A 57,245-nucleotide genomic window follows, 5' to 3' on the forward strand; every position below is an offset into this window, starting at 1 on the left:
CAGTCCCTGACGACCCGGCACCGCATACTGGGACCCGGCGGGGACAGAGAGGCGGAACTGTGAGTCAGCAGCACCCGGAGTACGACGTCGTGGTCATCGGCGGCAGCGGGGTGGACACCATCGTCCGCGTCGACTCGCTGCCGGTCCCGCTCGCCGACTCGGTCCTGGTCGGGCCGATCGAGGAGTGGCCCGGCCACACCGGGGGGAACTTGGCCCTCGGTGCTCGCGCACTCGGCCTCAGGGTCGCGCTGCTCGACTGCATCGGCGACGACTGGATCGGCGCGCAGGTACGCGAGCGACTGGCAAAGGGCGACGTGGAGTTCGCCCCGGTGATCTCCCCCGCCGGCACCCGCCGCGCGGTGAACCTGGTGGACGCGACCGGCCGCCGGATGTCCTTCTACGATGCCCGCGACCCGGACGGTCTGCGGATGCCCCGCGACCACTACCTGCCCCGGCTGCGGCGCGCCCGCCACGTGCACGTGTCCATCATGAACTTCGCGCGCTTCCTCTACGACGACATCGAGGACCTCGGCGTCCCCGTGTCCACCGATCTGCACGACTGGGACGGACTGGCCGACCACCACAGGGAGTTCGCCCTCCGCTCCGACCTCGTCTTCCTCAGCGCGGCGGGCGCGGGCGAGGAAACCCCCGCTCTGATGCGGGAGATCCTCCGCGAGGGCCGCGCGCAGACCGTGGTCGCCACGGCAGGCGCGGACGGCTCCTACGTCCTCACCCGGGACATCGTCAGCCGGGACGGCGACTCCACCCCGCACCACATCCCGGCGACCGTGCCGCCCGCACCGGCGGTGGACTCCAACGGTGCGGGCGACGCGTATGTGTGCGGGTTCCTGTACGGCAGGCTCACCGGCCGAGACGTACTGGAGAGCGCCCGCCTGGGCGCGGTGGCGGGGGCTTACGCCTGCACGGCCCCAGGCTCCACCGCCCTCATCTCACCGGAGGCCCTCCTGGGCGGCTCCCTGTAAATGCCGTGTCGCCGCGCCACCGGTGGTGCCGAAGCCGCCGGTGGCGCTGAAGCCGCCGGTGGTGCCCAAGCCGCCGGTGGCGCCGAAACAGAGATGGCGGCCCGCAACGCCCGTGAGAAGATCCCCTCGCCCTGCGCGCTTGTTCGACCATGGAAGGTGACGATGTACGCGATATCCCTGGGCGACGACGGCGCGGACCTGCGCCCGCTCGAGCCTTGGCGGGCCGAGGAGTTCCTGGTCCACATGGACCGAGGACGGGAGTTCATCGGGCGGTACGTCGGACTGCCGGACGCCGTCACGGACCTGGCGTCGAGCCGCTCGTACCTGCAGTCGTACGCGGAGAAGGCCGCGGCCGACGCCGGGCGGATCTACGGCATCTGGACGGACGGCAAGCTGGTCGGCGGAGTCCTCTTCCGGACGATGGACGTCGAGCACGGCACCGCCGAGGCGGGCTGCTGGCTGGAGCCGTCGGCGGTGGGCAGGGGGCTGGTCACCAGGGCCGCGCGCGTGATCATCGACTGGGCCATCGAGGAGCGTGGCATCCACCGCGTGGAGTGGCAGGTCTCGGCGGCGAACGAGCCCAGCATCGCCGTGGCCCGGCGACTGGGGATGACGAAGGAAGGCGTGCTGCGGGAGAGCTACCGGTACCGGGGGAAGCGGCACGACATGGAGGTCTGGTCGGTGCTCGCACCGGAGTGGCGCGCTGTCAGGCAGGCGTCGTAGAGCGCCCACCGCGACGACTTGCCTCCGTCGGCGACGGAGGCAAGTCCGCACGTCCCCTCGCTTGCAGCGGTCGCGTCGCTCAGCCTCAGGCGTAGGGGTCGAACGAAATGCCGGCCGGCTTGGCGTTCGCCAGGTGGTTGTTGAAGTTCCCGTCCTTGAGGCCGAAGACGGCACTGCCGAAGTCGGCCTGGCTCAACTTGTCGCGGACTCCTGCCGGGTAGCCGTTCCAGCCGACCAGGGTGGGGAACTGCCAGGTCCGGTAATGGTTCTCCGGTGGCTCGTCGTTGGAGTTGGCGGCGCGGAAGCAGTGGGTGCTCGCACCGTCCTTGTGATAGACGATCTTGGGGTGCGTCCCGTCCCAGCGGATCTGGTCACGACTGTGGACGGTGAAACTGCCGTGGTTGGAGGTGGAGACGTACTGGGCCTGGTTGTTCTGCACCCACACCACGACGTGCTCCCAGTCGTGGCGGTGCCCGCCTATCGTCGCCTGGTCCTTCTCGAAGTAGAGGCCGTACATGAGCGCGCACCAGCCGTTGTTGCACTTGTAGCGCGCGTATCCGTTGGTGTTGTCGAGATCCCATGAGTCGCGGCACTGGCCGTTGAGGGCCCCGGACGGGTTGAGGCCGCCGTTTATGGTCCCGTCGGGGCCGATGGCCGGAGTGGGGTAGCAGCCGTCCGTGTCGTAGTCATAGGCGGGTTGGTACGTCTGCTCCAGGCTGTCCGCGTTGGCGGGCAGGCCCTTGGGAGGGTCGGCGAGCGCGCTGCCCGGAAAGGCGACGACCAGCGCGATGGCGCTGGCGAGGGTGAGCGGGACCTTGCGCATGAGCGAGCGCCTCTTCACTGCGTCCTCCTGATGGACCGCGGCATGGGGGGTAGGCGAGCCAGATTGGCATGCTCAGCTCATTGTTGGGGTCCTCGTTGACAACCTGAGCGTCGACAGGTGTCAGAACGATGAAAGATCAGCCAACACAGGAGGAGATGAGAGGCCGGAGTCGCACATGCAGCAGAGGGAGACGGCGAAGTACGGCTGCTCCACCCGGACTTGACTCCACCAGAGCAACGCAGAAGCGTGCACAGCGCACCGGTCGGCGGCTACGGAGCAGCATCCGGCAGCGCCCGATCAAGCCCCCGAGGGAGCTGGGGCGTTCGGCCGGATCAACCTGCGTTCTTGGAGGGTGGCCCCGCCGCGGCCCCGGCCGTCGCCGCGGTGATGCGGTCCAGATCGACGGCCAGGCCCTGCAGCCATGCCTCGGCGTCGTAGTAGACCGGCGGGGCGGGGGCGCCGTGTGGCCGGGCGTCCGGGTCGCCGGGGCCCGGACGGCCGGACAGCGACGACAGCGGACGTGCGCCTGCGAGGAGGGTGCCCACCAGCTCGTACTGCCGGGCCAGTTCGGCGCCGTCCCGGGCCAGCCGCGCCCCGTACGCAGGCTCGAGCGACCGGACCCCTGCGTCCGATTCCCCCCATTCCACCAGGCGCCGGGACCCCCGCAACGCGTGATGGCCGGCCATCAGAGCGGCCTGCCAGTCCGCCACCGGTGTGTCGGCCCGGCGCGGCTCGCTCTGGTACTGCGCGAAGGAGGACTCCGCCAGCATCAGAGCGTGCTGCAGAGACGGCAAATGTGGCCTGTCCCGGCCCTCCGCGTGGCCTGCGGTGAGGATCGACGTGGTCGACGTGATGGTCGAACCGATGGTGCGGAGCAGCGCGGCGACGTCGCGGCGCAGTTCCTCATGGGCGCCTCGTGGCCAGGCGAGCAGCCCGATCACCAGCCCGATCACACTGCCGGTGAGCACGTCGAGGAAGCGGACCGCGGCCAGGTGCCAGGTGGCAGGCGCGAGTTGGGCGAAGACGACGGACACCACCAGGGTGAACAAGCCCTGCGCCCAGCCCACGCCCCGTGTCGGTCCGATCCAGAACGTGGCGAGCATGACCACCGGCAGTACCACCGCGTAGGCCGTGGTGTTCCCTCCGACGAACACCAGCAGGACCGCGGCGGCCAGCGCACCCAGCAGAGCGCCGATGAGGGCCTGTCGCACGACCGCACCCGTCTGTGCGGCCGTGGTGCGGATCAGTGTCAGAGCGGCCAGCATGGCCCAGAAGCCGTGTGGGAGGGAGACGACGCCGGCCACCGTACGGGCGGCCGCCAGGGCGAGGCTGATGCGGACCGCGTTCTGGAAGTACACGGAGCGGGGGCTCAGATGCGCCATCAGGCGATGCGCCCACAGCCGGACCGTGCTGTGCCCCACGTACCAGAAACTGCCGTCTGGTGTCTCGTCGGGCCGGAGGCGCCGTCCCAGGGCGAGATCGGCGGCCGTCGCCAGCGTCACCCCGGCATGGGCGGCCTCGATGAGCATCGCCTGACGGTACATCACCGTACTGGTGGTCTCGGGCGCCGCCCCGTCCGTCGGCACCGTGCGAAGGCGCCGGTACAGGGCCAGGGCGGCCGGCAGCCGTCCCGGGCCGGCCGGTCGGCCGGTGCGCAGCGCGGCTGCGGACCGCCGGGCCGACTCCGCAATCAGGTGCAGGAGTTCGAGGGACTGGGGATGCGGGGCCCGATGGCCCGGGCCTGGCACCTCCGGCAGACGCGCGAGGAGGACACGGGCGGCCATGCCGGTGTGGGCGAGTGCCCGCTCCCGGGGCCCCGGTCCGGCAGGACGCTCCGACTCGGCTACCTGGGAGGGACGCAGCGCTTCGCCGGCCGCCCGTGCCGCGCTGCGCGCCCCGTCTGACAGAGTCCACGGCGGGCGGGTCAGCTCGGTCGCGCAGCGCGCCGCGGTCATGGCCGCGTCCGCCGACAGGGCGCGGTAGGAGGCGGTGGGCGGGTCGGGCAGCAGCAGGCTCTCGGCGACCACGATCAGCAGGATGCCCAGTGTCATCCCGCCCAGCCGTTCCCCCAGAGTCTGCGGGGCGAACGGAGGGAAGCACGGCAGGATGTACAGCAGTTGCAGCCCGGGAGCCGCCCCGGCCAACCGGGGACCGGCCGCCGCCGCGAACGCCAGCAGGAAGCCGATCACCAGCATCCCCGCCACCGCGGCCCAGGTGCGTACCGCGAGCAGCGTCCCGGCCGTCACGAGAACCCAGCCGACCGGGAGCATCCGGACCACGACGGCCGCGCGCTGGCGCCCTGTGCCGGGGATCCGGGAGAGACCGGCCATCGCCACCGCCGCGAACAGGGCGTACGTGGCGGTGACCGGCTGGTTCAGCCCGTAGAGGCCGATGAAGAAGGCGGCGATGGCCGCGACCGTCACCCGGACGGCCCGTCGGCCCGCGCAGGCAGGGGTGCCCGTTCCGTGCCGGAGTGCGGTGGCGGCACGCCGGAGCGCCAGGACGGGGTGCGGACGTGACCGGACGGTGGCACTGCTGGTGTCCGTCTCAGGGCCCATGGTCAGCATCCCTGCCCGCTCGTCCTCCCTGCATGATCACATCTGCCCGGAACAGCCGCATCAGCATCCATACGTGCGTTCCGCACTGCTGCGACCGGGCGTTCGGGCGTTCGCGGGCCGGGCCGCGGGGGCCGTCACGCCTCCACAGCCGGCCGTCGCCACAGGTGGCCGCCCGCTCCGGCAGCCAGCACCATGACGCAACCTGCGAACACCAGGCCTGCGTTCCGCAGCCCCAGTGCCATCGTCAGGGCGCCGACCCCGATGACGGGCACCGAGATACCCCCGTACGCGACGACGAAGAACGCCGAGATGGTCGCGCCCCTGCGGGTTTCCGGAGCCGCCGTACTCACCACGGTCAGCCCTGCCCGGAAGGCCAGGCCCTGGCCGATGCCACCCGCAACTGCACCAACGAGCAGGAACGGCAGCGACGCCAGCAGCAGAGACACGCCCACCAGAAGCAGGCCGGCCACGAGCACCAGGCAGCCGACGGGCAGGGCGCGGCGTGCGCTGACGCGGCTCATCAGCAACTGCCCGACGGTCGAGGCGCAGAAGACGGAGAAGACGACGGCGCCGGACACGGCCAGGTTGTGCACACCGAGCGTCTCGCTGAGGAAGGCCGGAGCGACCGCGGTGAACAGGCCGAGCAGCGAGAATCCGGCGAAGGCGGCGAGTGCGGAGGGCGCGAACACACCGCGTACCTCCGCGGGGACGACCATGCCCTGCGGCCGCAGCGGGCGCCTCTCCCCGCTGCGGTGCACGGTCTCGGGCAGCAGCCAGGTGACAGCCACCGCGATCACGAGGAGCGCCAGATGCATCAGGAAGGGCAGCCTCAGGGGCCACGGCGCGTACTCGGCCAGGGCCCCCGCGGTCAGGGGGCCGAGCCCCAGGCCGCCGATGTTGGCCGCGGTCGCCGCGAATCCCGCGCGTGCGCGTCGCCCGGCGGGTGCCAGTTCCAGTACGGCGGCCGTACCGGTACCACTCAGCAGGCCCGCGGAGAGGCCCGACAGGACGCGACCGGCGAAAAGCAGCGGCAGTCCGCCCTCTGACAGGAAGCACAACGCGCTCAGAGCGGCCAGTCCCAGGGCGCAGAGCAGGATCGGGCGGCGGCCGAGAACATCGGAGAAGTCGCCGGCGATGAGCAGGGCGGCGATCACGCCGATGGCGTAGACGGCGAAGACCACGGTGACGAGCAGTTCGGAGAACCCGATCTGCTCACGGTAGAGCCCGTACAGCGGAGTCGGCAGGGTCGTGCCCATCATCCCGATCGCGAACACGCCCGCCGCGGCCACGTATCCGGGCCGTACGCCGCTCTGCTGACGGTTCGTATCCTGACTGATCACATCTCACCATAGGCAGTTGGCACGGTACGTGCGGCACCGGCCGCGCGGCCCTGGTCCTGGCCCCCGGGGGACTCGCCGAGGGCCGCCGAAGTCCCGGCACAAGGGGGCCCGGAGGCGGAGGCTGTGGTGAGGGTCGTCAGCTTCCGGTCTCCGGGCCTATGGGCGTCGCTGTGTGGGCCTGAGCATCGTGTCCGCCAAGGGCATCTCCCTTCATCGGGACTGTGTGCCGTACAGGTCTCGCCAAGCGATTCTCCCTTCCTTGGCTCTGCTCTCTCCGGATGCGCAACTGATCGCAGCTCCCTTCGACGGGGTGCGAGAACGCGGTGCGATGGTGAGCGCCGCGTTCATGCTGTCGGTCCGGGATGCGTCCGAGGGGCCGGGATGACGCGTCCGTCGGGCTGGATCTCGCCGTCGTCGGTGAAGACCACCACGCCGTTGCACAGCAGACTCCAACCCTGCTCCGGGTGGGAGGCCACGCGGCGTGCCGAGCCGTGGTCGGAGGCGTCGGCGTGTGGGCACGGGGGTTGGTGGTCGCACATGGACAGGGCCTTCGTGGTCCTCCGCCGCCCGGCGACGGAATCTTCCAGGAACGCAGTCAGCTTCGTCCGCACCACCGGGTCCGGGGAGGGGAGAAATCCCCGAATGGGTACCTGATCCGTCATACGTAGATCCACCGTCGTCGACGCGGAGTGATGCTCCCCTTACCCTCTGGCAGCGACGCACTGCCTCCGGCCGCCGGAGGGCTTTTCGACGAAGTCAGACAAGGATCACGAGGTCGGAACAGGGTCCGACGAGGCTCACCGATGGGATCAGAGACGCTCAAAGGTCCGCGAGAGGGGTCATCGGGTTCGAAGGAGCCGGGTCGTGCAGCGCGCGTCCGGCGGCCTCGTCCGGCGCCAGCTCGGTGCCCTGCCGGAACGCGTCCTCGTACGCCCGTTCCCCGAGGTCGCCTCGCAGCCGCGCCGCGGTCTGCTCGTGCCCGGCGGCCAGATGCCGGAACCCCGACTGCGACGTGCCGATCGAGCGCCACATCGCGGACGCGGAGCCCAGCATCCGGGCGGCGGCCTCGGGCTGCCCCGACGAGGCGGCGATCCAGGCCAGGACCTCCAGGCACTGCGCCATGCCCCATCCGTCGCGCACGGCCCACCGGGTGCGCAGGGCGTCTCGCACCAGCTCGGTCCCGCGCCGCGTCGCGCCCTGGCGCCAGGTGTACAGGCCCAGCGCCCACAGCGCGTACGAGCGGGACCACTGGGCGCCTGCCGACTCGCACAGCGCCAGGCACTCCTCGCCGAAGAGGGCGGCCCGGTAGTCACCGTAGAGAGCGCAGGCCATGGTGAGCTGATAGAGGCAGGTCATCACGCCGTTGCGGTCACCGGCCGTGCGGTGGCCTGCGAGCGCCTCCTGCAAGAGCCGTGCGGCTCCCGGGAAGTCGCCCTCGAACAGGGCGAGGCCGCCGAGGTGCTGTGTGCACCTGGTCCGGGTGGGGGGATGGTCGAGGCGGAGCGCCAGCGCCCGGCACTCCTCCAGCCGCGGCTGCGCCGAGGAGGTGTCGCCCTGGAGCGTCGCCAGCCAGGCGTCCACCCACAGCGCCCGGCCGCGGGCCACGGTCTCCTCGGGCACGAGCCACAGCAGCTGGCCGAGCCAGTGGCGGCCCTCGCTGAGATATCCACCGCAGATCCAGTGCGGCCACAGCGCCGCGGCGATCTCAAGACCCGCCCTGGCATCCGCGGGATCCGAGCAGCAGAACTCCAGCGCGGCCCGGAGGTTGGAGTGCTCGCTGCGCAGGCGGGCCAGCCACTCCTCCTGGCGCCAGGTCAGCCACTCCGTCTCCGCCAGGCAGGCCAGCCGGTGGCACCAGTCCCGGTGGCGACGCTGCAGTGCCGGCACCAGACCGAGCCCGGCGAGGCGGTCCATGCCGTACTGCCGGATCGTCTCCAGCAGCCGGTACCGCACCCGCTCCGCCTGCTCCTGCCGGATCAGGATCGATTTGTCGACCAGCCCTGCCACCAGGTCGAGGACATCGTCGCGGGCGATGCCGTCGCCGGAGCAGACCTCTTCCGCCGCCTCCAGGTCAAAGGCCCCGGCGAACACGGACACCCGCGCCCAGAGTGCCCGTTCGCCCGGGGAGCACAGGTCGTGACTCCAGTCGATGGCCGCGGTCAGGGTCTCGTGCCGCGTCAGCGCCACGGCGGTGCCTGTCCCCCTCGCGGGCTCCAGCCGCCGGCCCACCCGGTACAGGATCTGGTCGGCGGGGAGCGTCCGCAGTCCCCCGGCGGCCAGTTCGATGGCGAGCGGGAGGCCGTCCAGCCGTCTGCAGAGCCGTACCACCGTGTCCAGGTTCTCCGGGCCCAGTACGAACCCTGGCACCGCCTGCTGAGCCCGCAGCGCGAAGAGCCGCACCGCTGCGTAGTCGGCCAGGCGTTCCGGGCGATACGGCACGTCCGACGCGGGCACGGGCAAGGGCGCCACCACCATCACCGACTCGCCCTCCAGCCGCAGTGGCTGGCGGCTGGTGGCCAGGATCCGTAGCCGGGGAGCCTCCCGCAGCAGGCGGTCGGTGAGCAGCGCGCAGCCCGTCAGCAGGTGCTCGCAGTTGTCCAGCACCAGCAGGGCCCGCTTGTCCCGCAGGTGGTCGACGAGCAACTGCACCGGGTGCCGCGCGGCCTGGTCCCCGAGCCCGAGTGTGCCCGCGACCGTCTGCGGGAGGAGGCTCTCGTCCTCCAGCGGCGCGAGCTCGACCAGCCAGACGCCGTCCGGGAAGGACGCGCGGACCTGGTCGGCGACACGACGCGCCAGCCGGGTCTTGCCGACGCCGGCGACGCCGGTGAGGGTCAGCAGACGTGCGCTGGTGAGCAGCCTCCCGGCCTCGGACAGCTCCTGCTGGCGGCCGACAAGATCGGGTTCGCCGGGGAGGTTGCCCCTCTGCCGCGTCGGCGCGTGCTCCGCCGCCATAGTGACTTCACGCTAGGTCCGTGCACTGTGCCGGTCAAATGCCGGTCAAATACGGCCGGGCCCCTGCCAGGACGCCTTCCGGAGCGGTGCGAGCCGGGCACACCGGGCATAGCCTTGAGGTGTCGGCTCGGTCCGAGCGGGTGAAACCCGTTGACCGTGGCTGGTTCGAGGCATTCATGGGCGCGGCGGCAACGAGCACCTCGGCGGGAGTACAGCCAGGCAGGCTCCCGGCCGAGGTCACGAGTTTCGTGGGACGTCGGCACGAGACGGCCGACGTGAAGAGAATGCTGGGCACGTCCCGCCTGGTGACCCTCACGGGAGTGGGCGGGGTCGGCAAGACCCGGCTGGCGCTCCGCGTCGCAGACGATGCGCGCAGGGCGTTCCCCGACGGCGTATGGCTGGTGGAACTCGCCGCACTGGGCAGTCCGGAACTGCTCGTCCAGAGCGTCGCCGAGACCCTGGAGATACGGGACCACTCGTCCCGGCCCGCCATCGACGTCCTCACCGACCATCTGCGGGACAAGCAGGCCCTGCTGGTGCTGGACAACTGCGAGCACATGGTGGAGAGCTGCGCGCTGCTCACCGACCGCCTGCTGCGGGAGGCACCGATGCTGCGCGTACTGGCCACCAGCAGACAGCCGCTGGGCATCGCCTCCGAGCAGACCCTGCCCGTACCGACGCTGACGCTGCCGGACTCCGGAGGCCGTCCGCTGTCCGCCGCCTCCCTCGCCCAGTGCGACGCGGTGCGGCTCTTCGTGGACCGGGCCGCGGCGATCCTGCCGGGATTCGCCGTCACCGAGGCCAACCGTGACGCGGTGGAGCAGGTGTGCCGGAGGCTGGACGGTATCCCGCTGGCCATCGAACTGGCCGCGGTGCGGTTGAGAGCGCTTTCCGTACAGCAGCTGCTGGACAGGCTCGACAACCAGTTCCGGCTGCTCACCACGGGTTCACGGGCTGTCCTGCCCCGCCATCAGACGCTGCGCGCCCTGATCGGCTGGAGCTACGACCTGTGCACCGAGCGGGAGCAACTGCTGTGGGCCCGGATCTCGGTTTTCGCCGGGAGCCTCGATCTGCAGGCGGCCGAGGCGGTCTGCTGCGGGGAAGGCGTCGCCGACGACGAGGTCCTGGACCTGGTGACCGGGCTGGTGGACAAGTCGGTGCTGCTCCGGGAGGAGCACCCCTCAGGAGTGCGCTACCGCATGCTGGAAACCCTCCGCCAGTACGGCAGGGAGAAGCTCGCCGAGTCCGGCGAGGAGGCGGCCCAGTTGCGGCGGCACCGCGACTACTACCGGCGGCTGGCGGCGGATGCGCGGACGGAGCTTTTCGGGCCCGGCCAGGTCGCCTGGTTCTCCCGGCTCCAGCTGGAGCACGCCAACCTGCGCATCGCCCTGGAGTACAGCTTCACCCAGCCCGGCGAGGCCCCGATCGGCCTCAGCATCGCCACCGACCTCCTCTACCACTGGATCACCAGTTACTACCTCGCCGAAGGACGCCGCTGGCTGGACGAGGGGCTCGCCGTCTGCACCGAACCCACCGAGGTCCGGGCCCGCGCACTGTGGACCGACGCCTGGCTGGCCATCATCCAGTCCGACATCGACGCGGCCTCCGCCATGCTGGACGAGGCCCGCGACCTGGGGACCCGGCTCGGGCTGGATTCCGTCCTCGCCTACGTCGCGCTCTACTCCGGCATGGTCGCCATGTGCCGGAACGAGATCGAGTCCGCGATCAGGCTCTACAAGGACGCCGTGGGGCGCCATCGCGCCATCGGCGATCCCGTGGGGCTCGCGCTGGCGCTCATCCGGCTGTCCCTGGCCCACTCCTTCTCGGGTGACTCTCCGGGCGCCATCGCCCTGGGCGAGGAGTCACTCAAGGTCTGCGACGCATACGGCGAGGGCTGGCACCGGGCGTACACGATGATGGCGCTCGGCATCGAGGTGTGGCGCCAGGGCGACACCGAGCGCGCGGCGGCTCTGGAGAAGGAGAGCCTCGCGTTCAACCACTCGCTCGACGATCCGCTCGGCGTCGGGGTCAATCTGGAGGTACTGGCCTGGATCGCGGCCACCGAGAAGCAGCACCGGAGTGCGGCCGGGCTCCTCGGAGTCCTGCAGACCATCTGGCAGGCGATCGGCGCCCCGCTGTCGGGATACGGGCATCTGGTGCACTACCACGAGGAGTGCGAGGCGAGCACGCGCCGCGCGCTGAGCAAGTCGGCCTTCGAGAGCGCGTTCAGGGTCGGCGCCGGCCTCTCCTACGACGAGGCGCTGACCTACGCGCTCGAAGACAGACTGCCGGCGGCGGAACCGTCCGAGGAGGCGGAGGCGCCCTCGCCGCTCACTCCCCGGGAAACCGAGATCTCGCACCTGGTCGCGCAGGGTCTCAGCAACAAGGAGATCGCGGCGACACTGGTGATCGCCCAGCGAACGGCGGAGGGCCACATCGAGCACATCCTGAGCAAGCTCGGTTTCAACTCGCGCTCGCAGATCGCGGTCTGGGCCGCCGAACAGCAACGGACCTCGGTTCCCAGCGACGGGCTGACACCCGGCTAACGGGCCCGCAGCACGATGTGCCCGGCCGCGGTCGCGCCGGTCGCAGGGCGGGTGGGGCGGGCGGGAGCGGGGGCGGCCGGTCCGGCGGGTGCCGGGTGAGAAGACGATCACCCATCCGGTGGAACGAGCGTGGACGCTACGCCGAAGGCTGACGAGCCGGTTACGCCAGTCGGCCCGTGCACTTGACCCGGGCACCGGAACCCGCAGTCCCAAGGTCAGACCGGCCGCGACTCCGCGGGCTCCCGCGGGGAGGGAATGCGGTGCGCCGCGGCGCGGCCCTCGTAGCGTGTCCGTCCGCTCTCGGCGGTGACGCGTGTCTGCGGGCCGCGAGCAGTGACGCCGTGCCACATGGCGGGGAGCAGGACGGATCCGGCCGCCGCTGCCAGGCCGATCGTCCACCCCGCAGGGCCGAGCGGCCGGCTTCCGAAGAACTGGCTGAGGCCGGGAACGGAGACCACCAGCGCAAGCGCCGCCAGGGACCCCACGGCGGCGACGGCCACCACCGGGTCGCGGCCCGCGTCCACGAGCGTCTGCAGCAACTGGGAGGCGACGAGGGCGACCAGGGCGACCGTGTCGGCCCGGGCCCGGGTGCCGGTCACGCGGGCGACGATCCAGGCACTCGCCGCCGCGGCCCCGGTGATGGTCGCGCGCAGGCGGATGTGGCGCGTGAGGGCCTTGCCGAGCGATGCCTCGGGGCCTTCCGCGAGCAGGCGTTCGGCGCGGCCCGCCGGTGGCCGGGCGGCGATGGCCATGGCCGGCAGCATGTCCGTGAGGAGGTTGACCAGGAGCAGCTGACGCGCGTTCAGCGCGCTGCGCCCGGTGAGCAGGCTGGTCGCCAGGGTGAAAGCGATCTCACCGAGGTTGCCACCGAGCAGGATGCCCAACGCCTTGCGGACGGAGCCCCACATGGCCCGTCCCTCGACGATGGCGTCGACGATGGTCTCGATGCGGTCGTCGGTCACCACGACGTCGGCTGCGGCGCGCGCGGCGGGCGTCGCCCGGGAGCCGATGGCGATGCCCACGTCGGCGATCCGGATGGCCGGTGCGTCGTTGGCGCCGTCGCCCGTCACGGCGACCACGCTGCCGGCCGCGCGGAGTGCGGTGACGATGCGTACCTTGTGGGCAGGGGTGACCCGGGCGAAGACCGCGACCTGCGGCAGCGTCCGGGCGAGGGCGGCGTCGTCGAGGGCGTCGAGCTCCGCCCCGGTCATCATCCGCAGTTCCTCGTCGGGTTGCAGTTCGCCGGCGATGGCGGCGGCGGTGCTGGGGTGGTCGCCGGTGAGCATGACGATCCGCACTCCGGCCGCGGCCAGGCGGCTGACGCTCTCGGCCGCGGTGCCCCGCACCGGGTCCGCCAGTCCGAGCAGGCCCAGCAGGCACAGCCCGTTGACGTCCTCGTCGGCGAGAGCGGTCTCTTTCTGCCCGGTCTCTTGCTGCGCGGTCTCTGTCTGCCCGGTCTCGTCGGGAGGGATGCGGTCGGCGACCGCGAGGACCCGGAGGCCGCGACGGGCATGGTGGTCGATCTCCTCTTCGATCCACTGCCGCAGCCGGTCGTCGAACGGTGCGGTGGAGTCGTTCCGGCGGACCCGGTCACAGCGGGCCAGCACGACCTCCGGGGCTCCCTTGACGACCATCCGTGCCTGTGTGCCAGCTCGGCCGAGCACGGCGTGGTAGCCGCGTCCCGGCTCGAACGGCAGCTCAGCCACCCGCTCCCACGCGCCCGCGGGCAGGCCGGCCGCCAAGGCCGGGGTGGTGCCGAGCAGTTCGCCACCGGCCGCGATGGCCCGGTCGGTGGGATGGGTGAGCGTCGCGGGCGGCCCCTCCGGACCCGCGAGTACCGCCGTGGCGACCACGCGGCGCAGGGCGGGTGTGAGGTGCTCGGGCGGTCGCCGTTCGAGGCCGTCGGACACCTCGCGGAGGCTGATCCGCCCCTCGGTGAGCGTGCCGGTCTTGTCGAAGCAGAGCACATCGGTACGGCCGAGCGCCTCGATGGTAGGAGCGCTGCGTACGAGGGTGTTGCGGCCGGACAGGCGGCGGGCAGCGGCCAGTTCCGCGACCGTGGCGACGAAGGGAAGCCCTTCCGGTACGGCGGCGACACACAGGCTGACGGCGTTGCCCAGCGCCGCGCCCAGGGGCCGCCGGCGTGAGATATCGGCGAGGAAGAGGACGACGCCCGACGCGATGGACAGCGGCAGGAACCAGCGGCCGAGGGCGTTCAAGCGGCGTTCGACGCCGCTTTCCGGGGCGCCCGGAGCCGCCTCCGCGGCGCTGCCCGCCTCGGTCCCGGTGCCGGTCGCGACGACCACGGCAAGCGCGCTGCCCGCCGCCACCGTCGTGCCCTGGTAGAGCATGGAACTCCGGTCCGCGACGGCCCGCGCGGCCGTCGGCGCCGACGTCTTCACGACGGGCAGCGACTCGCCGGTGAGGCTGGACTCGTCGACCTCCAGGCCCGTCGCGTGCACCACCCGGCAGTCGGCCGGGACCGCGTCACCGGCCAGCAGCTCGATCACATCGCCACGTACCAGGCGGTCTGCGGACGTCTCGATGACGCCGGTGCGGCCCACCCGGCGCAACCTCACGCGTGCCGAGGTCGCTTCGACGAGGCGGTCCGCGGCGCGGTCCGCCCTGACCCGTTGCGCCCCGCCGACGACTGCGTCGACGCCGAGCACTCCGCCGATGAGCACCGCGTCGACGACGGAGCCGAGCGCCGCCGAGATTCCGCCGCCGATCGCGAGGATGGGTGTGAGCGGGTTGGCCAGCTCTTCCGCGACCCTGCCGATCAGCGTCACGGCGCCGGCCGGTCGTTCCGTTCCTTCGACCTGGCGGCGCCGTGCGGCCTCGGCGTCGTCGAGTCCCCGGGACGACGAGCCGAGCCGGGCCATGACCTGACGTACCGTCATGGCGTGCCAGGGTGTGCGCTCGACGCCGGCCGGGGCCGGCTGGCCGCGCAACCGCCAGCCTGCCCACATTCCCGCCACCAGCCCGGCGATGGTCACGCTGTCCGCCACGAGGCGGGCGCGCGCCCAGGCCCCGCGGCGCGGGCCGGCGAGCCCGAGGGTGCCGCCCACAAGGGCCCCGGCGGCTTCCATTCGGGCGCACAGCAGGCCCAGCCTGCGCGCCTCCGGCACCGCGGTCAGCAGCAGGTGCGCCACGTCGGGCGGTGCGGCGATGTCCGAGTCCCAGGGCACCTGGCGGGCTCCGGTTGTCACCCCGATGCCCAGATCCGCGCGGACGAGGGCGCGGCGGGTGCGGGTGGTGACCACGGCGACACCGTGTCCCTCCTCCTGGAGGGAACGGACCAGTGAGGCCGTGCGGGTGCCGCCGGTGGGGGCGGCCTCGTCCAGTCCGAACCTGCGGTGGAGCCCCGGCGCCCCTCCGACGAGCACCACCCGGCCGCACGCACGTGCCGCCTGCACCAAGTGCTCGGCGAGCGGGTGCAGTTGAGGGGCCAGTCCGGCGACGGCAACGGGGGTGCCGTGCCGGAGGACGAGCAGGACCCTCGCGCCCTCGTCGGCCCACTGCTTCGCCAAGGCGGCTGTTTCCTCGGGCAGTTCGGCGTACGACGCACCGGTGACTGCTGCACCGGCATCGGCCTCGGCAGCCTCGCCTGTGCTCGTGGAAGCCGCATCCGCCGTGCCGGTTTCCGGCGTAGCAGTGTCCGGCACGGTGGTGTCCGGGGCGGGGTACGGCCGCAGCGCCCAGCCCGAGAGCTCCTTCGGCTGCGACGGGTCGGCGACGTCCACCAACTCGTGGATTCGCGCGTGGATTTCGTCGACGTCGGGAATGCCGGACGCCGCCCCTTCCGGCCCCTCCGGGGGCCGCTCGCCGGACGGCGTCAGTCGTATCAGCGTCCCGACGGTCCAGGTACCGGTGGCCAGCAGCCGGGCGTCGAGGACGACGGCGTCGATCCGGTCGAGGCGGCGCAGTGCCTCCGGCCGGAGAACCAGCGCTCCGCGCGTGGAGGCGGTCTGTGCCACGGCGGACGCGAGCGCCTCCCGGCCAAATCGCGGGCCTCTCGGTGTGGCGGCGATCAGCAGAGCCAGCCCTCTGTCATGGCTGAGCGTGCCGGCCGCGGTGAGCCCGTACGCGGCGAGGGCGGCGGGAACGGCCACGTTGGCATACCGCTCCCCCGGCCCCGGCGGCAGCGGGGCGGGCCGCTCGTAGGCCGGTGCCGCCTCGTGGCGGTACGCACCCTCCCGGCCGGCGAGCCTCTGTGCCCAGTCGTGCCAGGCCCTGCGCCGGGCCTGGGCCTCGGCGTACCGGGCAGTGGCCAGGGCGGTCGCAACGGCGACGCCCAGCGGGCGGAACATCAACGTCGTGGTGAGCAGATTCGCCGCTGCCCAGCCGGTCTCCGCGGCCGCGGCGCCGACCCTGCGGGCGACACCCTCCCGCAGCCGCGGAGTGGCCTCCGCGAGCTGGATCGCCGCCGACACGGACGGGGGCAGGCCGCGGATCCGCATCGTCCGGCCCACGGTCGCCACGCCGAAGGCCATTACGCTCGCGCCCAGTTGGACAGCCGCACCGATCACCGCTTGCGGGGCACCCGGCCATCCGACAGGCCGCAGGGCCCGCTCCACCTCGGCACCGGCCTCGTCCCGGCTCTCTCCGCCGACGGCCTGCACGGCGGCATCGTCGGCCTCTGCGACGAGGCGGACGACGCCTTCAAGATCGGTTTCCGTGGGATCACAGCCGACGTACACACAGCCGAGCGTCCCGTTGACCTCGGCGCGGCTCACTCCCGGCACCCCGCTCAACCGGGCCTCGAGGTCACGGGCCTCCTGAGCCGTACCGGGCCGCCCCAGGCGGCGGACCTCGATCTGCACTCCGCCGGGGGCCTCCCTGGTCTTCCGCACACCCGGCATCAGCAGGCGTCCGAGCGCCGTCAGCCCTGCGGGCGCGGCGCTCACCGCGCCCGTGACAGTCCGGGCGGTTCCGGAGAGGAATGACCGGATCACGCGGCCTCCACATCGGCCGGCAGCGGTGCCAGTCGGTGCCGCCAGGGAACGACACCCTGTCCCACCAGTATGACCTCGTCCCGCTGGCACCGCTCGTTGTGCGAAGGCCCGCGGGATCACAGCGGGACCACACGGCAGCGTGCGACAGTACGCGTCACGGCGGCCCGCCCAAGGCCGCCGCCACAGCGCGCCCGGTCGACGTGTGCTTCTTCGAGAGGCCGCACTCATTGTCGCGCAGGCGGCCGTTGCAGCAGCAGGGCCGGCGCGCCGCCCTTCGCCGCTATTCCACCTTCGCCCAGTTGAGAGTGCGCTCCACGGCCTTCTTCCAGCCTTCGTACCCCTCGGAACGCTGTTCGTCGCTCCACTGCGGGTCCCACCGCTTGGACTCCTGCCAGTGCGAGCGGAGTTCGTCCTCGTCCCGCCAGAAGCCGGTGGCCAGTCCTGCCGCGTAGGCGGCGCCCAGTGCGGTGGTCTCGGCGACGACCGGGCGGCTGACCGGCACGTTCAGGACGTCGGCCTGGATCTGCATGCACAGGTCGTTGGCCGTCACGCCGCCGTCGACCTTGAGTACGTCCAGATGGACGCCGGAGTCCTGTTCCATGGCCTCGACCACGTCGCGGCTCTGGTAGCAGATGGCTTCCAGAGTGGCCCGGGCCAGATGGCCGTTGGTGTGGTAGCGGGCCAGGCCGACGATCGCGCCGCGCGCGTCGGAGCGCCAGTACGGAGCGAACAGACCGGAGAAAGCGGGGACGAAGTAGATGCCGCCGCTGTCCTCCACCGTGCGGGCGAGCCGCTCGCTCTCCGCGGCATCGTTGATGATCTTCAGCTGGTCGCGGAGCCACTGCACGGCGGAGCCTGTGACGGCGATGGAGCCCTCCAGCGCGTAGATGGCCGGGTTGTCGCCGAACTGATAGGCCACGGTGGTGAGCAGGCCGCTCCGCGACCGCACGAGTTCGGTGCCCGTGTTGAGAACGAGGAAGTTGCCCGTGCCGTAGGTGTTCTTGGCCTCGCCGGGAGCGAAGCAGACCTGGCCGACGGTGGCGGCCTGCTGGTCGCCCAGCACGCCGGTGATGGGGATAGCGGCACGAAGCGGCCGCTGGGTGCGGGTGTGGCCGTACGCCTCCGCATGCGAGGACGGATTGATGGCCGGCAGCATGGCCCGCGGGATGCCGAAGAACGACAGCAACTCGTCGTCCCAGTCGAGGGTTTCGAGGTCCATCAGCATGGTGCGGCTGGCGTTGGTCACGTCGGTGGCGTGGATACCGTCCTCGGGCCCGCCCGTGAGGTTCCACAGCACCCAGCAGTCGGTGTTGCCGAACAGGGCGTTCCCCTGCTCCGCGGCCTCGCGGACCCCGTCCACGTTCTCCAGGATCCACTGGATCTTGCCGCCGGAGAAGTACGTGGCCGGCGGCAGTCCCGCCTTGCGGCGGATGACGTCTCCGCGTCCGTCGCGTTCCAGCGCGGCGGCGATGGAGTCGGTACGGGTGTCCTGCCAGACGATGGCGTTGTAGTACGGGCGTCCGTTGCGCGGGTCCCATACGACGGTCGTCTCACGCTGGTTGGTGATCCCGATCGCGGCCAGGTCGGACGGCGACAGGTTTCCGTGCCGCAGAGCGTTCTGCATCACGGAGTTGGTCCGCTCCCAGATCTCCACGGGATCGTGCTCGACCCAGCCTGAGCGGGGCATGATCTGCCCGTGCTCCAGCTGGTGCCGGGCCACTTCGCTGCCGTCGTGGTCGAAGATCATGAAACGGGTGCTGGTGGTGCCCTGGTCCACCGCGCCGACGAAATCCGCCATGGGTTACCGCCTCTCCTCGGAGGATGCACACGGGGTCCGGCGCCGCCGCTCAGGGACCCTCGGGGCCGGGGACGCGTCCAGTGGGAGGCTGCCCGCCGCTGCCCCCGGGTCCTTCGGGTGCCGGCACGCGGCCCGGAAGCTGTTCCTCCTCGGTCGGCAGGAAGCGGCCGACGAAGGACTTGTAGAACCAGGCGCCGATCAGGCCTCCGATGAGAGGTGCGACGATCGGCACCCACCAATACATGGCTCCGTATTGATCTCGCCACGCCAGCCCGTACCCGGTCATGAAGCTCGCGAGCCGAGGTCCGAAGTCACGCGCCGGGTTGATGGCGTACCCCGCCAGGGTGCCCCACGCCATGCCGATGGCCACCACGATGAGGCCAATGATGAACGGGGCGAGGTTCGCCTTGGGGGCCTGGTTCAGCAGATCCGTCACGGCGAAGACCAGGAGTACCAGGATGGCCGTGCCGATGATCTGGTCACGGAAGGCTCCCCACGTTCCGACCGGCAGATTCGTGTTGCCGTTGGCCGGAAGGGTGGAGAACACGATCTGCGTCTTGAAGGTGTGGCCGGGGTCGGATTTTGCCAGCGCCTCGGTGTAGTTCCAGCGCACTATCAAGGCCGCGATGAAGGCGCCCGCGGTCTGGGCGAGCATGTAGGGCGCGACCTTCTTCCACGGGAACCCCTTGAAAGCCGCGAGGGCCAGCGTCACGGCCGGGTTGATGTGAGCACCACTGAGCCTCGCAGCCACGTACACGCCCAGGGTGACGCCGATACCCCAGCCCCAGGCGATGCTGTCGTGATCACCCAGCCCGCCGGGCGGATCGGTGAGGGCCCCGCCGGCCACCACCTGGGCTACCACGCCGCAGCCGAAGAGGATGAGGACCATCGTCCCGGCGAATTCCGATGCGAGCTCCCCCACAAGCCCTGGGTTTCGCGATTTCTCAGCCATGGGACCCGCTTCCCGTCGGCCATGAACCGACTTGCTGAGTGCCAGAAAGATCCCGTTTATCACCATAAGTTCGCCAGGGCCGATCCGCATCATCCGCAGTGGCTGGTGTGCACCATGGGGCAGCTGAGGCAGCGGCCCCTGGCGCCGCGGCCTCCATCAGGCGAGCTTGCGAACGCCGACAAACCGGCGTTACCTGGAAGTATCCGGCGGTGGAGCACGCAACACCCGGGCCACGGCACAGACCGACGGCCCTCGCCGGCCGGCGTCGTACGCTGCCTGTCCTGGCCGCGGCCCTGCCCGTCGCCGCCGGTCCCAAGCGTTCGGCGCGGAGGTGACCGAGGTGAAAGCAGTCGTCTACGAGGAGCCCTTCAAGGTAGCGGTGAAGGACGTCGAGGATCCCCGCATCCAGCACCCGAACGACGTGCTCGTCCGAGTCACGTCGAGTGCGATCTGTGGATCCGATCTGCATATGTATGAAGGCCGCACAGCGGCCGAATCCGGCATCGTCTTCGGCCACGAGAACCTCGGCATCGTTGAGGAGGTAGGCCAGGGCGTGACCTCCCTCTCCAAGGGAGACCGCGTCGTCATGCCGTTCAACGTGGCCTGCGGATTCTGTAAGAACTGTCTGGCGGAGTACACCGGATTCTGCCTGACGGTCAACCCCGGGTTCGCCGGCGGCGCCTATGGATACGTCGCGATGGGCCCGTACACCGGCGGCCAGGCCGAACGGCTGCGAGTACCGTTCGCCGACTTCAACTGCCTGAAGCTGCCGCCGGGCGAGCAGTTCGAGACCGACTTCGTACTGCTGGCCGACATCTTCCCGACCGGCTACCACGGGTGCGAGCTGGCCCAGGTATCCCCGGGCGAGACCGTGGCCGTGTACGGGGCCGGCCCGGTGGGTCTGATGGCCGCCTACTCCGCACTGCTGCGCGGCGCGTCCAAGGTGTTCTCCGTCGACCGCGTGCCCGAGCGGCTCGCCAAGGCGGAGGAGATCGGGGCCATTCCGATCGACTTCACCAAGGGCGACCCGGCGGAGCAGATCAAGGAGCAGACCCAGGGCGAAGGAACCGACAAGGGCGTGGACGCCGTGGGCTACCAGGCACAGGCCCATGACGCCAGCCACGAGGAACCTGCGATCGTACTCAACACGCTCGTCCAGACGGTACGGCCGACCGGAATGCTCGGAGTGCCGGGCCTGTACGTACCGTCCGACCCCGGCGGGCCCGACGAGCACGCCAAGCACGGCCAACTGCTGGTCTCCATCGGCAAGATGTTCGAGAAGGGCCAGCGGATGGGCACCGGTCAGTGCAACGTCAAGCGGTACAACCGCCAGCTGCGCGACCTGATCATCGCCGGTCGGGCCAAGCCGAGCTTCGTGGTCTCCCACGAGCTCCCGCTGGCGGAGGCGCCCAAGGCATACGAAAAGTTCGACAAGCGAATCGAGGGCTACACCAAGGTGGTGCTGCACCCGGCACTCGCCGGAGTGTGAAAGACCGGTCCGGGCGCCTGAGCGCCCGGACCTCTCAATGACCTCTCAATGAGGACGAAACAGCTTCCGTCAATTTCCAGGTGAGGTGATGGCGTTGCCCAGATCGAAGAGAGCCACCGCTTACAAAGGCACTTCGCCTGAAGCGATCCGTCATCACTACGATTTCCTGGGCGACTTCTACAAACTCTTCCTCGGCCCTGAGCTCGTCTACTCCTACGGAATGTGGGAGCCCGGAGACACGCTCGAATCCGCCCAACTGCGCAAGCTCGACTACCACATCGAAGCTGCCCGTGCCCAAGGCGCTGAGCGCGTCCTCGACGTGGGCTGCGGTTGGGGCAGTCTCCTGTACCGGCTGGTGGACACGCACCAGGTCCAGCACGCGGTGGGAATCACGATGAGTCCGGGCCAGGCCGCCTGGATACGCAACCAGGACTGGCCCCACTGCGACGTACGGGTCGAGAACTGGTTCGACCACACGCCGGATGCGCCGTACGACGCCATCATCGCCATCGAAGCGATAGAGCACTTCGCAGGCAGCGCCATGCTCCGGTCACAACGGATCGCGCGCTACCGCCTGTTCTTCGAACGCTGTCACTCCTGGCTGAAGCCCGGCGGACGGCTGTCGGTGCAGACGAACGCCTGGGGCGACCGCGGCTGGCTCGCATCCATCCTGCTGCCCGCACACGAGCGGACGTCGGCCGACTCGAACGGCAGCCCGCCGAAACACCTCAGCCCCAAGGGCGTCTACCAGAACGTCCATGACACCGTGACGAACATACGCGAGGGCCTGCACGCCTCCCGGACCGTCTTTCCCGAGACCTTCCTCCCCTCCCTCTCCGAACTCACCACGGCCGCCCGCCCGTTGTTCACGGTCCAGCGGGTACGCCACGACCCGGAAGACGGCGTACTGACGCTTGAGAGCTGGCTGGAAAGGGCCCAGGCAAACCAGGCCCGCGGCGCCGAGCTCATCGGCGAAAAGGCCGTCATGGACATCATCAGGGAACAGCGCATCGGACTGAAATTCCTGCGCGAACAGCGGTACACCGTACTGCGCATGGTCTTTCAGAAAGCCTGACGCGTCACGACTCCGGGGCTTTGCGGGCCAGGAGGAAGGCTTGCGGTGTCTTCTCCCAGTCGATGGCCTCGCGCACCAGGCGTGCGACCTCACCGAGCCCGTGCCGGCTCAGCAGCGCGGCGACGCGATCCGGCGGGAACCGGTACACGTCCAGGGACACCGCGTGGCCGTATGCGCGCTCCAGGTGCACGCACTCGTCACCGACCTTGAAGGCCAGCAGCAGGTGGCCGCCCGGGGCCAGGACGCGGTGGAACTCGGCGAAAACCGTGGGCAGTTCCTCCGGTGGGGTGTGGACGGTGGAGTACCAGGCGACAATGCCACCGACAGAATCGTCCTTCAGGTCCAGGGCGGTCATCGAACCTTCGTCGAACCGCAGGCCCGGGTACGTCCGGCGGGCCACTTCGACCATCCCGGGCGACAGGTCGACACCGAAGGCGTCCACTCCCAGGGACGCCAGGTGTGCCGTGATGCGGCCGGGCCCGCAGCCGAGGTCCGCGACCGCCCCGGCACCGTCGGCCTGCACGAGCTCGGCGAACGCGGCGAGCATCGCACGGTCCAGAGGCCCCTCGGCAAGCTCGGCGCCGAGCAGTCTGGCGTAGTCGACAGCGACGGTGTCGTAGGACGCCCGGGTGGCGTGCAGGTGTGGTGTCTCGGTCATGGTTGAGGACAGTAGTCCGGGACCGGGGCCGGCCGAGGTCTCTCGGCCTGTGTGAGCCAAGAGGTGGATGATCGGCCGCGGCAGGGGACACGCCGTCGTCCACGCGTACCACTGACGGCGAGGCGACCGCTGGAGGGGCGCCGCCGTCGACACACCGCTCAGGCGCCGGCCGCGCGGCGCGGCGGCGCCGTCGTGCCGCGGACCTCGAGGACCGGGGCGGTCAGGACGACCTCGGCGGGGCGACCCGGGTCCGCGATCCGGTCGAGCAGGCACTGCGCGGCGCGGCGGCCGACGTCGTGGCTGGCGTTGTCCACGGTGGTGAGCCACAGGTGCCGCAGGCGCGAGAGGTACGTGTTGTCGTAGCCGACGAGGGAGAGGTCGCGGGGCACCCGGAGGCCGAGCTCCTCGGCTGCCGACAGTGCGCCGACACACGCCATGTCGTTGAACGCGAAGACGGCGGTGGGCCGTTCAGCCGCGCTGAGCAGCCGGACCGTGGCCCGGTAGCCGCCCTCCTCGGTCAGGTCGCCCTGCTCCATGATCGCCGTCCGGGCCAGACCGTGCTCGCGCATGACCGCCTCGAAGCCGCGGCGCCGCAGGTCCCCGACCACGCCCTGCCCCGCGATGTGGGCGATGCGCCGGTGGCCGAGGCCGATGAGATGCTCGGTGGCGAGGCGGGCTCCGTGCTCGTCGTCTCCCGCGACGATGTCCACGCGGGGCAGCACGGGTTCTCGGGCACCCGCGACGACGGTGGGAACCTGCCCGGCCGCCGTACGCAGCGCCTCGGCGGCCGGGAGCGTACCGACGGCGATCAGCCCGTCGACGCGCAGGTCCGTGAAGGTCCGGGTGAGGTCCTCGCCGAGGCGGCGGTTGAGGTGGCCGTCGGCCAGCAGCATGTGCAGACCGGAGTCGTGCAGCCGGGAGTTGAGGCCGTCGAGCAGCTCCACGAACCAGGGGTTGCGCATGTCGTTCAACAGCACGCCTATGGTGCGGGTGCGCCGCTCGCTGAGGCTGCGCGCGGCGGCGTTGGGCCGGTAGCCGAGCTCCTCGACGGCGGCCAGCACGGCCTGCCGCTTCTCGGGACGCACCTGGTCGGAACCGCGCAGCACAAGAGAGACCAGCGATTTCGACACTCCGGCCCGTTCGGCGACGTCACGGATCGTCGGCGCTCTCATGGCGTGGACCGTTCCATACGGTGGCCTGGCTTGTCAAAGTCGTTGACAGAGTGGTGGAAAGGGATTCAATGTGAGCCCGTAAGTTTATGGACCGGTCCAAAGAAGGGCAGTCATGGTGCGTACGCTCGGCGTCGCCGTCGTCGGATTCGGCTGGATGGGGCGGGTGCACACCCAGGCGTACGCCCGGGTCCTGCACCACTTCCCGCACCTGGCCGTGCGCCCGGAACTGGTCACGGTCGCCGAGGAGGTGCCCGGCCGCGCCGAGGAGGCGGCCGCGCAGTTCGGGTTCGCCGGCACCGCCCGGGACTGGCGTGAGGTGGCCGCCGATCCGCGTGTGCACGCGGTGAGCATCACCGCCCCCAACTTCCTGCACCGCGAGATCGGCGTCGCCATGGCGGAGGCCGGTAAGCACATCTGGATCGAGAAGCCGGTCGGGCTGACCGCCGAGGACGCCCGCGCCGTGGCCGACGCCGTGGCGAAGGCCGGCGTTCAGGGCGCCGTCGGCTTCAACTACCGCAACGCTCCGGCGGTCGAGACCGCGCGCGACATGATCGCCGCCGGGCAGATCGGCGCCGTCACGCACGCCCGCATCCGCCTGTTCAGCGACTACGCCGCCCACCCCGAGGGCGCCCTGACCTGGCGGTACGAGCGCGAGCGCGGCGGCAGCGGGGTGCTGGGCGACCTCGCCTCACACGGCGTGGACCTGGCTCGTTTCCTGCTCGGCGACATCGAGGCGCTGACCGCCGACACCGCCGTCTTCGTGCCCGAACGAGCCCGCCCCACCGGCGCCACCGCCGCGGGCCACACCCGCGCGGCGGGGGGCGAGATGGGCCCGGTGGAGAACGAGGACTACGTCTCCTGCCTGCTGCGCTTCACTTCCGGCGCACGCGGCGTCCTGGAGGCCTGCCGTGTCTCGGTCGGCGAGCAGAACAACTACGGCTTCGAGATCCACGGCACCAAGGGTGCGGTCTTCTGGGACTTCCGGCGCATGGGCGAACTGGGCGTCAGCCGCGGCACGTCGTACCAGGACCAGCCCGTCAGCACCCTCTATGTGGGCCCCGGCCACGGCGAGTACGGGGCCTTCCAGCCGGGCGCCGCGAACAGCATGGGCTACGACGACCTGAAGGTCATCGAGGCCCACCGCTTCCTGCTCTCCATCGTCGAGGGAAAGCCCTGCGGAGCGACCCTCGCCGACGCCGTTCACAGCGCCGCCGCGCTGGACGCCATGACCCGCTCCGCAGAGCGGGGAACGTGGGAGAACGTGGCATGAGCGGTGCACCTCGGTTTCATTTGTGGCCGCCGGCCGCCCACGACGCGCCATCTTGAGCCCAGGCTTGTCAACTTTTCTCCTACGAGTTATATAAGTGTGCGTAAGGGCATCGCAGACCCACAGTCGTACGAGAGGAGATGGCCGTGATGCTCATGCGTACCGACCCGTTCCGGGAGCTGGATCGCCTCACCCAGCAGGTCTTCGGGACCGTCGCCCGGCCGGCGGCCATGCCGATGGACGCGTACCGCTCCGGCGACGACTTCGTCGTCCACTTCGACCTTCCCGGCATCGACCCCGAGTCGATCGACCTCGACGTCGAACGGAACGTCCTGACCGTCCATGCCGAGCGCCGCTCCCCGGCCCCCGAGGGTGCGGAGATGGTCGCGTCCGAGCGGCCGACGGGCTCCTTCAGCCGTCAGCTGTTCCTCGGCGAGAGCCTGGACACCGAGCGCATCGACGCCTCGTACGACGCGGGCGTCCTGACGCTGCGCATCCCGGTGGCCGAACAGGCCAAGCCCCGCAAGATCCAGATCACCGGAGGCAGTGCACCGAAGCAGATCAGCGGCTGATCGAGAGCCGTCGAGGGCCGCAGGGCCGACCGCAACCTCCCCAGGTCGGCCCCTGCGGCCCTCGTACCGTCTGCGACGCAAATGATCGCCTGGTGGTGCCATGGAGCCAGAGGCTCGACGAAGACCAAGAGGATCGCGGCGCACGGTAGCGTGACGATCATGGTGGACTGGGAGCTGCGGCCGGCTTCGGCGGCCGACGTCGAGGCGGTGGCCGAGTTGCGTGCCGTGGTGCTGAGGCCGGATCTGGAGCGGCTCGGGCGGTACGACGAGCAGCGGGTGCGGCAGCGGCTACGGGACGGGTTCGCACCCATGCACACCTGGGTGATCGAGGTGGGGGGCGCGTTCGCCGGCTGCGTGGCGCTGCGACCTGCTGAGGACGCCCACTGGCTGGAGCACTTCTATGTGGCCCCGCATCTCCAGGGCACTGGCATCGGTTCGGCTGTGTTGCGCGGGCTGCTGGAGCGGTGCGACCACGACGGCACCCTTGTCCGCCTGAACGTGCTGCAGGGCAGCCCGGCACGCCGGCTGTACGAGCGGCACGGGTTCACCCTCGAGACCGCGGATCCGGTGGATGTGTTCATGGTGCGCAGACCCGGTCCGCGCTCCTGACCTTGCCGTTAGTGCCGTGGGGCCAGCGGGTACCCGCCCTCCCGGCCGGACAGCGGGAGACATCGGCCGGACGGGGGGGGACGGACCCACCGGTGCTCCACGCCTCCCCCACTCCCCCACTCCCCCACTCCCCCCACGGAAGGCACGGCGAGAGGACGACGGTCATGAGCGACGCACGACAGGAGAACCCCGTCGAGAAGTACCCCCAGCCGGAGTTTCCGCAGCAGGACCAGCCGCATCCCGGCCTGACCGAGCGTATGGCTCCGCAGCCCGATCACGGCGAGGAGTCGTATCGGGGCAGCGGGCGGCTTGAAGGCCGCCGCACGATCATCACCGGCGGTGACTCGGGGATCGGCCGCGCCGTGGCCCTGGCCTTCGCCCGCGAGGGCGCCGACGTGCTGTTCAGCTATCTGGCCGAGGAGGAGAAGGACGCTCGGGAGACCACCCGCCTCGTGGAGGACGCCGGGCGGCGGGCGGTGCCGGTGGAGTGCGACATCCGGGAGGAGAGCGCCTGCCGGGGCCTGGTCGACCGTGCGGTCGCGGAGTTCGGCGGCATCGACGTCCTGGTCAACAACGCGGCGTACCAGATGGCGCAGTCCGAGGGGATCGAGGCCATCACGACCGAGCAGTTCGACCGGGTGATGCGCACCAACCTCTACGGCATGTTCTGGCTCTGCAAGCTGTCCCTGCCGCACATCCCCGAGGGCGGCAGCATCATCAACAGCACGTCCGTGCAGGCGTACAAGCCCAAGCCCCATCTGCTCGACTACGCCACCACCAAGGGCGCGATCGTCACGTTCACCCAGGGTCTCGCCGCCCAACTGGCTCCCCGCGGCATCCGCGTCAACGCCGTGGCCCCCGGCCCGGTCTGGACACCGCTCATCCCGGCGACACTCCCCGACACCACCGAGTTCGGAAAGCAGTCCCCACTGCAGCGCCCTGCCCAGCCCGCGGAGATGGCGCCGGCCTACGTTTTCCTCGCGTCCCAGGAGGCGAGTTACATCACGGCCGAGATCCTCAACGCCACCGGCGGCACGCCTCTGCCGTAGTCGGGCAACCCCCGCCGTTTTGGCGCCAGGCACTGGTGTGCACACCGCGCGGCCGGTTGTGCGAGGTTCGCCCCGGCCCGTCAGGGGCACTCGTCCCGCGTGGTATCCACGGGCCCGGATCACCGTCTCCGGCTCCCTGTCCTGCGAGCCGTACTGCTCACACAGACGTTCGTCCACTGGCAGTATCCGCCGGACGAGGTGCAGAAACTGCTGCCGGACGGACTCGTCGTGGACCAGCGGGACGGTGCGGCATGGGTGAGTCTGACGCCGTTCCTCATGGCCGGCGTCCGGCCCCCGGGTTTGCCCGTGGTGCCGACCCTGGACGCCTTCCCCGCGACCAACCTGCGTACGTATGTCCGGTGGCCCGGCGGGCGAGACGGAGTGTGGTTCCTGTCCAGCGAAGTCGGCAGCGCCGTGATGCTGGCCGCCCGGGCGGTCGGAGCGCCGTACCACCTCTCCGACCTCAGTGTGACGACGGTGGATGACACCGTGTCGTACGCGGGCACCCGGCGGGGCGGCAGCCCCTCGTACCACCTGGTGGCACGCCCCGGCCCGCGGATCACCCCGTCGGAGCGCGACATCTGGCTCTGCGGGCGCTGGCGCGCCTTCACATGGCGCCTGGGGACGGTGTTCGAGATACCCATATGGCATGACCCGTGGGTGCTGAGCAGCGCCGCACTGGAAGACCTGGGCGAGGATCTGACCAGTGCCGCGGGCCTGTCCCGTCCGCGGGGTGAGCCGCTCGTCCACTTTTCGCACGCCATGCGAAACGTACGTCTGGGGCCGGCGCGCCCTTCCCGGTTGCAGGATCTCCTGAACCTCATCCCCGGTACGTGACGACGAGGCTGGTCCGGGCAGGCCGTTTCAGCAGGAGAGCGGCGGGAACCCGGGCTTCGTTCGGAGAAGGTAGGTGATCCCCGTGCCAGGCCGTGAAGAGCTCCCTTCGACGCTGCGGCGTTCGCCCGAGGATGCGCAGCGCACGTGGGTCAAGGCGCACGATTCCGCCGTGGAGACGTACGGGGAGGGCGAGCGTTCCCACCGCGTGGCCTTCAGCGCCCTCAAGCACAAGTACGAGAAGGTCGGCGATCACTGGGAGCGGAAGGAGAAGGGCCGCAAGGGCCCGTCCGATCCCAGGGCTGCCACGCCGCGTGGGCAGGAGGCCCGCAGCGGTGAGGGTGTCGACGAGCAGGCATCGAAGCAGCGGCTGTACGACGTGGCGAGCAAGCTGGACATCGACGGCCGATCCCGTATGAGCAAGGCGGAGCTGCTGGACGCCATTCGCAAGGAGAACCGCTCACGGACCCGCAAGGCGCGCGAGGGCTGACGGCGGCTCACTGCATCTACGCCAGGCGACAGACCTCACTGCATGTGCGCGAGGCGAGAGACCCGTGGCCCGGGCTGCTGGGCCGGTGGCCCGGGCCACGCCATGCCCGCACCGATCCAGGCCCGCACCGATCCAGGCCCGAACCGATGAGCCGAGCCGCACACACTGTCAGAGTTCGAGCGAGCCGCACGCCTCAGGGCCGGCGCCAGGAGTCGTTCTCCAGGTGGGATCCGGCCTGCGGGCCCATGCGGAGCATGCCGCCGTCCACGACCCAGGACGCGCCGGTGACATAGCTCGCCTCGTCGCCTGCCAGGAAGGCGATCACGGCGGCGACCTCCCGGGCGTCGCCGGGTCGTCCGAGAGGTACGCCGGGCCGGCGCTCCGTCCGGACGTCTGTGTCTTCCTGACCCGTCATCGGCGTGGCGATCTCGCCGGGTGCCACGGCGTTGGCCCGGATACCGTGTTCGGCCAGTTCCAGCGCCATGACCTGGGTCAGTAGTCCGAGTCCGCCCTTCGCCGCGCAGTACGGCGCGGCGCCGACGCGTGGCTGGTGCTCGTGGACGCTGGTCACGTTGATCACGGCGCCGCCGTGCCCGTGGCGGATCATGCGGCGCGCGGCCCGCTGGGTGCACAGGAAGGGGCCGATGAGGTCGACGTCGATCACCTGCTGCACGGTGGCGTGGTCGAGGTCCAGGAACGGGGTCATGGTGCCGGTGCCCGCGTTGTTGACGAGCACGTCGATGCGGCCGAGCCGGTCGGCGAGGCGGTCGACGGCCTCGGCCGCGTCCGGCAGCCGGGTCAGATCCATCTGCTCGAGTTCTGCACGGCGGCCGAGTTCGCGCACCTCGGCGGCCGTCTCCTCGGCGCCCTCGAGGTCGCGGTGCCAGGTGATGCCGATGTCCATGCCGTGCGCCGCGAGGCGGACGGCGGTGGCGCGGCCGATTCCGGAGTCCGCACCGGTGATCACCGCGACCCGGGTCACGGCTTCGCCGGTGGCCTCCGGCGGGCTTGTGTCGCTGGGGTTCATCCTTCGACTCCGGTCGAGTGGTGCGGGGCACCCACGGGCTTGGATTCCGGGGAACCACGCTGGCGCAGATAGATCGAGAGAATGGCCATGGAGGCGATGGCAATGAATTCCGACTGCCAGTTCTGCAGCGTACGGTCCCAGAAATCGGCGGAGACGATGTACTCGCGCCAGCTGGTCGGCGCCTGAAGCTGCCTCAGCTGCTCCTCGTTGTAGGCGGACACGCCGGTGACCGACTGGGCGAGCCAGGAGAGTACGAAGATGGCGCCCATGGCCTGCCCCAGGGAACTCGCGTACACCTTGAGGCGGATACCGCCGGCAGCCGCCCAGCGGGGAGAGTCCGGGCGCGCGTGGGGGCCGACCTGCTGATCCTCGTCGGATTCCACGCCGATCCTGTCCAGGCTCTTGGACTCCGGCGAGCCTCGCTGGACCAGCCATACGGTGAGGAAGACGTAGAGGAAGAACTGCAGGTACTCCGACTGCCAGTTCTCCATGACGTCGACGGCGAAGTCCGAGGACGCCATGTAGTCGCCGACGCTGATGGGCTGGAGGTCGTCCGCCACGAGCTGGTTGTTGAAGTCGGCGTGTCCGGCGAACGCCTGCCCGATCAGGGCGAGAACGAACGCCGTCCCGAATGCCAGGCCCAGGCCGTTGTCCCGCAGAAAGCGCCGGGCGGTCATCGGCGCAGCATCCCGAGCGTGATGCAGTAGGCCAGGCCGCCCGCGATCACCAGCAGGCACAGTGTGAACATGGCGCGCATCAGGCCCTCACCCGCCCTTCAGCGTGCAGCGGTAGGGGCGCTGGGGGCGCGGGGTGCATCCGGCGGCCACGATTTTCCAGCCTCCCGGGAACAGCGACAGGAACAGCGTGTCCGCCGGGAACACGACTCGGGCCTGGCGTCCGTTGACGTCGACGCTCTGGACGTCCTCCGGTACCGCGTCGGCGGACGGGACCTCCTCGTCCAGGATGCCCTTGGCGCACGTCGTCTTGGCGGACTGCGCGACCTCCTCCCGGGTGGCCGGCGCCAGCGCGCGGCATACGGCGCCCCCGTCCCGGGCGCCGAGGGCCCTTTCGAAGTCGAGGGCAGCCGCCATGGCTGCCGTGCGCCGCTCCTCCACCGCCCCGCAAGCAGTCGTCAGCACCAGCGCGGCTCCCGTCGCCGCCGCTGCCCCCCACTGCCATCGCCACGGCATCCAAATGGCCTCCCGTCCGGTGCTCCACGGGTGTACCGACGGACCGTAACCCCGCTCGGCCGGGGGTCACGGCCGCCGCGCGTGGGACGCAACGGCCGTGTCCCTCCGGTGGCGGACAGGTGGGGCACCGGCACCGTCATCAGAGCCTCCCTTCGGCCACGGGGATGCGAGGCTGCGCATCGCAGGTACCGGAGGCGCTGGATCGGGCAGCCGCCCTTGGATCGGTCGTCGGCGGCTGCGGAAGCCGGTCGACGGCGTCGAGCACTTCGTCCACCGTGATGCGCAGCAGCCGTTCATCCGGACGATCCCCGTGGGGATCCCCGGGTCGCACCTCGTCGTTCCCGGAGCCGGGGGTGGTGTCGTCGGGATACCACAGGACGCGATGGCGGGGGGAGGGCGGTGGTCCCCACAGCCGGGGGGAGACCGGCCCGAAGAGCACGACGGACGGTGTGCCGAGAGCAGTAGCCAGGTGTGCGAGTCCGGTGTCACCGACGACGATCGCGCGGGCGTGGGCGACGAGGGCGGCCAGTCTGCTGAACGGCACGTCGTCGTCACCGCCGAGTACGGCGTCGGGCGGCAGGCCCGCCTGCCGGGCCACCGCGTGTCCCAGCCGCCCCTCCCCCGCGCCCGCGGTGACGACGACACGGTGCCCGGCTGCATGCAACCAGCGGGCGACGGCCGCGAATCGCTCGGCCGGCCAGCGGCGTGCCGCCGAGTCCGCGCCCGGGTGCACGACGACGCAGCCGGGGGCGGGCGAGGGCACTTCGGGCGCGGGGATGCGCAGGTCGTCCGCGTCGGCCGGGATGCCGTACCAGGCGAGCAGGCGGCACCAGCGGGAGCGTTCGTGCTCGTCCTCGCGCCATGACGGGCCGGGGATCCACGGCGTGTGCGGGTGTGCGTACGCCAGCAGCCGGGCCGGCCGCAGGGCGTCGAGCAGCAGGTGGCTGGGCGGACCGTTGCCGTGGAGGTCCACCGCGACATCGGGCGGCGCCCCCGCCCACTCGATCCGGGCGGGCACGGCCCTGCCCGGCGCGGTGGTGGCGACCAGACGGTCGACGACTCCGGTCGCCGCTGCCGCCTCGGCCGTACGGGCGGGTGCGGCAAGCACCAGTTCGTGACCGGGGTGGGCTCGTCGCAGCGCGCGCAGCGCGGGCACGGCGGTGAGCAGATCACCGAGCCCGAGGGCACGCAGGACGAGCAGGCGCGGGGGGACGCCGTCTCCGCAGGGATGGGGTGCGGTGGGGACCTGAGCGTGCGTCATGGGCGGAGCCTCGGCGCGAGAGGAGCGAGCGCGGCGCGGCGGGCCAGTTCCGTGGTGGAGCGGCCGTCCAGGTAGGGCAGGACGATGGCCTGGCCTCCCCATTCGCGCAGTGCGGCGGCCTCAGGGAGTGCGTCGGCGCTGTAGTCGCCGCCCTTGACCCAGATGTGGGGGCGGAGTTGTCGTAGCAGCGCTTCGGGCGTGTCCTCGTCGAAGACGGCGACGGCGTCCACGCAGCCGAGCCCGGCGAGGACGCGTACGCGGTCGGCGACGGGGTTGATCGGCCGGCCGGGGCCCTTGAGGCGGCGCACGCACGCGTCGGAGTTCACGCAGACGATCAGGCAGTCGCCGGTGCGGCGGGCGTTCTGCAGCAGCCCGACGTGGCCCGCGTGGAGCAGGTCGAAGCAGCCGCCGGTGGCCACGACCGTGCCGCCGCGGGCGCGGACGGACTGGGCGAGGGCGTGTGCGTCGGTGAGGTGGCGCTCGTGCCCGGGGTGCGGCGGCGTGCGGTCTGCCGTGTCCCACAGGTCCCTGTTGCCGGCGCCGCCCGCGGCGACGAAGTCCGCCGCTTCGGCGACGGCCCGCACGACGGCTTCCTCGGGCAGGCCGCCGTCGGCGAGGGCGGCAGCGGCCGTGGCGGCGAAGCAGTCGCCGGCGCCGCACGGGTCGCCCTGCGCGCGCTGCGGCGCGGGGACGTAGAGGGGGCTGTCGCTTCCCGCACGCGCCAGAATCGCTCCGCGTTCGCCCAGCGTGACGGCGACGGCGGCGGCCCTCCAGCGCTCGGCGAGCCTGGAGCCCCTCAGTGCGTGGGCACGCAACGACTCGTCCGCGTCCTCCACGGTGATGAGTGAGCACGCTTCGGCGGAGTTGGGCGTGGCCAGGCGCACACCGGGGACGGGGGCACCGCCGCGCGGATGCGGGTCCCACACGACGGGGACGCGGCGGGCGGCATCGGCGAGTTGCTGCCGGACGGCGGCGGCGGTTCCGCGGCCGTAGTCGGCGACCAGGACGGCGCGGGCCTCTCCCAGCGCGGCGCGTACTGCGTCGCCCGGTCGGCCCGGGGTGCCGCCGCCGCGGTCCATGCGCACCAGCGGGCGGCCCGCGGCCCGTACCCGGGTCTTGACGGCGAGCGTGCCGTCGAGGGGGAGTTCGACGAGGCGGAGGCGTGGCGCCAGCATGGCGCGAACGGTCTCGCTGGCGGGGTCGTCGCCCAGCGCCGTGACGAGTACGACCTCGCGGCCGGCCGCACGTGCGGCGAGGACGGCGGCCAGGGCTGCCCCGCCGGGACGGCTGTGTTCGCTCACGACATCGACGACGGGCGCGGGCGCGTCGGGGGCCAGGCGGGTGGCGTCACCGTCGATGTCCTGGTCCAGCAGGGCGTCGCCGACGACGACGAGCGGCGGGCGCTGGGCGGTCATGCATACCTCCTCCGGTCGGGGAGACGGCCGCGGTCGGCGAGACGGCTGCGGTCGCGGCCGACGCGACGGACGCCGTCACACGGCCCCCCACTGCCCGTGTTCCACCTTCTGCAGGACAGGTTGGGTCACGGCCGGTGGGGCGGGACGGGCGCAGCCCGTTGCCTCGTCGAAGGCCTCGCACAGCAGGTGGAGGGCCACCAGATGGGCCTCCTGGATGGTGGCGGTGCTGGACGAGGCGATGCACAGGCAGTCGTCCGAACGGGTCGCGAGCGGGTTGGGGCGGGGGCCCGTCATGGCCCACACGCGCAGGCCCGCGTCGCGGCCGGCGGATGCGGCGGCGAGGAGGTTGGGGCTGCGCCCCGACGTCGACATCAGCACCAGTACGTCGCCGGGCCGGCCATGGGCGGCGACCTGCCGGGCGTACAGCTCCTCGAAGCCGTAGTCGTTGCCGATGGCGGTCACGCTGGAGGTCTCTGCGTGGAGGGCGATGGCGGAGTACGGGGGGCGGTCGTCGCGGTAGCGTCCGACGAGTTCGGCCGTGAGGTGCTGCGCCTGGGCGGCGCTGCCGCCGTTCCCGGCGGCCAACAAGCGGCCGCCCAGCGGCAGGACGGCGGCGAGGTGCCGTCCCCAGCGGGCGACCTGGTCGAGGCCGTGCTCCCGGAACCGGGCCAGGGCGTCCTGGATCGACTGGCAGTGCTCGTGCGCCGAGTGAAGGGACGGCGACGGCGTGTGGAGTGATTCGCTCATGGCTGGCGGTCCGGCCTGCCGGCGTCCGCACGGACGGCCGGCGGTCTCGGCCCGTTCCCCCTTCGCGAGTGTGAGGTCGGTCAGCGGCCGCTTGCGGTCCTGCGTCACGCCGCTCCGGGAATGCCCGCCGGGCGCCGTGCCAGGACGTCCCGGTAGACGTCCTCGGTGGCCGCGGCCACCCGGTCCCATCCGTAGCGGGCCAGGACCCGCCTGCGTCCCGCCGCGCCGCACGCGGCCCGCTGTACGGGGTCGTCGAGCAGCTCGGCGACGGCCTGGGCGAGTGCGACGGGGTCGCGCGGCGGCACGAGCCGGCCCGTGCCGGGCTCGGCCACGGTGTCCTGCTGTCCGCCGACCGCGCTGGCGACCACAGGAGTTCCGCAGCCCATGGCCTCGAGCGGCACGATGCCGAACGGCTCGTAGTACGCCGGGCACAGCACGACGTCGGCGCTGCGCAGCAGGGCGGGGACGTCCTCGCGGGGCAGCCCGCCGGTGAAGCGGACGCGGTCGTCCACGCCGAGGTCCTGTGCGAGGGCACGCAGACGCCGTACCTCCGGATCGTCGTCGAGGTGCTCGGCCGGGGGGCCGCCGGCTATGACGAGTTCGGCGTCGGTGATGAGGACGAGCGCGGCGATGGAGACGTCGGCGCCCTTGCGCGGTACGAGTCGGCCCAGTTGGACGAGCCGGTGCCGACCGGGGGTGCGCGGTGCCACGGGTCCCTGAGGCGTGAAGCGTTCGGGGTCGACGCCGCAGGGCACGATGGCTGTCCGTCCCGGGGACAGTCCCATGGCGGCCAGTTCACGGACCTCGTCGCGGCAGGTCGCGATGATGCGGTCGCAGGCCTCGCCGACGGTGGTCTCCCATCCGATGCGCTCGGGAGGGCTGGTGTCCGCCTCCTTCTGGTGGCGCCGCTTGACCGTGCCGAGCGCGTGATACGTGTGGGTGAAGGGCAGGCCCAGCTCACCGGCGGCCTGGAGCGTGGCGATGCCGGACATCCAGAAGTGCGAGTGCACCATGTCGGGCGGTTCGCTCTGCCACTCGCTCGCCAGATGGTGGCCGAAGTCCGGGATGCACGGCAGGAGTTCGTCCTTGGGGACCGGCCGGGCGGGTCCGGCGGGGACGTGCCGTACCTCGACTCCGGGCCGCAGCGGCACGGACGGCGGCAGGTCGGGCGCGTCGCGGCGGGTGTACACCGTGACCCGGTGGCCGCGGTCGGCGAGGGCCGCGGCGAGCTGGGCGACGTGGACGTTCTGGCCGCCGGCGTCCACACCGCCGAGGACGGCGAGTGGGCTGGCGTGCTCCGAGACGAGCGCGACGTTCAGGCCGCCGGCCCGCTCGTTGCGCGAGTCCTTGCGCAGGTCGTTACGCAGATCATTGCGCAGGTCGCTACGCACCTCATTGCGCGGGTCCCTGCGCAGGTCGCTGCGCGGGTTCCTGCGCTGGTCGTCGCGCGTGCCCTTGCGCTGGTCGTTGCGCGTCATCAGCGGGTCACCTCCTCCATCAGCAGCTCCCAGTCGTTCAGGAAGCGCTTGAGTCCGTACCGGTCGAGGGCCGCGCGGCGGGCCCGTGCTCCGTCCTCTGCCGCGGCTTGGGGGTCGTTGAGGTAGGTGCGGGCGGCCCGGGCCAGGACGTCCGGGCGTGTCGAGAGCACGCCGGCGCCAGGCGGCACCGCCTCGACCGCTTCGGTCGTGGCGAGGGCTACGACGGGCATGCCGAGGTGCATGGCCTCGAGGAGGGACAGTCCGAGCGAGGTCCAGCGCACGGGGTGCAGGTAGAGGCGGCGCTGCGCCATGGCCGCGTGCAGCTGTGACTGCGGCAGGTCCTGGGCGCGGCAGCGCTCCGGCGGCAGTCCGAGGTGTCCGGCGAGCCCTTCGGTGCGCATTCCGAAGACGTCGAGGGGTGCTGCCTCGCTGAGGGCGGGCAGCAGGTCGGTGCCGGTGTAACGGCCGCGGCGTACGGGCTCGTTGACGACTACGGCGGCGCGCTCGAGCCGCCCGGTGTACTGGTGGCCGGGGTCGACGATGCCGTGCTCGATGACGGCGGTGCGGGTGCTGCCGTTGTCCCAGAAGAGCCGGTTGAAGTGGGTGACGTGCACGAGGACGAGGTCGTCGCGGTCGGCGCAGGGGTGGCGGCTTTCGGGGACGTTTCTGTCGGGGGCGTTGTGCTCGAGGTAGACGGCCGGAACGTCGCGTCCGGGGCGGCGGCCGCCGAGCCAGCGCTCGGCCAGGGCGGCCTCGTGCGGCCGTTGCAGGATGACCAGGTCAACAGGCGTGTCGCGCAGTTGTTCAGGGGCGATTTCGACGGCGGAGGAGGGCCAGGAGAACGTACGGGCCCGGCCGCGGCCTTCCGGCCCGCGATCCGGAAGGACCGGCAGCAGATAGGTGTGCGGACCCTGGACGAACGCCGTGGTCCAAGAGCCGTGCACATGCCAGATCAGGATGTTCATGCGGTCACCTCCGGATGGCTGCCGGACCGCCTTTCACCGCCACCAGCGAGGCGACGGCGTCGAGCACGTCCGCATCGGTCACCGAGTCGAGGCAGGGGTGTCCCGGCACCGGGCAGGTACGGGCGCGGGTTCCGGCACACGGCGCGTCCTGCCGGCCGAGCAGGATGTGCGGTACGCGGTAGGGGGCCCAGCGTTCGGCTGGCACGACGGGCGCGAAGAGGCAGACGACCGGGGTGCCTACGGCCACGGCGAGGTGCGAGGGGCCGGTGTTGCCCGTGACCACGGCACGAGCTCCGGCGAGCACCCCTGCGAGTTCCGCGAATCCGGTGCGGCCGCCGAGGTCGAGCGCGCAGTCGGCGGCGACGTCAGCGGTCAGTTCCTTCTCCGCGGGACCGCCGGTGACGACGACGCGGTGGCCCGCGGCGTCCAGGGCCGCGACGGCGCGGGCGGCCCGCTCGGGGCTCCAGGCGCGGGCCGGCACGGCGGCTCCGGGGTGGACGACGACGTAGGGATCGGTGCCGGTGAGGGGCGTGGTGTCCGGGGGCTCGACGATGTGGAGGGCTCCGTCGTCGCCGGGCGGGAGGGCGAAGCCGGCGGCCTCCGCGAGGTCGAGTGCGGCACGTGCCTCGTGCCGGTGCGGGCCCCGGTGGTGCCGCAGGTCGAGGAGCGATCCGGGGTAGTGCTCGCTGTCGGCACCGATCCAGGGGATGCCGGCCATCTTCAGGAGCAGGGCGGCCGGCAGCGGGCTCTGGTGGTAGGAGGCGAGGATGAGGGCGCGGTCGAAGCGGCGCGCCGCAACGGCGTCCATGAGCGCGTCGACGGAGTCGCGGCGGACGGGTGCGGGATCGAGGCCCACCCAGGGTGCGTCGTGCACCAGCACGTCGTCCACGCCGGGCAGCAGCCGCGCGGCACGTTCGCCGAGCGGGCCGCACAGGACCGCGGTGTACGCGGAGCCCGTGGCGACGGCGCGTACGGCGGGAGAGGCGAGCAGGACGTCTCCGGCGCTGTCGAGCCGTACGACGAGGGTGCGGGGCCCCGCGCGGTTCCCGGTCAAGGGGCACCTCCCGGCGGCGCCGGCCGTGACAACAGCCGCTGCACGGCGCTGAGCAGGTCGGGGGCCGTCTCCAGGGCGGCGGTGATCTCGTGGTCGAGGGTGACCTCGTTGGGGACGAGCATGCCCCGTGCCCCTGCCGCTCGGGCGGCCTCCATGTCCGAACCGATGTCACCGATGACCACGGCGTGGCGGGGGTCGATGCCGAGCCGTGCGCAGGCGGCGAGGACGAGGCCGGGGGCCGGCTTGCGGCAGGCGCAGCGGTCGCCTGGGCCGTGCGGGCACACAGCCCACACGTCGACGGGGCCGAGCAGCTCCTCGACGCGTCGCTGCACGGATACGACCTGGGCGCGCGTGATCAGGCCCCGGGCGACCCCCGACTGGTTGCTGACGACACCGACCGGCAGGCCCTGGGCCCGTACGGCGTCGAGAGCGGAACGAGCTCCGGGCATGAGGCGTACGCGTGCGGGGTCGCCGTTGTAGGGCACATCCTCGATCAGCGTGCCGTCACGGTCGAACAGAACCCCGGCCGGCTGCGGCCCCGCACGGGGGCGTGTGCGTGCGATCTGCCGGTGGCGTGCGCCTGAGGCGAACAGCCACGGCCTGCTCTGGGCTGTGGCCCCTGATGCCAGTGGGGCTGATGTGGCCATCACACCCTCCTGGTATCCGGATGAAGCGCCACCAAACGTAGCGTTCGATGACAATCCGCATGGAACCGAACGAACCCCTTGGCGGGCCCGCTCGTTCCGCTACGCGCGCGCATCGAACACCGTCCGGTGTCGTGCGGCGACGCGCTGGGGGTGAAGGGGGCTGCCCGGCGCCGCCACGCCCCTGAAAGGGCCGTGGCGCCGGACGATGCCTTTCATCCAGTGGGCCGCCGCGACCGGCGGGATGAGCAGGCTGCTGGCCACCATCGTGGTGACCTCGTCGCGGGTCCGCGGCCCGGGCAGGATCCGCGCCGCGGCGAACTCCGCGGTTCCGGCGAGCCACAGTGCCGCCGTCACCGCGGCCGCGCGCGGGCGGCCTGCCACGCCGCACAGCAGGCAGGCCGCTGCTGCCCCCGTGACGGCGAGGTGCCGGGGCAGGCGGCCCCGCGGCGCTCCGGCCCGCTCCCACCAGTCACGGCCGTGGATACGGTTCATCAGCACATCGTCCGCGTTGCCCGCCTGCATCCTGACGGAGACCCAGCGGTCGGCCGGCCTGACCGGATGGGTTGTCCGACGCGTGCCCACGGTCAGCTCCCAGCCATCCTCGGCGATCCGGAGCGCCAGGTCGGCGTCCTCGCGGAAGGCACGGGGGAAGCGCTCGTCGAAGCCGCCGACGGCTTCCAGGGCCGCGCGCCGGTACGCCATGTCAGCGGTGATCCAACGGGCGGTGGCGAGCCCGGCGGTGTTCCGCTCCCAGTCGGTGGCCCGGCGGTCCTCCGGGAGAGGAACGCTGATCCGGCCCTGCACGCCGGCCGTGCGGGGGCCTGCCGCCAAGAGGTCGGCGGCGAGGTCCGCGGCCCAGGTCGGGCCGGGGACCACGTCGTCGTCGAGGAAGGCGATCCACTGCTCGTGGGCGGCTGCCCATCCGGTGTTCCGGGCGGCAGCGGGCCCTGCGGCACGGCCCCGGACGACTTCGACGAGCGGCCGTAGGGCGTCGGGTATCGCGCCTGCCAGCGAGTCCCGGTCGCCGGGCGGCCGCCGGTCGTCGACCAGGACGATGCGGCGCGGATACGGCCCGCGTCCGTCGGCCAGCGCACGCAGGCACACGGACAGGCTGGGCCGACCCAGTGTCGGGATGACGATCGCGTACTCGGGATTCGAGCCGTCCCCGCCGCGCCGGTCGAGACCGCCCACCCTCTGACGCCCGCTCACCGGCCTCCCCCGTCGCCCACGTCCGCCCCTTCCGACCGCCCGCCCGCGAAGAACACCCCGCGCCGGACCACGAACGGACCGATGGCCAACAGGTCCACCGGGGCGGAGCCGAAGCACTCCAGGGCGTCGCGCGGGTCGTCGACCATCGGACGGCCGGCCGTGTTGAGGCTGGTGTTGACCACGACGGGCAGGCCCGTCAGTCGTTCGAAGGAGCCGAGCATGCGGGCGACCAGTGGTTCGGTGGCCGGGTCGACGGTCTGGATGCGGGCCGTGCCGTCCACGTGGACCACAGCCGGGATACGCTCCCGCCACTCGGGCGCCACATCGTGCACGAAGAGCATGTACGGGCTGGGAAGCGGGCCGTCGAAGATCCCGGCGGCGCGGTCGGCCAGCACCATGGGTGCAACGGGCCTGAACTGCTCGCGTCCCTTGACGTCGTTGAGCCGCTCGAGGTTTCCCGAGCGCCCGGGATGGGCCAGCAGTGACCGGTGGCCGAGGGCCCGCGGCCCGTACTCGGCGCGGCCCTGGAACCAGGCGACGATGGCGTCGTCGGCAAGCGCCTCGGCTACCGTTTCGGCGACGTCGGCTGGGCGCTCGTACGGCACGGCGGCCGTCTTCAGCCAGGCCTCCAACTCCGCGTCCGACCAGCCACGTCCGAGGTCGGCGCCCGTCATCGGCTCGGTGTGCTCGCCGCCTTCAGCCGCGAGGTACAGGGCGCCGCCGAGCGCGGTGCCGGCGTCGCCCGCGGCGGGCTGCACCCACACCCTGTCGAACGGACCTTCCCGCGCGATACGGGAGTTGGCGACGCAGTTGAGCGCGACTCCCCCGGCCATGGTGAGGACGCGGTCCCCGGTCTGGCCGTGCAGCCAGCGCACGAGGTCGAGGAGGATTTCCTCCAGGCACTTCTGTGCGCTGGCCGCGAGGTCCGCGTGGTCCTGCGACCACGCCTCACCGGGCCGTATCGGACTGCAGAACTCCGTCCACGGCACCCCGGTGGCATGGAAGCCGCCGTCGCCCGTGGCGTACACGTACTTCCGCAACTCCCCCAGCATCCGAGGGGTGCCGTACGAGGCGAGGGCCATCACCTTGTACTCGTCGGAGGAGCGGAGGAAGCCGAGGTGTTCCGTGAGTTCCTCGTAGACGAGGCCGAGGGAGTGCGGCAGCCGCTGGCCGTGGAGGGGTTCCAGGTGGCCGCCGACACGGCGCCCGGCCAGATGGGAGGTCGCCTCGCCCCGGCCATCCAACACCAGTACGGAGGAGGGCTCGGCGTCGGGCGCGGCCAGTGCGCTCGACGCGGCGTGCGCCATGTGGTGGGGGACGAACTTCACGATGCGCGGGTCGAGCCCGGGCAGGGCGGTGCGCAGGAAGCGGGGGGCCTGTTCGGCGTACATGAGGCGCAGGTGGTCCCACGGGTCGTCGAGCCCCATCTCGCCGGCCGGGCGGGCCAGCGCCGGGGAGAAGGAGTAGGCGACGGCGTCCAGGTCCTCGGGCCTGAGGCCGGCCTGGCGCAGACACCATGAAGCCGATTTCTCGGGTAGTTCCCAGGCGGAGAACGGCACGGGCCGCTTGCCGTGCTTGCGCCGCGTGAACCGTTCCTCCTCCGCCGCGGCGACGGTGTGCCCGTCGATGACCAGAGCGGCGGCCGGGTCGTGGAAGAGAGCGTTGATGCCGAGAACGCGCATAGGGGTGCCCTTTCGGCGGCCCGGTGGCCGCGGTCAGTCACTGACTGCTTGAGGGGCGGCGGGCGGCGCGGCGAATTCAGCCCGCCGCCTGGCCGCGGTACCAGCCGATCGTCCGGGCGAGGCCCTCGTCGGCGGAGATCCGCGGCTCCCACTGGAGCTTGTCGCGGGCCAGCGTGATGTCCGGACAGCGCACGGCGGGATCGTCCGCAGGGCGTTCGATGAAGCGGACGGTGGAGTCCGATCCCGCGAGTTCGATGATCTTGTACGCCAGGTCGAGCATGGTGATCTCGTCCGGATTGCCGATGTTGACGGGCCCGGGCAGATCGGATGCGGCCATGGCGAGGATGCCGCGCACGGTGTCGTCGATGTAGGCGAGGGAGCGGGTCTGCTGCCCGTCGCCGGTGACGGTGAGCGGTTCGCCGGCCAGGGCCTGGCGGACGAAGGTGGGCACCGCACGGCCGTCGTACCCGCGCATGCGCGGGCCATAGGTGTTGAACAGCCGCACGATGCCCGTTGCGGTGCCGTGCACCCCCGCCTCTGCTGTGGTGAGTGCCTCGCCGAAGCGCTTGGCCTCGTCGTACACGCTGCGCGGACCGACCGGGTTGACGTTGCCCCAGTAACTCTCACTCTGCGGGTGCTGCTGCGGATCGCCGTACGCCTCCGAGGTGGAGGCGAGCACGAAGCGCGCTCCGTGGCGGCGGGCGAGCATCAGCGCGTTGCGTGTGCCCAGACTGCCGGTCTCGAGCGTGTGCAGCGGCAGTCGCAGATAGTCGGCAGGCGAGGCCGGGGACGCGAAGTGCAGGACGAGGTCGGTGGGCCGTGCGATGTCGAACGGCTCGGTGACGTCGGCCCGCAGCAGGCTGAACTCCGGTCGGCCCGCGAGCTGGGCCACGTTCTCGGGCGTACCCGTGCAGAAGTCGTCGACGCAGGTCACAGCGGTTCCGTCGGCGATCAGCGCCGTGCACAGGTGGGAGCCGACAAAGCCGGCTCCGCCGGTGACCACGGCGTGTTCCCAGCGAGGGGAGGGTGCGGCAGCCATGGAATCTCCCTCCGGCGACGGTGACTCAGGTGCCCTTGCCCTTGAAGATGGCCTTCTGGACCTTGTCCGGTCCGTCGAACTCCTTCTCCCGCAGATGGGCGATCGTGTCGACGACCTTCTGGTCGGCCTTGTTCTTCTTCGCGAGCTCGGTCAGGTGCTCCCGGTCAGTGGGGTAGCTGGCGCCTTTCAGGGCTTTCTGCAGCTCGGTGGGGTTGATCTCGGCCATGACGTGCCTCCGAGAGGTGCGGACGGTGCGCCGAGCGGATCCGTGAGGTTCCGCTACGCGCTGTTGCGTTCCGCCGAGTACCCCCACCTCTGTCATGAAATCACGCTTCCGCCACTTCTACCCCTCCGGCCACTTTCACCCCTTTTACATCGGGGTGTTCGTGGAGGTGGTAGATCGCGAACGCGCGCCGGATGACCGGCTGGGCGACATTGCGCACCCGTATGCCGCCGCTGGTGAGGCCGTGCTCCGTGCCCTGGTGGGCGTGGCCGTGGACGGCCAGGTCGGCCCCCGCCTCGTCCATCGCCTCGGCCAGCAGGTAGCTGCCGAGGAACGGGTAGATCTCCAGCGGCTCGCCGGCCAGGGTGTCGGGCACCGGGGAGAAATGGGTGAGCGCGATACGGAAGGCGCAGCCTGCCTGCGCCAGCTGTTCGAGCGCACCGCGCAGGCCGTCCGCGCAGCTACGGGTGCGGCGCACGAAGGACTTCATCTCCGGCTCCCCGAACTCGCTTCCGCAGCGTCCTGCGAAGCCTCCGCCGAACCCCTTGGTTCCGGCGACGCCGACGAGCGCGCCGCCCACCTTGAAGACGGCGCCTTCGCCTTCCAACACGGTCACGCCCGCGCTCCGCAGGATGGCCGTGACCTCCTCGGGACGCTCGTCGTGGTGGTCGTGGTTGCCCAGCACGGCGACCACAGGAACCGGCAGCCCGGTCACCTCGTCGGCCACGACCTGCGCCTCGTCGGGCTTGCCGTGGCGGGTGAGGTCCCCGGCCAGCAGCAGCAGGTCGGCACAGTCGTGCAAGGTCTCGAAGGCGGGACGGAACAGTCCACGGCTGTCCTTCCCCATGTGGATGTCTCCGACGGCCGCGACACGGATCATGAGATCTCCTCGGGGTGGTCGGGGGCCGTGGCATCGGCCAGCACGATGTCGGCTCGTACCGGCATGTCCGGCAGTTCCTCGGCGGCGACGCGGAGGATCGCCTCGCGGTCGCCCGCGGTGGACGCGGTGCCGGTGATGTGGACCGTGTCGCCCCGGTACTCGATGCGCATGCCCATCTCGGCCAGCTCCTCGCCGACGAGCCGCTCCTGCAGGTGGGCGATGCGGTACTCGGTGTTCCGCGCTGTCGCGCCGGGCTTACCGGCAGCGGCGTCAGGTCCGGTTGCCATGGCCGTCCTCCTCCGGCTCGATCACGTTCAGACGTTCCAGCAGATAAAGGAACGCGTCGGGCATGGGTTCGTCGCGGCACTCGCGCCGGATCAGGGACCAGTCGATCTTCTCCCGCAGAGTGCGGGCGATCGGCAGCACGGCACCGAAGTCGCAGTGGTGCTCGGTGAACGCCTTGAGCCGCCCGAGGAGCAGATCGGTCGCTGTGAGGACGGGCATGCGGACGGACTCGACCATCAGCTCCTCGGCCCGGTTCAGCAGTTCACGGCTCACCGGAGCGCGCGCCATCTGGAAGATCAGGTCGATGTCCTGGCCACGGCACCGGGACTTGAGCAGCCAGTCCTCCGGCGGCTGGAAGACATCCAGTCCGGCCTTGCGCAGGGTGGCGGCGGCGGCCTCGGCGTCACCGGGCAGCACACAGAAGTCGACGTCGTGTTGGAGTGTCGCCGGGCCGCCGTGGGCGTACACAGCGACGCCCCCGGCGAGCGCGAACGGGTGCTCGCCCGCCTTCAGGAGGGCCGCGACCTCCTTCGTCGCCTCGAGAATGGCCGGCGTGCGGTTCGGGGGCAGCTCGTCGACGTCCGGGCCGGCGCTGTCGCCACCGGCTTGCCCTCCGTCCCGTACCTTCATGGCGTCACTCCAGGCATGAATGGTGACTTCCGTGGCTTGGGTCTCATCTCCATGTCGTCGTCGCGGTGTCCGAGGTCTGTAGTCCGCGGTGTCCGAGGTCTGTAGTCCGCGGTGTCCGAGGTCCGTAGTCGCGGTATCCGAGGTCTCAGGGCTCACCGAGCTCTCAGGGCCAGGACGGCTCGCTCCGCGGCACCACGACGAGCTCCGGCACCACGCTGCCCACCGGAACGGACAGGGCGTACAGCACGGTGTCGGCGACGATGTCCGGGCTCTGCAGCTTCGAGGTGTCAGCGTCCGGGAAGCGCTCGAGCACGAAAGGAGTCTCCATGCCGCCCGCGATGATCCCGGTGACACCGATGCCCGGGCAGTCCCGCTGAGCCTCTTTGAAGAGTGTGTGCGTGAAGGCACGCAGTCCCGACTTGCCGGCCGCGTACGGCCCGGCCTCGGTCCACGTGCGGTTCGACGCCGTGGAAAGGATGTTCACGATGTGCCCGTGGCCGCGGGCGATCATCCGCCGGTACGACTCCAGGCACAGGTACACGGGCCCCAGCAGGTTGGTGGAGATCACCCGTGTGACCTCCTCGGCCGTCAGGTGCTCGATCGGCTTGGAGACGTCGACGGCGGCGTTGTTCACGAGGACGTCCACGGGTCGCGCACGCTCGTCCAGCTCCCGGAACAACTCCGCGGCCGCACCGGCGTCCCGTACGTCCAGCTCGGCGAACCCCGCGTCGTGTCCCTCCTCGGTGAGCGCGGCGCAGAGTTTCTCCGCCTTGTCCCGGCGGACGTCCGCCACCGTGACCGACGCGCCGGCTGCCGCCAGGCGCCGGGTGATGGACGCACCGAGTCCGCGGGCACCGCCGGTGACCAGCGCGTGACGGCCGCCGAGCCCCGGCCGCTCCGTGCCGCTCACCGGTCCTCGTCCTGCTTCTCGACGCCCTTCAGGGCTTCGTCGTGAGCGGTACCGCCCTCCGTCTGGTAGCCCTCACGGGAACTGGCGGTTCCGGGGATCGCGCGATCCTGCGCCGGGCTCTCCGCTCCCGAGTGGGCCCCGGGCTCCTCCTGGCTGCGCGCCCGCTCCCGCGCGCGAGCGCCGGAACGAGGCTCCTTCGGGTCCTTGCCCTTCGAGGACTTACGGCTCATGGCGTGCTCCTCACGTACGACACGTACGACCGGCACACAGCACGTACGACCGGCCCGTACGACCAGCCGTCGAGTTGCCCGCGGGAGGGTGTTGAAACGGAACACATGCAGGCCGGCGCCTGACCCGTACCCCACCGCCTGTCGGCCCGGAGAATCCGTAGCGGAATACTGCAGGCATGGGATTCCTCGTCTTCATGACCCTGCCCGGCCTGGTCATCCTCCTGACCTTGCTGGCCTTCGCCGACCAGGTGCTGCTTCGCGCCGGACGGGCGGGCCTCCTGCCGTGGCGGAACAGCGCGCGGCAGGGCCAGATATCGGCGACGGGGTTCGAGCAGCTGCACGCAAGCCTTTCGCCGGGGAAGCAGAACGAGTTGAAGGAGCGGCAGTCGGCGCTGGTCATGCGGGACGACGAGGAGGACGGGGCACCGGCGAACCGGACGACGGTCGACCTGGAGCGAGGGACGGCGGTCGTGCGGGCGCGGCAGGCGGGCCGACCCTGACGGCCGATGGCCGCAAGGTCCGCCGCCGACTGCCTCCGTCGGCTTCCGTCGTGCTCAGGCCGCGGCGGAGAGCTCCGGAACCGGAGCAGACGCGGGCGCCGGGGCTGCCGAGGCCCTGCGACGGGTGTGAAGCAGCGCGCCCGCACCGATCGTGCCCGCGATGACGAGGCCGCCCGCCACGAGGGCCCCGCGGGGACCCGCGAATTCCATGAGCAGCCCCAGTAGCGGGGGGCCCGCGAGCCCCCAGCCGGTGCTGGCGCTGCGCCAGACGCCGAGGACACGGCCGCGCATGTGCGGCGGCGGGTCGGTCTGCAGGAGGGTCGTACCGGCCGTGTCGGAGACCGACTCGACCACCGCCATGGGAGCCACCAGCAGGATCAGCAGGGCCAGGCTCGGCGAGAGTCCGGCCACGACCTGGAGGAGCGCACCGGTGGCGGCCAGCGCGGCGACCAGGCGGACGGAGGGGTTCTGCATGCGTCCCGCGATCACGGCGCCGGCGATGCCGCCGACGGCCAGCACGGTCGCGACGGTCCCGAATTCCTCGGTGCCTCCGGCCAGGGGGCCGGTGACCAGGACCGCGAGGGTCAGGCTGTAGTTGCGGCCGAAGACGGCGCTCACCGCAGTGATGCCGGCCAGGGCGACGAGCCGTGGCCTGCGCAGGAAGAACACCAGTCCGTCGCGGGAGCCGGTGCCGCGGGAGCGGCGCTTCTTCGGCCGTGCTGCGGGTGTCGCCGGGATCGTAGACGCCGCGCGATTGGCGGGATCCGCGGGCCGCAGGAACGGAATGACGGCCGCGACGAAGAGGAAGGACAGCCCGTTGGCGGCGTATGCGGCCGCCGTACCGAAGCCGGCCACCGCCACACCCGCGAGCGCGACTCCGATGAGCCGCCCGGCGCTGTGCACGACGGAGCCCAGAGCGATGGCGGACGGCACGTCCTTGGTGGGTACGAGGTCGTTGCCCAGAAGGGCCGTGGCGGGTCCGTCGACCGTGGCGATGAGGCCGGTCACGGCGGCCAGCACCATGAGCACGGGCATGGTCAGCTGATCGAACGCCACCAGGGCGGCCGTGGTGAACGCGACGGCGCCCAGCACGGCCTGGCTGGCAGCCGCCGTGAGCTTGCGCGGCCACGCGTCGACCGCCGCGCCGCCGGCCAGCCCGAGCAGCAGCCCGGGCGCGGCCTGTACCGAGAGCGACAGGCCGGTTGCGGCGGCGGAGCCGGTGATCTGCAGCACCAGCAGGTTCTGGACGGTCAGCTGCATCCACGTCCCCGTGTTGGAGACGAGGTTGGCGAACGACCACCACCGCATGCTGCGGTGGCGCAGGCTGCGCCACGGGGCACGGTCCTCGCGCCGGTCGGTGCCGGAACGGGGCTCGCGCCGGCCGGAGGCGGATCCGGGCCCGCGCCCGCTGGAGGCGGATCGGGGCTCGCGCTGCTCTCGGGCAGAGCCGGGCTCGCGCTCGTCGGAGGCAGTGCGGGGCTTGGGGATCGCGGGGAAAGCGGAAAAGGGCTTCATCGCAAAGGCACGTCAGGGCTCGGGGCGCGGAGGCGGGGCAACAAAAAGACCCCGGTTCGCGGGGCGGCTGACGACTGCGGCAGCGATGCCCCATCCTCACAGACCGACCGGACCCGCGACTCCGCAGCGACATCGCCGACCCCTCATCCCGACCCCAACTCGTCGACCCTCCCCGAATGTTGGTACTGCCCGTGGCTTTGCTCACAAGAAGTGGTGCTCCCCCCGACGATTGGTCCGCCCGGGAGATGGAACCCGGAATTCCCAACCGAGCCGTGGGGAGCGTCACATGAACGACCAGCGGACACGCGACGACGCGCTGCGACCGGAGAAGGCAGTCGATGCCCTGCGGCCGGCCGACCTCGCGGAGATCTCCGCCGAGCTGACCGAGCGGGCCGGGCAGCTCCGCGAGGAGATCACCGCGTCCGACGAGGCAGTGGCGGCACTGCACGCCGACTGCGACCTCGACGCCGCCGATGCCGGTACGAAGATCGCCGCGGCGCAGCAGCTCCGTGCGCGCAGGGACGAGGCGCACGGCCTGCTGCAGCAGACCCTCGACGCCCTGGACCGCCTGCGGAACGGCACCTTCGGCGTCTGCACCTCCTGCGGCCGACCGGTAGGGGCGGCGAGGCTGCGGGCCGTCCCGCACGCCGAGCGGTGCATCGCCTGCACCCGTACGAGCGAGCCGCCGCGTAGCCGGTGAAGATGACCTGCTGTTTCGGCCGAGGCGATTCGGGTTACCGGCATGAGGTCCGTTCCGGAGCGAAAGGCGTGATCCGATGGACCGGCTGAGCCATGCGACGGCAGTGACGCTGCACGTGAACGGGGTGCCGCGGGACCTGGTGGTCGACCATCGCACCACCGTTCTCGACGCCCTCCGCGAGCACCTGGATCTGACCGGGGCGAAGAAGGGCTGCGACCACGGGCAGTGCGGCGCCTGCACGGTCCTGGTGGGCGGCAGGCGGATGAACAGCTGTCTCCTGCTCGCCGTGGCACAGGACGGCGCCGAGATCACCACCATCGAGGGGCTGTCGGAGGGCGGTCGGCTGCACCCTGTTCAGGAGGCGTTCCTCGAACGTGATGCGTTCCAGTGCGGCTACTGCACGCCGGGCCAGATCTGCTCGGCCGTCGGCGCGCTGGAGGAGATGGCATCCGGGTGGCCGAGCGCGGTGACCGATCCTGACCGGGCCACCGATCGAGACGCCGAGATCCGCGAGCGCATGAGCGGGAACATCTGCCGCTGCGGCGCGTACGTCAACATCGTCGCCGCCGTGGGCGACGCCGGGCGACACGAGAGCCCGACTGCGGCTGCCGGGCGACGGGCTGGACAGACCGCGGCTGCCGGGACACACGCCGGCCAGGCCGCCGACGAGCCCGGGGAGGCCTCGCGGTGAAGGCCTTCCGGTACGAGCGGCCCACGGAGCCCGGGGCAGCCGTCGCCGCCCACGGCGGCGCTCCCGACGCCCGCTACCTCGGCGGCGGCACGAATCTTGTCGACCTGATGAAGCTCGGCGTCGAGTCTCCCGGCCTCCTCGTCGACGTGAGCGGACTCCCCCATGGCTCCATCGAGTCGACCACGGGCGGAGGTCTGCGCATCGGGGCCGCCGTGCGCAACAGCGACCTCGCCGCCGACCCCCGCGTTCTCGCCCGCTACCCGGTCCTCTCCCAGGCCCTGCTCGCGGGCGCCTCCGGGCAGCTGCGCAACGCCGCCACCGTCGGCGGCAATCTCCTCCAGCGCACCCGCTGCCTCTACTTCCAGGACGTCGGCAAGCCGTGCAACAAGCGCGACCCCGGCTCGGGCTGCCCCGCCCGCGACGGAGTGCACCGCGACCTCGCGATCCTCGGCGCCTCACCGCACTGCGTCGCCACGCACCCTTCGGACATGGCCGTCGCCCTCGCCGCGCTGGGCGCCGACGTACTGGTCCACGGGCGGCACGGCCCGCGGACCGTACCGGTCACCGAACTGCACCGGCTGCCCGGCGATCATCCGGAACGGGACACCGTGCTCGAACCCGGCGACCTCATCACCCACATCGAGCTGGGCCCGGTCCCGGAGGCCGCCCGGTCCGTCTACCGCAAGGCCCGCGACCGCGCCTCGTTCTCCTTCGCTCTCGCCTCGGTCGCCGCCGCCCTGGACGCACATGACGGCACCGTGCGGCGCGTACGGCTGGCCTTCGGGGCCGTGGCCGCCAAGCCCTGGCGTGCGTGGACCGCCGAGGAGCGGCTGCGAGGTGCCCCGGCCACCGCGGAGTCGTTCGCCCAGGCCGTCGACGCAGAGCTGGCCGCGGCAGAGCCGCTGCGCGACAACGGCTTCAAGATCCCGCTCGTCCGGAACCTGGCCATCCGGGCGCTGACCGACCTCGCCTCCCGGCGGGACGCCGCCGGGGACCGTGATCCGGAGGCATCGCGATGAACCCCCCGAAGGGCGCCGCCCGGCAGCACACCGACACCCGGACCAGCGCCCCCGTCCGCCTCGAGGGCCGCGACAAGGTCACCGGCACGGCCCGGTACGCGGCCGAGTACGCCCCCGACGGCCGCGTGTATGCCTGGCCGATCCCGGCGACCATCGCCAGGGGCAAGATCGTGGCGATCGACTGCGGGCAGGCACTCGCCGAACCGGGCGCCATCGCCGTCCTCACCCATGAGAACGCGCCCCGCCTGGGTGAAACCGGCGACCGGACACTCGCCGTCCTGCAGACCCCGGGGATCGCACACCGCGGCCAGTACGTCGCCCTGGCCGTCGCCGAAACCCTGGAAGCGGCCCGGGCGACCGCTGCGGCCGTACGGGTGGAGTACGCGCCCGAGCGCCACCAAGTGCTTCCCCGCCCGGACCACCCGGATTCCCACGTCCTGGAGGAGGCGGACGACGAGGCTCCGGAGGGCTGGCAGCGCGGCGACGTCGAGGGTGCGTACGCAGCGGCGGAGATCCGCATCGACGCCGTCTACCGCATCCCCGCCCTCCACAACCACCCGATGGAGCCGCATGCCGCGACCGCGCTCTGGGCGGACGGTCAGCTCGTCGTGCACGACTCCAGTCAGGGCGCGGGATGGGTGCGCCAGACGCTCTCCGAACTGTTCGGGATGGACCGCGACCGGATCACCGTCGTCTCCGAGCACGTGGGCGGCGGCTTCGGCTCGAAGGGCACGACACGGCCGCATGCCGTCCTCGCGGCCATGGCCGCGCGCCACGTGGGGCGTCCGGTCACCCTCGCGCTGCCCCGTAACCAACTGGCCGCCGTCGTGGGCTACCGGGCCGCCACGGAGCAGCGGCTGCGGATCGGCGCGGCGGCCGACGGCCGGATCTCGGCGCTGGCCCACGAGGTGGTCTCGTACCACTCCACCATCGGGGACTTCGTGGAGCAGGCGGCCAAACCGGCACGGTCGATGTACGCGAGCCCGCACAGCCGCACCTCGCACCGCGTGGGTCCGCTCGACGTGCCGCCGCCCTCCTGGATGCGGGCGCCGGGCGAGTGCTCCGGGATGTTCGCGCTGGAGTCGGCCATGGACGAACTCGCCGTCGCCTGCGGCATCGACCCCATCGAACTCAGGATCCGCAACGAGCCCGACCGCGACCCCGCATCGGGCCTGCCCTTCAGCAGCCGCCACCTGGTCGAGTGCCTGCGCGAGGGCGCGCGCCGCTTCGGCTGGACCCCCGGTCCACGGCGCCCCGGAAGCCGCACCGAGGGCGGCCTGCTGATCGGCACCGGAGTGGCCGCATCCACCTACTCCGCCGACGTCGAGCCGTCCGAGGCCGAGGCCCACGCCGACGCGTCCGGGAACATCCGCATCCTGCTGAACGCCACCGACATCGGCACCGGCGCGCGCACGATCCTCGCCCAGATCGCGGCCGAAGCACTCGACGTGCCACTGGACCGGGTCCGCATCGAGATCGGCAGCAGCGACCTGCCGTACGCACCGATCGCGGGAGGATCCACGGGAGCGGCGTCCTGGGGCTGGGCCGTGCACAAGGCGGCGACCGCCCTGGCGGCACAACTCGCCGACCGCAACATCCCCTTGTCCGAGGCCGGCCTCCGCATGGCGGTGAACACGGAGGCCGATGTGGCGGCCCGCTCGGCGGAATACGCCCGGCGGTCCTTCGGAGCGCAGTTCGCCGAGGTCCAGGTGGACCGCGACACCGGCGAGACCCGCCTGCGCCGACTCCTGGGGGTGTTCGCCGCGGGCCGCATCCTCAACGCGCGCACGGCCCGCTCCCAGTTCGTCGGCGCCATGACGATGGGCGCCTCGATGGCCCTGCTCGAACACAGCACCATGGACCCGGCTTTCGGGGACCACCCTGAACGCGATCTCGCGTCGTACCACGTCGCCGTGTCGGCGGACGTCCCCGACATCCAGGCGTACTGGATCGAGGAGGAGGATCCGCACCTCAACCCACTCGGCGTGAAGGGCATAGGCGAGATCGGCATCGTGGGCACGGCAGCGGCCGTGGCGAACGCGGTGTACGACGCGACGGGCGTACGGGTGCGCACGCTTCCCGTACGGGTGGAGTCGCTGCTGCCGAATCTCGGCGCGCGGTAACGGGCTGCGACAGCACTGAACGCTGGCCCACCAGGGCAGCACCCGGGAGGCGGGCGGGCATGCTCCCGCCGCGTGGCGGTGGGAGGGGGCCGGGGCCATGACTCGCCGGGGACGCCGACGTCGGCGTGTCGCGGAGGGGCAACCAGCACGGCGAGCTGCCGCTCGCCGACTACGACCATCTGTCCGTCGGCTCGCTGGAGCACCGGATCCGCGGGTTGCCCGCCGAAGATCTGCAAGAGCTGCTGCGCTACGAACGCGAGCATGCCGACCGCACACCGGTGGTCGAGCTCTTCACCGGGCGGCTCGACCAGCTGAAGAGCGGCAGCGCCCCGTCGCCGGGCGGCGGCGACATCCGTCCCGAGCAGCCCGGCCCTCCGTCCGGCGGACCCCCGGTGACGCCCGAAACGTCCGCCGAACCGATCCATCCCCCGCCGCACGGCACGCCCCCCACCGGCCCGGGCAAGCCCAAGGGCGACCGCCCGTAGACGTTCCGAGAGCCAAGGGCTCGCGCCGAGACCCCGTGCCGACGCCGCCCTACGGTCGCGTCCCCGCCGCCAGGCGTACCGACGTCTCCACCAGTGAGACGGTGAACGGATGCCGTGGCGAGGTGAGCACCTCGCGTGCCTGGCCCTGCTCGACCAGTTCGCCCGCGTCGAGTACGGCTATCCGATCGCCGAGCGCGGCTGTGTCCAGGTCGTGCGTGATCAGGACCAGCGACAGGTCGTGGCGGTCGCGCAGGAGACCGGTGAGGGTGTCCAGGATGCCGCGCCGGGTGACCGAGTCGAGCCCGGAGGTGATCTCGTCGCAGATCAGCACCCTTGGCCGGGCGAGGAGCGCCCGGGCGAGGGCGGCGCGTTGGAGTTCGCCGCCGGACAGCCGGTGCGGGCTGCGTCGTGCCAGATCGTCCGTGAGGCCGAGAGTCGTGAGCGTGCTCGCGGCCTCGGCCATGGCCTCGCCCTGCGTCGTTCTGCGCAGCCGTATCGCCGTGCGTGCCACCTGGTCGAGAACCGGGCGGTGTTCGTCGAACGCGGCCTTCGCATCCTGGAACACGTACTGCACGGCGGCCAGTTGGTCCCGGGTCCGGTCGCGCAGGCTGCGGGGCAGCGGGGCGCCGTCGAGCAGGATCTCCCCGTCGTGGTCGCGGTGGAGTCCGGCGAGGCAGCGGCCAAGTGTCGTCTTGCCGCTGCCGGAGCGGCCGACGACGGCCAGGCACTCCCCCGCGCGGAGCGTGAGTTCGGGGGCGCGCAGCACCGTGGTCCGGCTGTGCCGGGCCGTCAGGCCGCGGACGTGGAGTACGGGTCTGGGTCTGCCCTGGAGTGCGGGCGCCCCAGCCGAGAACTGCGTCTGCCCGGCGAGGAGTTCGCGGGTCCATGGGTGCCGTGGTGCGAGCCACAGCCGCTCCGCCGGCCCCGATTCGACCACCCGTCCCCCGCGCATGACCAGTACCTCGTCGGCGAGGGTCCGGACCACCTCCAGGTCATGGCTGAGCAGGACGATCCCGATCCCCTGCCTGGCCACCGCAGCCAGCTGGTCGACGATGCGCCGCTTCGTCAGCACGTCCTGCCCGGTGGTCGGCTCGTCCGCGACCACCGCCCTGGCGCCCAGCAGCAGGGCCTGCGCCAGTACGACACGCTGCTGCTGGCCGCCCGACAGCTGGTGCGGATACCGCCGCAACATGGCTGCCGGGTCCGGGAGTTGCGCCAGCGACAGGGCCCGGAGAATGCGCTCCCGGGCAGCTTCCCGGCGCCGGGCCCTGGGCAGGCCCCGCACCTGGTACCTCGCGATGTCCCCCAGCAGCGCACCGATCCGGCGCGCCGGATTGAGCACGGAGGCCGGGTGCTGGGGGACGTATCCGACCAGACCGTCGGGCGCGCGCACGTCACCGCTCACCCGTGCGCCCGCCGGGTACTCGCCGAGCAGCGCGAGGCCCGTTGTCGTCTTGCCGCTGCCGGAAGCGCCCACCAGCGCCGTGACCTTGCCGGGCAGCACACGGAGGCTGACCCCGTCGACGATCGCCCGGCTTTCGATCTCGACGCGAAGGTCCTTGATCTCCGCAACCTCCGTAACCGCGGTCACGTCCGGTTCCTCTTTTCCAGTACGGCGTCGAAGAGCAGGTTGCCGCCCATGGTCAGGGCGACGATGAGCAGGGCCGGGACCACCACGGCCCACGGCTGGACGAACAGCCCCGTGCGGTTGCGGTCGACCATCACCGCCCAGTCGGCGGCGTCCGGTGCGACGCCGACGCCGAGGAACGCGGCCGTGGACACGAGGTAGAGCACGCCTGTCAGCCGTACGCCCGCGTCGGCGGCGAGCGTGCGGCCCACCGACCTGCCGACGTACCCCACGGCCATGCGCCACCAGGACTCCCCCTGCATGCGCAGCGCCTCGACCGCCGGGCGCGAGGCCGCTTCCGCCGCGGCGGCACGTACGATCCGAGCGGCATCCGGGATGTTGACGAGCGCGACGAGCAGGGCGAGGCCCGCGGCACCCGGCGAGAAGACCGACGCGACGAGCAGGATCATCAGCAGCGACGGCACGGCGAGCAGCACGTCAAGGGGCCGCATCAGCAGCTCTTCCAGCCACGTCCGGTGCGTGAGGGCGGCGATGAGCCCGAGCGGAAGCGCCACCACGTAGGCCAGGGCCGTCGCGGCGAGCGCGACAAGGACCACCGAGCGGCCGCCGAGCAGCACCTGCCGCCACACGTCCCGGCCGATGAAGTCCGTGCCGAGCCAGTGCCCGCCACCGCCGAGGGTGAACGAGGCGGCGCGCGGCCCCGGCTCGCCGACGAACAGCGGCCCCAGAAGGGCCAGTACGAGCGGTACGCCCACGATCACCGCACCCAGCGTGAGACGTGACCTCGGCATCAGGCAGCCACCCCCGCCCGCGGCGCGAACCGGTGGGCCACCAGGTCGGCGCCGAGATTGAGGACCACGGTGGTGACGGCGAAGACGACGGCGAGGCCCTGCACCACGGGCACGTCGCGTTCCGCGACGGCGTTCATCAGCACGGTTCCCAGGCCAGGGATCACGTACAGCGCCTCCACGACGATGACACCGCACAGCAGCCAGTCGATCGTGCGGGCGAGCTGCTGGGCGGCCGGGGTGATCGCGTTGGGCAGTGCGTGCGCGTAGCGGATGCGGGCGCCCGGGATTCCGTAGCGGCGCGCCTGGGCGACGTACGGCGAGGCCAGCGCGTCGATCATCCCGGCGCGTACCAGGCGCGCCAGGGAGCACACCGGCCGGGAGAGCAGGACGAGGACGGGCAGGACCAGCGCGGCGGGGTGGGCGAGGAGATCGGTGCCGTAGCCCACGGCGGTGGGCGGAAGCCAGCCGAGACGGAGGGCGAAGACCGTGATCAGCAGTACCCCGAAGGCGAACTCCGGGACGGCGTACACGCCGAGCGTCATCGAGCTGACGATCCGGTCCGCGAGGCGCCCCTCGTGACGGGCGGCCAGCACGCCGAGGCCGACGCCGACCGGCACCAGCAGTGCCACCGTGAGGGCCGCGAGGAGCAGGGTCGGGCCGAACCCGTCGGCGATGTACGTGCTGACAGGCCGACCCGAGGCCAGCGATGTGCCGAAGTCTCCGTGCAGCAGCCCCGCCGCCCAGTCCGCGAGGCGCTCGTGCGCCGGCCGGTCCAGGTCCATCGCCTCGCGGATGGCCGCGATCCGCTCCGGGTCCGGCTGGTCGCCGGCGAGCGCCACGGCGGCGTCGCCCGGCAGCGCCTCGGTGAGGACGAAGACGAGCAGCACGACGGCTGCCGTCTGCGCGACTCCGAGGAGCAGCCGCCGGGCGACCCAGGAGCGCAGTCCCCTCACGCCAGCCAGACCTTGTCGAAGCGTGCCCAGTCGAGGCTGTTGGCGGGTGCCTTCTCGGCCACGCCCCGCACGCCCCGGGCTGTGCCGATGATCCAGTCGGCGAAGCCCCAGACGAGAAATCCGCCTTCGGCGTACAGGCGGCGCTGCATGCGCTCGTAGACGGCGGCGCGGTCCTGCTTGTCCTTGGTGGACTGTGCCTGCTGGTAGAGGGCGTCGAAGTCCTTGTGCCGCCAGTGGGTCGCGTTGGTGGTGGAGTCCGTGAGGAGGCGCTGGGAGATGTGGGACTCGATGGGCATGGCGCCGGAGCGGTAGCAGCACAGGGTCCCGGAGTCGAGGATGTCCGCCCAGTAGCTGTCCTTGCTGCCGGTCCTGATCTCGACGGTCACTCCGGCCTTGGCCGCCTGGTCGCGGAAGATGGCGGCGGCCTCGGTGAATCCGGCGGCGACCGGTGAGGTGTCGAGGGTGACCTTGAGCTTCTCGGCTCCGGCTTCCTTCAGCAGCTTCCGTGCCCGGTCGAGGTCCTGTTCGCGCTGCGGCAGGCCCCCGGCGTAGTACTCGTAGCCCTTGCCGAAGAGATCGTTGCCGATCTCACCCGCGCCGGACAGGGCGCCGTCGACGAGTTCCTTGCGGTCGGCGATGAGGAAGAACGCCTCGCGGACCCGCTTGTCGTCGAAGGGCGGCCGGTCGGTCTTCATGGCGAACGCCTGCATGGCGCTGTTCCGCAGCCGGACGATCTGGATCTGCCCCTTGCCCTCGTGGGCGCGCGCGGTCGCGGGGTTGAGCTCGTGCGCGTACTCGAGCTGCCCGCCGAGCAGGGCGTTGACGCGCGCCGACTCCTCGTTGGCGACGATGAACTCCAGCTCGTCGAGGTACGGGGCGCCGTCCCAGTAGGCGTCGTTGCGTTTGAAGACCGCCGACTTGCCGGGCGCGAAGGACACGAAGCGGAACGGCCCGCTGCCGACCGGCTTCTTGTCGAACTCCTCGGCGCCCTCGGGGACGATGTACGCCCCGAACGCGGCCAGCACATTGGGGAATTCGGCGGTCGGCCGCTTGAGGACGAACTCGACGGTCCGCTCGTCCAGGGCGCGGCTGGCCTTCAGGTCGATGGGTTCCAGCGACGCCTTCGCCCGGAACGTCTTCTCCGGGTCGGCGATGCGGCGGTA

The 57,245-nt window shown here is 71.7% G+C and carries 51 protein-coding genes (1 of these 51 running past the window's edge); 17 read left to right on the forward strand and 34 right to left on the reverse strand.

From position 1 onward, the window contains the following. Positions 1–59 precede the first annotated feature (59 nt). Together H1D24_RS16440 and H1D24_RS16445 are read left to right on the forward strand one after the other, a co-directional pair. Entirely contained in the window at positions 60–983 is a 924-nt protein-coding gene (locus H1D24_RS16440; RefSeq protein WP_309484338.1) for a carbohydrate kinase family protein, read from the forward strand. 162 nt (positions 984–1,145) lie between these two features. Next, positions 1,146–1,706 carry a GNAT family N-acetyltransferase gene (locus tag H1D24_RS16445; protein WP_181658325.1) on the forward strand — a complete coding sequence of 187 codons (561 nt, stop codon included), beginning with the start codon at positions 1,146–1,148 and terminating at the stop codon, positions 1,704–1,706. A gap of 85 nt (positions 1,707–1,791) precedes the next feature. Here the strand turns inward: H1D24_RS16445 and H1D24_RS16450 are convergent, their stop codons facing one another. The 5 genes from H1D24_RS16450 to H1D24_RS16470 form a co-directional block, all read right to left on the reverse strand. Continuing rightward, complete coding sequence (locus H1D24_RS16450) at positions 1,792–2,529, reverse strand: NPP1 family protein (protein WP_181658530.1); 738 nt, start codon at positions 2,527–2,529, stop codon at positions 1,792–1,794. Positions 2,530–2,861: 332 nt separating this feature from the next. Continuing rightward, entirely contained in the window at positions 2,862–5,087 is a 2,226-nt protein-coding gene (locus H1D24_RS16455; RefSeq protein ID WP_181658326.1) for an FUSC family protein, read from the reverse strand. Positions 5,088–5,221: 134 nt separating this feature from the next. After that, complete coding sequence (locus H1D24_RS16460; protein WP_374064247.1) at positions 5,222–6,427, reverse strand: MFS transporter; 1,206 nt, start codon at positions 6,425–6,427, stop codon at positions 5,222–5,224. A 344-nt stretch (positions 6,428–6,771) separates the two neighbouring features. Next, positions 6,772–6,966 (reverse strand): DUF5999 family protein, encoded by a 195-nt coding sequence (locus tag H1D24_RS16465; RefSeq protein WP_181658532.1) that lies wholly within the window; start codon positions 6,964–6,966, stop codon positions 6,772–6,774. A gap of 280 nt (positions 6,967–7,246) precedes the next feature. Beyond that, a complete protein-coding gene (locus tag H1D24_RS16470) occupies positions 7,247–9,379 on the reverse strand; it encodes an ATP-binding protein (RefSeq protein ID WP_181658327.1) in 2,133 nt (710 codons plus the stop codon). Positions 9,380–9,627: 248 nt separating this feature from the next. On the opposite strand from H1D24_RS16470, the gene H1D24_RS16475 reads away from it, so the two are divergent. Then, positions 9,628–11,925, forward strand: coding sequence for an ATP-binding protein (locus H1D24_RS16475; protein ID WP_309484340.1), 2,298 nt, complete (start codon positions 9,628–9,630; stop codon positions 11,923–11,925). A gap of 215 nt (positions 11,926–12,140) precedes the next feature. On the opposite strand, the gene H1D24_RS16480 is transcribed toward H1D24_RS16475, so the two are convergent. The 3 genes from H1D24_RS16480 to H1D24_RS16490 form a co-directional block, all read right to left on the reverse strand. Then, the gene (locus H1D24_RS16480; RefSeq protein WP_309484341.1) at positions 12,141–16,880 is read right to left on the reverse strand and encodes a cation-translocating P-type ATPase; all 4,740 of its coding nucleotides are present in this window, start codon (positions 16,878–16,880) and stop codon (positions 12,141–12,143) included. A gap of 280 nt (positions 16,881–17,160) precedes the next feature. Then, positions 17,161–18,678 carry a glycerol kinase GlpK gene (gene glpK / locus H1D24_RS16485; RefSeq protein ID WP_181658328.1) on the reverse strand — a complete coding sequence of 506 codons (1,518 nt, stop codon included), beginning with the start codon at positions 18,676–18,678 and terminating at the stop codon, positions 17,161–17,163. 49 nt (positions 18,679–18,727) lie between these two features. After that, positions 18,728–19,630 carry an MIP/aquaporin family protein gene (locus H1D24_RS16490; protein ID WP_181658329.1) on the reverse strand — a complete coding sequence of 301 codons (903 nt, stop codon included), beginning with the start codon at positions 19,628–19,630 and terminating at the stop codon, positions 18,728–18,730. A gap of 340 nt (positions 19,631–19,970) precedes the next feature. Here H1D24_RS16490 and H1D24_RS16495 point away from each other — a divergent pair, with 340 nt between their 5' ends. Further along, a complete protein-coding gene (locus tag H1D24_RS16495; protein ID WP_181658330.1) occupies positions 19,971–21,119 on the forward strand; it encodes a glutathione-independent formaldehyde dehydrogenase in 1,149 nt (382 codons plus the stop codon). A gap of 88 nt (positions 21,120–21,207) precedes the next feature. Beyond that, a complete protein-coding gene (locus tag H1D24_RS16500; RefSeq protein ID WP_220136820.1) occupies positions 21,208–22,194 on the forward strand; it encodes an SAM-dependent methyltransferase in 987 nt (328 codons plus the stop codon). Between the two features lie 4 nt (positions 22,195–22,198). Here H1D24_RS16500 and H1D24_RS16505 read toward each other — a convergent pair whose 3' ends face one another. Then, on the reverse strand, positions 22,199–22,852 hold the full coding sequence (locus tag H1D24_RS16505) for a class I SAM-dependent methyltransferase (RefSeq protein ID WP_181658332.1): 654 nt from the start codon (positions 22,850–22,852) through the stop codon (positions 22,199–22,201). Positions 22,853–23,010: 158 nt separating this feature from the next. Continuing rightward, the gene (locus tag H1D24_RS16510; protein ID WP_181658333.1) at positions 23,011–24,024 is read right to left on the reverse strand and encodes a LacI family DNA-binding transcriptional regulator; all 1,014 of its coding nucleotides are present in this window, start codon (positions 24,022–24,024) and stop codon (positions 23,011–23,013) included. 112 nt (positions 24,025–24,136) lie between these two features. Between H1D24_RS16510 and H1D24_RS16515 the strand changes: the two genes are divergently transcribed. The 6 genes from H1D24_RS16515 (at position 24,137) to H1D24_RS16540 (ending at position 28,845) form a co-directional block, all read left to right on the forward strand. Then, positions 24,137–25,294 (forward strand): Gfo/Idh/MocA family protein, encoded by a 1,158-nt coding sequence (locus H1D24_RS16515; RefSeq protein ID WP_181658334.1) that lies wholly within the window; start codon positions 24,137–24,139, stop codon positions 25,292–25,294. Between the two features lie 146 nt (positions 25,295–25,440). Next, entirely contained in the window at positions 25,441–25,863 is a 423-nt protein-coding gene (locus H1D24_RS16520; RefSeq protein ID WP_181658335.1) for an Hsp20/alpha crystallin family protein, read from the forward strand. A 159-nt stretch (positions 25,864–26,022) separates the two neighbouring features. Further along, the gene (locus H1D24_RS16525) at positions 26,023–26,472 is read left to right on the forward strand and encodes a GNAT family N-acetyltransferase (RefSeq protein ID WP_181658336.1); all 450 of its coding nucleotides are present in this window, start codon (positions 26,023–26,025) and stop codon (positions 26,470–26,472) included. A 164-nt stretch (positions 26,473–26,636) separates the two neighbouring features. After that, positions 26,637–27,521 carry an SDR family oxidoreductase gene (locus tag H1D24_RS16530; protein WP_181658337.1) on the forward strand — a complete coding sequence of 295 codons (885 nt, stop codon included), beginning with the start codon at positions 26,637–26,639 and terminating at the stop codon, positions 27,519–27,521. Between the two features lie 99 nt (positions 27,522–27,620). Beyond that, the gene (locus H1D24_RS16535) at positions 27,621–28,358 is read left to right on the forward strand and encodes a YqjF family protein (protein ID WP_181658338.1); all 738 of its coding nucleotides are present in this window, start codon (positions 27,621–27,623) and stop codon (positions 28,356–28,358) included. 82 nt (positions 28,359–28,440) lie between these two features. After that, complete coding sequence (locus H1D24_RS16540; protein WP_181658339.1) at positions 28,441–28,845, forward strand: ChaB family protein; 405 nt, start codon at positions 28,441–28,443, stop codon at positions 28,843–28,845. Positions 28,846–29,038: 193 nt separating this feature from the next. On the opposite strand, the gene H1D24_RS16545 is transcribed toward H1D24_RS16540, so the two are convergent. From H1D24_RS16545 to H1D24_RS16635, 19 genes are all read right to left on the reverse strand, one after another. Continuing rightward, complete coding sequence (locus tag H1D24_RS16545; protein WP_181658340.1) at positions 29,039–29,872, reverse strand: SDR family oxidoreductase; 834 nt, start codon at positions 29,870–29,872, stop codon at positions 29,039–29,041. Next, positions 29,869–30,549, reverse strand: coding sequence for a DUF6766 family protein (locus H1D24_RS16550; RefSeq protein WP_181658341.1), 681 nt, complete (start codon positions 30,547–30,549; stop codon positions 29,869–29,871). The genes H1D24_RS16545 and H1D24_RS16550 overlap by 4 nt, the downstream gene beginning before the upstream one ends. A gap of 87 nt (positions 30,550–30,636) precedes the next feature. Next, a complete protein-coding gene (locus tag H1D24_RS16555) occupies positions 30,637–31,011 on the reverse strand; it encodes a hypothetical protein (RefSeq protein ID WP_309484342.1) in 375 nt (124 codons plus the stop codon). A gap of 190 nt (positions 31,012–31,201) precedes the next feature. After that, complete coding sequence (locus H1D24_RS16560; RefSeq protein ID WP_181658343.1) at positions 31,202–32,323, reverse strand: glycosyltransferase family 9 protein; 1,122 nt, start codon at positions 32,321–32,323, stop codon at positions 31,202–31,204. Further along, positions 32,320–33,738 carry a D-glycero-beta-D-manno-heptose 1-phosphate adenylyltransferase gene (rfaE2, locus tag H1D24_RS16565; protein WP_181658344.1) on the reverse strand — a complete coding sequence of 473 codons (1,419 nt, stop codon included), beginning with the start codon at positions 33,736–33,738 and terminating at the stop codon, positions 32,320–32,322. The genes H1D24_RS16560 and rfaE2 overlap by 4 nt, the downstream gene beginning before the upstream one ends. A gap of 75 nt (positions 33,739–33,813) precedes the next feature. Beyond that, complete coding sequence (locus tag H1D24_RS16570; protein WP_181658345.1) at positions 33,814–34,485, reverse strand: D-sedoheptulose-7-phosphate isomerase; 672 nt, start codon at positions 34,483–34,485, stop codon at positions 33,814–33,816. 104 nt (positions 34,486–34,589) lie between these two features. Continuing rightward, positions 34,590–35,963 (reverse strand): glycosyltransferase, encoded by a 1,374-nt coding sequence (locus H1D24_RS16575; RefSeq protein ID WP_181658346.1) that lies wholly within the window; start codon positions 35,961–35,963, stop codon positions 34,590–34,592. Beyond that, on the reverse strand, positions 35,963–36,928 hold the full coding sequence (locus H1D24_RS16580) for a glycosyltransferase (RefSeq protein ID WP_181658347.1): 966 nt from the start codon (positions 36,926–36,928) through the stop codon (positions 35,963–35,965). The genes H1D24_RS16575 and H1D24_RS16580 overlap by 1 nt, the downstream gene beginning before the upstream one ends. A gap of 4 nt (positions 36,929–36,932) precedes the next feature. Further along, positions 36,933–37,982: a glycosyltransferase family 9 protein gene (locus tag H1D24_RS16585; protein WP_181658348.1), complete on the reverse strand. Its 1,050-nt coding sequence runs from the start codon at positions 37,980–37,982 to the stop codon at positions 36,933–36,935. Further along, positions 37,979–38,629, reverse strand: coding sequence for a D-glycero-alpha-D-manno-heptose-1,7-bisphosphate 7-phosphatase (locus tag H1D24_RS16590; protein WP_181658349.1), 651 nt, complete (start codon positions 38,627–38,629; stop codon positions 37,979–37,981). Before H1D24_RS16590 ends, H1D24_RS16585 begins: the two co-directional genes overlap by 4 nt. Positions 38,630–38,728: 99 nt before the next feature. Beyond that, positions 38,729–39,838 carry a glycosyltransferase family 2 protein gene (locus H1D24_RS16595; RefSeq protein ID WP_309484343.1) on the reverse strand — a complete coding sequence of 370 codons (1,110 nt, stop codon included), beginning with the start codon at positions 39,836–39,838 and terminating at the stop codon, positions 38,729–38,731. Continuing rightward, entirely contained in the window at positions 39,835–41,520 is a 1,686-nt protein-coding gene (locus H1D24_RS16600) for a carbamoyltransferase family protein (protein WP_181658350.1), read from the reverse strand. Before H1D24_RS16600 ends, H1D24_RS16595 begins: the two co-directional genes overlap by 4 nt. A 76-nt stretch (positions 41,521–41,596) precedes the next feature. After that, positions 41,597–42,559: an NAD-dependent epimerase/dehydratase family protein gene (locus H1D24_RS16605; RefSeq protein ID WP_181658351.1), complete on the reverse strand. Its 963-nt coding sequence runs from the start codon at positions 42,557–42,559 to the stop codon at positions 41,597–41,599. A 25-nt stretch (positions 42,560–42,584) separates the two neighbouring features. Further along, positions 42,585–42,785: a DUF2795 domain-containing protein gene (locus H1D24_RS16610; protein ID WP_181658352.1), complete on the reverse strand. Its 201-nt coding sequence runs from the start codon at positions 42,783–42,785 to the stop codon at positions 42,585–42,587. A 100-nt stretch (positions 42,786–42,885) separates the two neighbouring features. Further along, on the reverse strand, positions 42,886–43,662 hold the full coding sequence (locus H1D24_RS16615; protein ID WP_181658353.1) for a metallophosphoesterase family protein: 777 nt from the start codon (positions 43,660–43,662) through the stop codon (positions 42,886–42,888). Next, on the reverse strand, positions 43,659–43,949 hold the full coding sequence (locus H1D24_RS16620; protein ID WP_181658354.1) for a hypothetical protein: 291 nt from the start codon (positions 43,947–43,949) through the stop codon (positions 43,659–43,661). Before H1D24_RS16620 ends, H1D24_RS16615 begins: the two co-directional genes overlap by 4 nt. Continuing rightward, a complete protein-coding gene (locus H1D24_RS16625; protein ID WP_181658355.1) occupies positions 43,933–44,577 on the reverse strand; it encodes a hypothetical protein in 645 nt (214 codons plus the stop codon). The genes H1D24_RS16620 and H1D24_RS16625 overlap by 17 nt, the downstream gene beginning before the upstream one ends. A gap of 163 nt (positions 44,578–44,740) precedes the next feature. Next, complete coding sequence (locus tag H1D24_RS16630) at positions 44,741–45,487, reverse strand: SDR family oxidoreductase (RefSeq protein WP_181658356.1); 747 nt, start codon at positions 45,485–45,487, stop codon at positions 44,741–44,743. Then, on the reverse strand, positions 45,484–45,717 hold the full coding sequence (locus H1D24_RS16635; protein WP_181658357.1) for a hypothetical protein: 234 nt from the start codon (positions 45,715–45,717) through the stop codon (positions 45,484–45,486). Before H1D24_RS16635 ends, H1D24_RS16630 begins: the two co-directional genes overlap by 4 nt. Before the next feature lie 176 nt (positions 45,718–45,893). Between H1D24_RS16635 and H1D24_RS16640 the strand changes: the two genes are divergently transcribed. Then, complete coding sequence (locus H1D24_RS16640) at positions 45,894–46,217, forward strand: DUF6191 domain-containing protein (RefSeq protein ID WP_181658358.1); 324 nt, start codon at positions 45,894–45,896, stop codon at positions 46,215–46,217. Positions 46,218–46,271: 54 nt separating this feature from the next. Here the strand turns inward: H1D24_RS16640 and H1D24_RS16645 are convergent, their stop codons facing one another. Continuing rightward, positions 46,272–47,732 carry an MFS transporter gene (locus tag H1D24_RS16645; protein ID WP_181658359.1) on the reverse strand — a complete coding sequence of 487 codons (1,461 nt, stop codon included), beginning with the start codon at positions 47,730–47,732 and terminating at the stop codon, positions 46,272–46,274. A gap of 286 nt (positions 47,733–48,018) precedes the next feature. Here H1D24_RS16645 and H1D24_RS16650 point away from each other — a divergent pair, with 286 nt between their 5' ends. The 5 genes from H1D24_RS16650 (at position 48,019) to H1D24_RS16670 (ending at position 52,750) form a co-directional block, all read left to right on the forward strand. Beyond that, a complete protein-coding gene (locus H1D24_RS16650; RefSeq protein ID WP_181658360.1) occupies positions 48,019–48,432 on the forward strand; it encodes a TraR/DksA family transcriptional regulator in 414 nt (137 codons plus the stop codon). 76 nt (positions 48,433–48,508) lie between these two features. Continuing rightward, positions 48,509–49,123 (forward strand): (2Fe-2S)-binding protein, encoded by a 615-nt coding sequence (locus tag H1D24_RS16655; RefSeq protein WP_181658361.1) that lies wholly within the window; start codon positions 48,509–48,511, stop codon positions 49,121–49,123. Further along, positions 49,120–50,142 (forward strand): FAD binding domain-containing protein, encoded by a 1,023-nt coding sequence (locus H1D24_RS16660; RefSeq protein ID WP_181658362.1) that lies wholly within the window; start codon positions 49,120–49,122, stop codon positions 50,140–50,142. Before H1D24_RS16655 ends, H1D24_RS16660 begins: the two co-directional genes overlap by 4 nt. Next, a complete protein-coding gene (locus H1D24_RS16665) occupies positions 50,139–52,265 on the forward strand; it encodes a xanthine dehydrogenase family protein molybdopterin-binding subunit (protein WP_181658363.1) in 2,127 nt (708 codons plus the stop codon). The genes H1D24_RS16660 and H1D24_RS16665 overlap by 4 nt, the downstream gene beginning before the upstream one ends. A gap of 125 nt (positions 52,266–52,390) precedes the next feature. Next, a complete protein-coding gene (locus tag H1D24_RS16670; protein WP_181658364.1) occupies positions 52,391–52,750 on the forward strand; it encodes a DUF8129 domain-containing protein in 360 nt (119 codons plus the stop codon). 49 nt (positions 52,751–52,799) lie between these two features. Here H1D24_RS16670 and H1D24_RS16675 read toward each other — a convergent pair whose 3' ends face one another. The 4 genes in view from H1D24_RS16675 to H1D24_RS16690 are tightly spaced (each overlapping or abutting the next) and all read right to left on the reverse strand, a layout consistent with a single transcriptional unit that may run on beyond the window. Further along, positions 52,800–54,341, reverse strand: coding sequence for an ABC transporter ATP-binding protein (locus tag H1D24_RS16675; protein WP_309484344.1), 1,542 nt, complete (start codon positions 54,339–54,341; stop codon positions 52,800–52,802). After that, a complete protein-coding gene (locus H1D24_RS43575; protein WP_309484345.1) occupies positions 54,338–55,129 on the reverse strand; it encodes an ABC transporter permease in 792 nt (263 codons plus the stop codon). Before H1D24_RS43575 ends, H1D24_RS16675 begins: the two co-directional genes overlap by 4 nt. Next, on the reverse strand, positions 55,129–56,082 hold the full coding sequence (locus tag H1D24_RS16685) for an ABC transporter permease (RefSeq protein ID WP_181658365.1): 954 nt from the start codon (positions 56,080–56,082) through the stop codon (positions 55,129–55,131). The genes H1D24_RS43575 and H1D24_RS16685 overlap by 1 nt, the downstream gene beginning before the upstream one ends. After that, positions 56,079–57,245 carry the 3' portion of an ABC transporter substrate-binding protein gene (locus tag H1D24_RS16690; RefSeq protein WP_181658366.1) on the reverse strand. Its footprint extends 444 nt past the window's final position, so only the last 1,167 of its 1,611 coding nucleotides appear in the window; its start codon lies off the right edge, out of view; the stop codon is at positions 56,079–56,081. Before H1D24_RS16690 ends, H1D24_RS16685 begins: the two co-directional genes overlap by 4 nt.

The organism is Streptomyces himalayensis subsp. himalayensis (genome assembly GCF_013778455.1).
Classification (GTDB): Bacteria; Actinomycetota; Actinomycetes; order Streptomycetales; family Streptomycetaceae; genus Streptomyces; species Streptomyces himalayensis.

Coding starts and splice junctions, on each gene's coding strand:
- H1D24_RS16455 (WP_181658326.1), bottom strand. CDS start 5,087: ATGGGCCCTGAGACGGACACCAGCAGTGCCACCGTCCGGTCACGTCCG.
- H1D24_RS16575 (WP_181658346.1), bottom strand. CDS start 35,963: ATGACGCGCAACGACCAGCGCAAGGGCACGCGCGACGACCAGCGCAGG.
- H1D24_RS16615 (WP_181658353.1), bottom strand. CDS start 43,662: ATGATCCGTGTCGCGGCCGTCGGAGACATCCACATGGGGAAGGACAGC.
- H1D24_RS16570 (WP_181658345.1), bottom strand. CDS start 34,485: ATGAGCGAATCACTCCACACGCCGTCGCCGTCCCTTCACTCGGCGCAC.
- H1D24_RS43575 (WP_309484345.1), bottom strand. CDS start 55,129: ATGCCGAGGTCACGTCTCACGCTGGGTGCGGTGATCGTGGGCGTACCG.
- H1D24_RS16635 (WP_181658357.1), bottom strand. CDS start 45,717: ATGAGCCGTAAGTCCTCGAAGGGCAAGGACCCGAAGGAGCCTCGTTCC.
- H1D24_RS16640 (WP_181658358.1), top strand. CDS start 45,894: ATGGGATTCCTCGTCTTCATGACCCTGCCCGGCCTGGTCATCCTCCTG.
- H1D24_RS16525 (WP_181658336.1), top strand. CDS start 26,023: ATGGTGGACTGGGAGCTGCGGCCGGCTTCGGCGGCCGACGTCGAGGCG.
- H1D24_RS16645 (WP_181658359.1), bottom strand. CDS start 47,732: ATGAAGCCCTTTTCCGCTTTCCCCGCGATCCCCAAGCCCCGCACTGCC.
- H1D24_RS16655 (WP_181658361.1), top strand. CDS start 48,509: ATGGACCGGCTGAGCCATGCGACGGCAGTGACGCTGCACGTGAACGGG.
- H1D24_RS16605 (WP_181658351.1), bottom strand. CDS start 42,559: ATGGCTGCCGCACCCTCCCCTCGCTGGGAACACGCCGTGGTCACCGGC.
- H1D24_RS16580 (WP_181658347.1), bottom strand. CDS start 36,928: ATGAACATCCTGATCTGGCATGTGCACGGCTCTTGGACCACGGCGTTC.
- H1D24_RS16590 (WP_181658349.1), bottom strand. CDS start 38,629: ATGGCCACATCAGCCCCACTGGCATCAGGGGCCACAGCCCAGAGCAGG.
- H1D24_RS16510 (WP_181658333.1), bottom strand. CDS start 24,024: ATGAGAGCGCCGACGATCCGTGACGTCGCCGAACGGGCCGGAGTGTCG.
- H1D24_RS16625 (WP_181658355.1), bottom strand. CDS start 44,577: ATGAAGGTACGGGACGGAGGGCAAGCCGGTGGCGACAGCGCCGGCCCG.
- H1D24_RS16545 (WP_181658340.1), bottom strand. CDS start 29,872: ATGAACCCCAGCGACACAAGCCCGCCGGAGGCCACCGGCGAAGCCGTG.
- H1D24_RS16515 (WP_181658334.1), top strand. CDS start 24,137: ATGGTGCGTACGCTCGGCGTCGCCGTCGTCGGATTCGGCTGGATGGGG.
- H1D24_RS16505 (WP_181658332.1), bottom strand. CDS start 22,852: ATGACCGAGACACCACACCTGCACGCCACCCGGGCGTCCTACGACACC.
- glpK (WP_181658328.1), bottom strand. CDS start 18,678: ATGGCGGATTTCGTCGGCGCGGTGGACCAGGGCACCACCAGCACCCGT.
- H1D24_RS16520 (WP_181658335.1), top strand. CDS start 25,441: ATGCTCATGCGTACCGACCCGTTCCGGGAGCTGGATCGCCTCACCCAG.
- H1D24_RS16490 (WP_181658329.1), bottom strand. CDS start 19,630: ATGGCTGAGAAATCGCGAAACCCAGGGCTTGTGGGGGAGCTCGCATCG.
- H1D24_RS16665 (WP_181658363.1), top strand. CDS start 50,139: ATGAACCCCCCGAAGGGCGCCGCCCGGCAGCACACCGACACCCGGACC.
- H1D24_RS16620 (WP_181658354.1), bottom strand. CDS start 43,949: ATGGCAACCGGACCTGACGCCGCTGCCGGTAAGCCCGGCGCGACAGCG.
- H1D24_RS16560 (WP_181658343.1), bottom strand. CDS start 32,323: ATGACGCACGCTCAGGTCCCCACCGCACCCCATCCCTGCGGAGACGGC.
- H1D24_RS16500 (WP_220136820.1), top strand. CDS start 21,208: ATGGCGTTGCCCAGATCGAAGAGAGCCACCGCTTACAAAGGCACTTCG.
- H1D24_RS16445 (WP_181658325.1), top strand. CDS start 1,146: ATGTACGCGATATCCCTGGGCGACGACGGCGCGGACCTGCGCCCGCTC.
- rfaE2 (WP_181658344.1), bottom strand. CDS start 33,738: ATGACCGCCCAGCGCCCGCCGCTCGTCGTCGTCGGCGACGCCCTGCTG.
- H1D24_RS16650 (WP_181658360.1), top strand. CDS start 48,019: ATGAACGACCAGCGGACACGCGACGACGCGCTGCGACCGGAGAAGGCA.
- H1D24_RS16610 (WP_181658352.1), bottom strand. CDS start 42,785: ATGGCCGAGATCAACCCCACCGAGCTGCAGAAAGCCCTGAAAGGCGCC.
- H1D24_RS16470 (WP_181658327.1), bottom strand. CDS start 9,379: ATGGCGGCGGAGCACGCGCCGACGCGGCAGAGGGGCAACCTCCCCGGC.
- H1D24_RS16450 (WP_181658530.1), bottom strand. CDS start 2,529: ATGCGCAAGGTCCCGCTCACCCTCGCCAGCGCCATCGCGCTGGTCGTC.
- H1D24_RS16550 (WP_181658341.1), bottom strand. CDS start 30,549: ATGACCGCCCGGCGCTTTCTGCGGGACAACGGCCTGGGCCTGGCATTC.
- H1D24_RS16530 (WP_181658337.1), top strand. CDS start 26,637: ATGAGCGACGCACGACAGGAGAACCCCGTCGAGAAGTACCCCCAGCCG.
- H1D24_RS16465 (WP_181658532.1), bottom strand. CDS start 6,966: ATGTGCGACCACCAACCCCCGTGCCCACACGCCGACGCCTCCGACCAC.
- H1D24_RS16600 (WP_181658350.1), bottom strand. CDS start 41,520: ATGCGCGTTCTCGGCATCAACGCTCTCTTCCACGACCCGGCCGCCGCT.